Below are 56518 nucleotides of genomic sequence, written 5' to 3' on the forward strand. Positions count from 1 at the left end.
GGCACAACTGGGATATAAGGTAGCCCTGGTAGAAAAATATGATACACTGGGAGGTACCTGTACCAACGTGGGTTGCGTACCGGCCAAGGCTTTGCTGGACAGTTCAGAGCATTATCATAAAGCAGATGCACAGTTTAAAGCGCATGGAATTAAATTGTCTGCAATGGAGCTCGACTTCAACCAGTTTATTCACCGGAAGAACGAGGTGGTAAAACAAAATGCGTTGGGTCTGGTATATCTGATGAAGAAAAATAAAATCGATGTACACTACGGACTGGGTAGTTTTATAGATGCCACACACCTCAAAGTGTCTTCAGACAAGGAGGAGCAGGTGCTTACCAGTAAGTATTTTGTCATTGCTACTGGTTCCAAACCATCTTCCCTGCCTGGTATCATTATCGACAAAAAAAGAATCATCTCTTCTACGGAAAGTTTATCGTTGCCTTCCCAACCGGCTTCCATGGTCATTATTGGCGGTGGTGTGATAGGGGTGGAACTGGCTTCTGTATATGCCCGCATTGGTACAAAGGTGACCATTCTGGAATATGCAGATTCATTGATTCCTTCTATGGACAGGGATCTGGGCAAAGCATTGCAGAAATCACTGACCGGACTGTCTATTGATATACACCTGAGCAGCAAGGTGCAAACGGCCGTTAATACCGGAGAGGCAGCTGTAGTGGGCTATCTGGATAAAGACGGCAAACAACAGGAGCTGGTAGCTGACTATTGCCTGGTAGCAGTTGGCAGACGGGCCTATACAGACGGATTAAATCTGCAGGCCGCAAGAGTGGAGGCAGAGAAAAATGGAAAGATCAAAGTAAATAATACGCTGCAAACCACTACACCCAACATATATGCCATCGGTGATGTGATCAGCGGTCCTATGCTGGCGCATAAAGCGGAAGAAGAAGGTACGCTGGTGGCGGAAGTGATTCATGGATTAAAGCCGCATATGAATTATAATCTTATCCCCGGTGTTGTTTATACCTGGCCGGAAGTGGCCGGTGTAGGCGCTACCGAAGAAGAGCTGAAAGCCAAAGGTATTGTTTATCGGGTTGGTAAATTTCCTTATATGGCCAGTGCCCGTGCAAGGGCTTCCATGGACACGGAAGGTTTTGTGAAAGTGCTGGTGGCAGAAGCGTACAACGAAGTGCTGGGCGTACATGTTATCGGACCCAGAGCGGCTGATGTGATCGGCCAGGCGGTAGTGGGAATGGCACATGAAACCACCGCTGATGAAATGGCACACCTCAGCTATGCGCATCCTACCTACTCTGAAGCGTTGAAAGATGCGTTCCTGATGGCTTCCGGAAAAGGAGCGATCAATATCTGATTGTCACGATAGTAATGCTGTTTGAAAGATAAGAGGCGCGGGTAACCGCGCCTCTTTGTGTTATCTCGTTACACATTCGCTGCATGATAAACCGCTGCAAACACCTGTGCGAAGGCTTCCAGCTTGCTGCCGGTTTTTGGAATACCGGATTGCTGATAAAAGTCTTCGAATAGTTTTCCGGTTCTGATAGCAGTACCCAGCTCTATATAGTTGGCTGCGATATTTGCAGGCAGTCCGTTGGCTACCAGTATGTCATAGTATTCATTGTCCGGATATTCTACCCAGGGCAGTTCCGGCCGGCCGATAGCCTGTCCGAGTACAGCCGCTGATTCGCCGGCTGTGCGTATATCGCTGACGATATATTGAATACTTCTCAGATGCTCCGTTGCAGTGGTGAGTGCCGTCGCTGCTGCATCTGCAATAGCAGGTATATCTACCATAACCACAGGCGTGTTGGCTGGATAATTTCTGCCAATAAGGCCTTGATGCCGGATCTGCGCGACCTCTGCAAAAAAGTTGATGTAAAAATTCGCAGGACGCAAATGGGTTAGCTGTATGTTTTCCAGCTGGTTTAATGTCTGTTCTACATCATACAGTCCGCTGACAGGCCCGCATCCGTCTGGTGAATGAGCACCGATGCTGCTAAGGTTGACCACCCGTTTAATGCCCGCCTGACGGATAGCCTGTGCATATATCTGCCCGGTCTGACGGATCTGTGCTCTCCAATCACTATGATCAAATTGGATGGGTACCATGGTATATACTGCATCTGCATCGCTGAAAGCATCTGTCAGAAAATTAACCTGCTGTATATCACCAATGGCAGGAACAGCACCAATGTCCTTAATGGTCGTTGCCTTCTGAGGATCGCTGCTGATAAGGGTTACATGGTGTCCTTCTTCTACTAATTTTGTAACCAATAATTTACTAATATTGCCAAGTGAGCCTGTTATTGTGTATCGCATAGATAAATGATTTTGATAGCAGCAAAATTATTTTTGTTGATTCGTCCTGACAAGGACTTACCCGAAAGTATGTAGTATGACCGCCATCAAGGAAAACTCCACTTATCAGCAAAACAAAGCTGAAGGAATGCTCAATTGCCCCGTTTGTTACATCATGGACAAAATAGGAGGGCAATGGAAACCCAGTATTATTTATCATTTGTTACCTGGTCCAAAACGTTATGGCCAGCTGAAAAAGGATATCTCTTCCATTACCGAGAAGATGCTGACCCAGAGCCTGAAGCAGCTGGAGAACGATGGTCTGGTGAAAAAACATCCGGGTACCGGCCCTTTTTCTTCTGTTTTTTATGAGCTGACAGAAGAAGGGCATTCCCTTTTGCCCGTCGTACAGGCGATGGCGTTATGGGCTATCAGCAACAGCAAGCGGATGCCATATGATCCTTATGGTATTCTGAAAGATGTTTTATAAATGTATAGGCTGTAATAGAAACTGTTAGTGATTCCCAGGGCTGAAAGAAGAGGATTAATTTGCTTTTATCTAATAAATACATTAAGGAAGGCCCGTATCAGGCGGGCCTTTTATTATTTTGGTGTTATAGATGTGGTAAAATTTCCACGAAAAAAAATGTAATACGCTGAAACTGGCTACCAGTAGGTGTTTGATGTATTTTCCTCATTTGTTTTTTATGTTTTTGTTAACTCTTGGCACAGACTTTGTAAAATGCCATCCTGTTCTAACAACGGTACCGTATATATTAACAACTTTAGAATGTTATTTATAACGAACAGAATATTATAATTTAACCCAATCCAATTTTTTATGAGGATGTTTACAACTCTTGGGAAGTCTCTCATGATGGCTTCTTCTGTATTAGCATTGACCGGAACTGCATATGCGCAGGAAAAGGATAGTACCCAAAAGGTTACCCGTGTTACTCCCTTTAATGGTGTGAAAGATTACCGTACATGGTCTATTGGCGTATGGGGCGGTGGTTCCGCTGCTATCAGTCCGTTTGGAGGCCCTTACTATTTTAATAATTTCGACTTTAAGAATGTTGGTTTTGTGTATGGTGCTTATGTGAAAAAACAAATATTTCACAACTTCGGCCTGCAGGCAGACTTCATGCGTGGTCAGGTAAAAGGAGCTACCAAAGCAGCACAGACATTAACTGATATACATGGTAATGCGGTTGCAGGTGGTATCAAATCCTTTAAAACAGATATCGACTGGTCCGCGTCTTTGAGTGGTGTGTTTAGCCTGGGATCTATCAACTGGATCAACAAACAGAGTTTTGTAATACCATACGTTTCCGCAGGTGCTGGTGTAATGGGCTTCAAACCTGTGGTGACAGCAGCCGATGGTGCTGAGACTGCAGTAATGACTTCCGGTGGTAAAGCCAGACATACTGAAATGTTTATTCCGGTAGGTGTAGGTGCAAAATTCGTAGTAGCTCCCGGTGTAAACATCGATCTGGGTTACAACGTGAATTTTGTGGACAGCAAAGTGTTTGACGGCGTTAACAGCGGCAATAAAGACAAATTCTCTACTGCACGTCTGGGTCTTGAATTTGCCCTTGGCAAGAAAAGAAAACCACAACTGGCTGTCGTAAATCCTGCTGCTCAACTGGCAATGGATTTACAGGATAAAAATGCTGCCCTGAAAAACTCTCTGGCAGAAAGCGATTCCCGCAACCAGTCTGCTATCAATCAGCTGAAAGGTGAAATCGCTGATATGAAAAAGGATACTGATGGTGATGGCGTTCCTGATTATCTGGATAAATGCCCTAATACACCTGCTGGTACTAAAGTAGATGGTGCTGGTTGTCCTTTACCCACTCCTCAGGTACAGGTGGTGAAAGAAAAAATCATCGTTACTGAAGCAGATAAAAAAGTGGTAAAAGATGCGATCGATAACCTGGAATTTGACCTGGGTAAAGCTACTATCAGACCTACTTCTTTCTCCAGCCTGGATAAAGTAGCAGCGCTGCTGGTAGAGAAAAACTTCAGCCTGAAACTGGCCGGTCATACCGACAATACCGGTTCTGCAGCTACTAACCTGCGTCTGTCTAAAGGCCGCGCTGAAGCTATCAAAGCTTATCTGGTGTCTAAAGGCGCTAATGCTTCCAGAATCGAAGCTACCGGATATGGCGCTGCACAGCCTATCGCTTCCAATAAAACAGCCGAAGGCCGTCAGCAAAACAGAAGAGTAGAATTTACTTTGTACTAATCTGCTTATAACATCCATTTTTTAACTTGCCTTCAATACTGAAAAGCTGTTCCTGATAAAGGAGCAGCTTTTCTTTTTAATTCGGGTGAAATATCCCTTTCCGATGAATGCAGGACTATCTAAGTCCTGCCCTGTTTTTTTTATTGGGCTGGATGAAGGCCGGCTTGCTGGTTGCGGGCTTTGGATACTTTTCTGCCACGGAAGAAAAGATAAAGGTTGAAGAACAACATAATGCCCAGATAAATAAAGAACCCACCCAGTTTGCTGCTCAATACTTCCACAAGGGTCTGTGCATCTGAAATCCTCCAGTCTACTTTCATGATCAGAAAGGCAAAGCCAATGTTGAGCAGATAAAAACCTGTTTCAAAAAGCGCGTTGGTGGCTATGGCCAGATCTTGTTTGCCATGGAAGATGTCGAGCATGAATACTTTACTGTTTTTAAACAGTATCCATGCTACCAGCCAGGTGACAACAATCACTATAGGCAGGTAAATCACATAGGTCGTAAAATTCAGGGAAGCTTGCATATACTATTATTTTATGGGATGAAATAATTGATTCCGTTTGCTGATAAAATAGATGGTGAGCATATTGAAACAATGCAGTACACCGAGAGAAAGAATGATGAAGCCGGTGCTGCCCGTGATGACTGAAAGCATTTCCGTCCAGTTGTGAATGGTGCCCCAGAAGATGATCATAAGGGTGGCGTAGCCTATATTCACCAGATAATAACCCACCAGGAGAATGTTGTTAATCGCTTCACAGAGCGTGGTGTCGTGGGGGATGAGGCCATGGAGGAAGATGCTGCCATTGCGGTAAAAACGCAGTCCTACCTGGACGGTGATGATGTAGGTAATGGCAAAGTAGATCAGGTAAGCAAGGATGTTCATAACAGTGCATTTGCTTTTTCTGATGTCAAAAGTATTTAAACTTTCGGTATTTTCAAAAATTTCTGAAAATAAACCGAAGTGAGTAAAGTTGAACAGGGAAAGAGTAGGGGAAATGGCTTTCTAAAAAAATGGCATCTTACAATTATTCCAGCATCTTCCGGGCATACTTGTTTTTGTATTCTACTGGTGTCATACCGGTGATGCGGCGAAACACATCGCGGAAAGTTTGGGTATCAGTGTAGCCGATATTCACCATTACTTCGTGGATGGACTTTCTGCCGATCTCCAGTTGTTTTTTGGCGCCCTCGATTTTTACACGTTGAATGTATTCTGCTACTGTGCTGCGGGTGGCCTTTTTAAAGCGACGTTCAAAAGTGCGTCGGCTCATATTAAACTGAGCGGCCAGTTCTTCTACATTGAGCCGCTGTTTGTAGTTTTTTTCGATATGCTGTTGTGAAGATTTGATGACTTCATCCTGGTGGTCTTTCAGGCCATGGAAGACGATAAAAGGCGATTGGATGTTTTTGTCGAGGTCTATGGTGAAGTATTTGGCTGTATAGATAGCAATTTCGCGACCTGCATGTTTTTCTACCAGATGCAGCAGCAGGTTCCAGTGTGCGCTGCCGCCACCGCTGGAATACAGTCCGTGCTGGTCGGTGATCATGCGTTCATCTACCACTTCTACGGAAGGGTAAAAATACCTGAGTTCATTGGCATAGTTCCAGTGGGTGGTACACTGTTTTCCTTTCATCACGCCGGAAAAAGCAAGCAGAAATACGCCGGAGCCGAGGCAGGCCACTTCTGCGCCTTCTTTATATTGTTCAGCTACCCACAGGGAATATTCCCTGTTCACCATAATGGCTGTGGTCATATCTCCAGTGAGTGCCGGCACAATAATGAGGTCTGCATCATTTATCGCATCCAGCTGTACATCCGGTTTGATACAGAAGGCCCCGTTGTTGTAACTGACTTCCGGTGTAATGCCGGCCAGTTTGATCTCGAACAAGGGAGCTTTGCCGCTCTCTGCAAGAAAGGAATTCACCATCGAGAAAACATATTGACAATCGGCGATGGATGCTATAACCGCTCTGCGGAGGGTGAGAATGTATATACGGATCATACTCAAAGGTAAAAGTAAATTTTGACGCAAATACCCACCTAAGGTTGTCGTATTTGCCCTTTATATCTATTGGTTTCTGTTGTTACCTTTGGGGTAATATCCTAAAAAGAGAAAATCATGCAAGCAATTACAACCTACTTCAATTTCATGGGCAATACTGAAGAAGCCATGAACTTTTACAAATCAGTATTTGGCGGAGAGTTTACTTCGTTTGCCCGTTTCGGTGATACACCCGGTAGTGAAAATATGCCGGCACATGAACGAAACAAAATCATGAATATCAGTTTGACTACTAAAAGCGGCGCCATACTGATGGCTACAGATTTTCTGGAGTCTATGGAGCAGCGTTTACAGCTGGGCAACAACATACATCTGGTGATCAATGCAGATTCGGAAGAAGAGGTGGACAGTCTGTTTAAAGTACTTTCAGCAGGTGGCAAGATAGAAATGCCTGTCAACAAAACCTTCTGGGGCGCTTATTTCGGCATGTGTGAAGACAAATTCGGCATTAAATGGATGCTCAATTACGCTTATCCTCAAAACAAATAATACCATGTCTTTTCAAGCATATCTCGACAATATCCAGACAAAAACCGGAAAATCTCCGGAGGATTTTAGAAAGCTCGGTGAGCAAAAAGGTTTCCTGCAGAAGGGAGCACTGGCGCCGGGAGTGAAAGCTGGACAGATTGTTGCCTGGCTGAAGGAAGAGTACGCGTTGGGTCATGGCCATGCAATGGCCATCTACGCATTGTTTACAGGCAAGAAGGCATAAGCGGTCATTCGTTTTCGGGGTACTGGAACCCCGTCTCTTCTTCTGTGGTTTTAACAGGCCTTACCTCAATAGTAGCGGAAGGCACATATTCAAATTCAGGGTTGTCTTTGGCAATAGCAATAGCTTCTTCCAGATCAAAGGCCCTGATATGATAATAGCCCACCTGTATTTCCTTTGCAGGATCGATGGCGGTGCTTTTCCAGCCGGTTTTACTTTTAGAGAGCAGCCAGCCGCTGTGTAACAGTGGCTGGGCTGCTATCAGCTGATCTGCTTCCTGCAGGCGTTTGATATATACTTCACATTTCTTTACGAATTCCAGGTGCTGAGCTGCTGTCATAGCGGCTTTGGCGTCGCCTGCATTGCGGATGTAAAGCATGAATTCCTGTTTCATAACAAAGGATTTTAGCTATCGGAAGAGTGGAGGGGTAGTTCTGATTTTTTCCAGCAAACGATTTAGCTGTGTTACTTCGTGATCATCCAGGGCTGCGTATACATGGTCCAGTTTGTCCAGGTTGCGGTCCACTTTTTTGAGACGTTCCAGTCCGGTGCTGGTGATGCTAACGGCTACCAGGCGCTTGTCGCTGGGGTTGGGGACTTTTGTTACCAGCTCTTTGGCCACGAGCCGGTCTACCAGCCTTGACACGCCTGCATTTTTTTCTTCCATCTGTTCCAGTATTTCGGAAGTGGAGAGTGCATGTGCGGCGGTATGGAGTATTTTTAAAACATTATATTGTTGGGATGTCAGTTCATAATGGGCAAAAAAAAGCTGAGACTGATCATAGGACCAGTTGAAAGTCCGGAGAAGGTTGAGGCCCAGTTTTCTCCGGACAGGTATTTCCATGTTTTTCATAGCCTAAAACTACAAAAAGTTGTTTACTGACAGAGATAACCACCATCTACCGGAAGATAGGCGCCTGTGCAGAAACTGGCATCATCGGAGGCCAGGAATAAAAAGGCTTTGGCGATTTCTTCCGGTTTGCCGAGTCGTTTCATGGCATGTTTGGATTCCATATAGGCCTTGCTTTCAGCCGATGCGTTGTCCATCAGCAACGGTGTTTCTATATAACCCGGGCCAATGGTGTTAATACGGATATTGGCGGTACCATTTTCCAGTGCGGCTACTTTGGTCATGCCCACCAGTCCGTGTTTGGAAGCGGTGTAGGCAGCGATACCGATTTCTCCGACCTGGCTCATGATAGAGCCTACATTGACAATGGCGCCACCACCAGGCTGTTGGCGCATCTGGGCGATTTCATATTTCATGCCGTAGAATACACCGCTGAGATTGACACTGGTTACCTTATGCCATTCTTCAATGGTTTTTTCATGGATAGGGGCCGCATCCACAATACCGGCGTTGTTGAGTGCCACGTCCAGCCTGCCAAAGAGGGCTACCGTTTCCGCAACGGCCTTTTCCATATCTTCCGGCTTGGATACGTCGCATTGCACAAAGGCCGCTGCTGTTCCTTCCTGTAATATTTCATCCAGTGTTTGCTGATTCAGTTTGAGGTCTGCAATCATCACTTTGGCGCCTTCACGGGCGGCTAATATGGCGGATGCCTTGCCTATACCGGAGTTGCCACCGGTGATCAGCACTACCTTATTCTCAAAACGTTTCATGGTTTCTGTTTTAACCAAATTTAATGATTAGTCATTAATGATTAATCATTAAAATGTTAAGCTTTCCCTAAACTATGGTTTTCACCGGCGAAATGGTGGCTTTTACCGGCAGGGGAGGTATTTTAGCCGGAATGTGTTTTACAATAGCTGTAACAGGTGTAACTTTGATGCCCTGCCTGAAGATGGAGACCATGAAAAATACCATAGCGACGATTGAATAACGCTGGCAGGCAACGTAGTCTGCTGTTGATCAGGAACGAATATTGTTCCCCACATAAAACAAATCCTTGTAATTCACAACTATGCATACCACTTCCAAAAAAGCTGCTATCAGCTTTATTTTTATTACGTTATTAATCGATGTAATGGGTTGGGGGCTGATCATCCCGGTGATGGCCGACCTGATAGCCCAGCTGAAAGGCATTCCCGTTAATGAAGCCAGTACCTACGGCGCACTGTTATTATCTGTTTTTGCCATTACCCAGTTCCTGTTTGCCCCGGTAGTGGGCAACCTCAGCGACCGTTACGGCCGTCGTCCGGTGCTGCTGCTTTCCCTGCTGGGTTTTGGTGTTGACTACATCATTCTGGCTCTGGCGCCTGCTTATAGCTGGTTGTTTATCGGCCGTATCATCGCCGGTATGACCGGCGCCAGCTTTACAACAGCTACGGCCTATATTGCTGATGTGAGCACAGATGAAACTTCCAAAGCCAAAAATTTTGGCCTGATAGGCGCTGCCTTTGGGCTTGGTTTTGTGTTGGGCCCTGCATTGGGCGCTCTGCTGGCTACCTGGGGTATCCGCGCACCTTTCTATGCTGCTGCTGCTTTGTGCCTGTTGAACTGCTTATATGGCTACTTCCTGCTGCCTGAATCGCTGAGTAAAGAAAACCGTCGTCCGTTCGACTGGAGAAGAGCCAACCCATTTGGCTCCCTCAGATTCCTGACCCGGCATCCCGAAATCGGTGGGCTGGCACTCAGTTTCTTCCTGATTTACCTGGGCAGCCAGTCTGTACAGGGTAACTGGAACTTCTTCACTATCTATCGTTTTAACTGGAGCGAAAAAATGGTGGGTATTTCCCTGGCAGTAGTAGGTGTACTGGTAGGTGGTGTACAGGCAGGACTCACCAGAGTGGTGAATCCCAAGATAGGCAATGAGAAGAGCATCTACCTGGGGCTATCGTTATATACACTGGGCCTGGTACTGTTTGCCTTTGCTACCCAGGGATGGATGATGTTTGCTTTCCTGGTGCCTTACTGCCTCGGCGGTATCTGTGGTCCTTCCCTGCAATCCGTTATTTCCGGACATGTACCACCTAACCAGCAAGGTGAGCTGCAGGGTGCATTGACCAGCCTGATGAGTCTTACCACCATCATAGGCCCGCTGATTATGAGCAGCACCTTCGCCTATTTTACCACCGATAAAGCGCCTTTTTATTTTCCTGGTATGCACTTCCTGATCGGTGCGGTATGTATGTTGTTCAGTATCATCATCACCTACAAAGTACTTACGCGGGAAAAGAAACATAACCCCGAACTGGCAGGAGTGATCAAAGGAACGTCCGGCTTCAGTGATACTCCCCTGCATTGATGCCGTCGGCTATACGAAAAAAGACAAATCCTTCTACAGGGTTTGTCTTTTTTTGATTCAGCACCTGTTAACAAAAAACTGCTGTTTTATTGTACCTTCGCATTTCGAAATAACGTATATATGAACCCGTTGTTACAAAACAACCCATACGAAAGACCATTCCCTGTAAAAGCCCGCTGGCGTAATTTTGAAGCCTTCAAAACGGCCCAGCCGCTGTTATACGCCCTGGCAATATTTGTGTTCACACTGGCAGTAGTATCTCTCTTTTATATCATTGTGCTGCTGCAAAAACTGATGAACGAACACACCATGCCAACCCAGCCACAGTGGATCGCCATCTGTGTATTCCTGTTTCTGACAAGCTCTTTTATCCTGATTGCGCGCTACCTCTGCAACCTGCCGATAAGGGAGCAGCAGCAATATTATAAGGCTAGTGGCACTACCTGGCTAAGCGAAGATAAAAGGCAGGCATTGCGCCTGCATGTGGTAGATATGTTCTACTCCGGTTACTGGAGCGAAACGCTGGAATATTGTCCTCTGGCTGCTTTGCAGGGCAGCGGGAAATATTATGCGCTGAAACCTTTGGATGCGGCCATCTTCAAGAAGTCGCTGGACCACGATTGGGGTGTACTGACCAAGGAGAATTACCGGAAAGTGTCACAGCAGCTACTTACCAAGGGTTATCATGCAGAAATCTTTGCAGTGACGCTGAACCTGCGGAACCAGGACCAGGTTGTGAGTAAGCGGCTGGCAGCGCTTACCCATCTTTCGGAGGTCTATATCCTCGATTGCCTGCAATCGCGCCCTGGTGGCCGTCCGCCTAAGCTGATATGGGGATATGAATGCTGGCGTGCCATCGTGGTGGCCAGAAATGCGTTTATGGCCGGCCATATCACAGCAGACGAAGCCTGGCATGATATGCTGCTTGCCGCCGATTATGTGTTTGAGTTATTCGACAGTTTTGAGGATTTTAATAACAACTATCGGCTGGGAAATGCCTTCTGGAGCGATTCCTATGATGTTACCAGCGAAAAGATAAAATACTATAACCTCTTTAAAGAGGAATGTAAATGGCCGATGGCCCAGTTGCCATGGCCTGCCCCCAAAGGCACAAAATTACCTTCCGCTATGGCCAACGGTTATTTTAATGAAGTAACCATCGCCAAAAGCCTGCGGCAGCAGCCCGGCGGGCTCAACTAAATCTTCCGGTTTATTCGGGCCATTGATTGAACAGCTGTTCGCGTCCGGCGAACAGCTGTCTGATAAAGCTCAGTAGCTGTTCACCTGCAAAAGTAATAGTAGACTCATACGAACCATACAGCAGCCAGTCATAACTGTAATCACAGTACGCTGTTTCATAGCAGTCGGGATGAAATTCGCTGCAGGTGATCTCTGTATCTGTAGCTTCTTCCGTTATCTCCAGCAGGTAGGGCGTAGAATGACTGCATATATAATCTTTGATAGCCTGATAATCGGCATCGGTGAGATGCATTTTGGCAAGGAATAATATATTGCCCGGGCTTTTTTCTACTAATGGATCCCAATAATCCCCATCATAGTTCCAGCGGTCCAGCAGATGTTGCCGGACATTTTCCCGCTCTTTTTCGTTGAGGCGTCTGCGATAGGGCAGTGGTGTTATTTTTGTCAGCTCTCCGGGCGTGATGTTTTCTACATAATGAATGAACTTTTCCCTTTCGTTTTGTATGGCAGCGGCTTCTATCGGATTGTCGCTGACAGTAAAAAGTGATTGGGCTGCATGTCCAATATGGGCCAGTGTTTCGCGGCAGGTGAGCAGGGCAGGAAAGGATTTACCTACCAGCATCTCCACTTCTCCCAGCATAGCTGCCAGCACATTATAACGCGGGAAGAGATCGTAGTCTTTATCAGAATAGGCGTACTCAGGAAAATCTGAGCCGGAACGTTCTTTGGCGTACCGGTTGGCCCAGTAGGTATAATTGTCTTTGCAATAACGGCGGGCTGCGGTGATCAGTGCTTCATCCAGAGTCATGGCCGCAAGTTAATGAATAAATCCTTTGATCCCAGGGCTAAAGCCCTAGGCTATAATTGTGTCATAAGTGATTGTGGAAGAGGCCCTGACAGATATACCAACGAGTAAATCATCAACCTCTGAATATACAGTACAAACCCTTATTTATCCAAGTTTTGCCGTGGTGTCTGTTATTAATTTTGACATCAAAACAAGGATATGACAGACGAAATGAAACTACTGTCGCCGCTGGAGAAAGCCGGCCACAGCTTCGCAAACAGAGTAGTGATGGCGCCGATGAGCAGACGCCGTTCTGAGCAGGGGATTTCTGGAGCCATAGTGGCCCGCTATTACGGACAAAGGGCTGGTGCCGGTTTAATCATTGCAGAAAACAGCGCCGTAGCAGCTAACGGTGTCGGCTATCTGGATGCTCCCGGTATTTATAACGATGTACAGCTGGCAGCCTGGAAAAAGGTAGTGGATGAAGTGCATCAACAGGGCGGAAAAATTTTTGTGCAGCTGGTACATACCGGTCGCATTGGACACCCGCTGAATCAGGGTGGTGAACTGTTGGTGGCGCCTTCTGCCTTAATAGCCGAAGGACAGATCCGTGTGCCGGGAGATCTTCATTTACCCATGGCACAACCGGAAGTGCTGAGCACTGCCGATGCAGCAGCGCTGGTACAGGCACATGTGGAGGCCGCTGTAAATGCTATCGCTATTGGATTTGACGGTGTAGAGATACATGGAGCACATGGTTTTTTGCCGGAGCAGTTCCTGCATCCGCTCACTAACCAGCGGACAGACCGCTATGGTGGCAGCATCGCCAACCGCAGCCGTTTTCTGCTGGAGATTATGGAAGGTGTGGTAGCTGCTATCGGTAAGGAACGTACAGGCGTACGCTTATCTCCTTTTGCAGAGATCAATGGTTTGCCGGCATATGAAGAAGAGGAAGCGACACATCTGTATATCATCGAAGCATTGCAGCAACTGGATGTTTTGTATGTGCATCTGTCTGATCAGTCTGGAGGCGGCTCTGCGCCTATTACGAAAGATTATCTGAAAGCTGTACGTCAGCGTTTTCACAACCTGGTGATACTGGCAGGCGGACAAACCGCTGCGTCCGGAGAAGCTTTGCTGCAGGCCGGACTGGTGGATATGATTGCTTTCGGCAGACCGTTTATTGCCAATCCTGATCTGGTAGATCGTTTCCGGCATAATATCCCGCTGACGGCGCCCGATACAGCCACTTTTTATCAGGGAGGAGAAAAAGGGTACACTGATTACCCAACGGCAGCCATTGTAGCTGTATAACTCAGCATTCCGCTATTTTCTTAGCTAGAAAACCCTGTTCCTGTGTGGAGGTGGTAAGCACCCTTGCCTGTTCAAAACAGGCTACCGCCTTTTCTTTTTCTCCCAGGCGTTTGTAGATTTCTCCCAGCACAGCATGATAAAGATAATAACGTGTCATCTGCCGGTGTCCTTCCAGTGTTTGGAGCGCCTGCAGGGCCTGTTGCGGGCCGGCTGATTCCAGGAGTACGATGCTGCGGTTCAGCACCACTACTGGGTCGTGGGTGAGGCTGAGCAGCGCGTCGTAATAGGAAAGGATGACTTTCCAGTTGGTAGCCGCATAATCGGGTGCGATACAGTGCTGATATGCAATGGCAGCTTCCAGATGAAAAGAGGAAACATCCTGGCCGGAGGCAGCTTTGTTCATCCAGTCGTTGCCGGCACGGATAAGCGACTGGTCCCATAGCCGGCGGTCCTGGGCTGCCAGCGGAATGAGGGCGCCGTCGGGCGTAAGTCTGCCTGCGACACGGGCGGTATGAAAACAAAGCAGGGCCATGAGTGCACAGGTCCGCGGTTGCCTGGTGTACTCATTGTCCAGCAACTGTTGACATAAAAACAGCGCCTGTTCAATGATATCTTCCCGGACCAGTTTGTTGTTATGAGTGGCACTGTACCCTTCATTAAACAGCAGATAGATACAGTTCAGTACTGCATGGAGCTGCTGTGGAAGCTGATCTGGTGAAGGTATCCGCGGTTTGATATGATTAGTCCTGAAATATTCTTTGGTACGGTACAGTCTTTTGGAGATAGTATCTTCTGTAGTCAGGAAAGCACGGGCGATCTCTTTGGTGCTGAAGCCGCAGAGTGATTTCAGCATAAAAGTGATCTGGCTCTCCGGTGAAATTTCGGGAAGACAACAGGCAAACATCATCCCCAGAAAATCATCTTTAATATGTTGTTCCTGCCAGTGTTGGTCGATGGTGGTGGCCAACGTGTATTCTGTTGATAAGGCCAGTTTTTCGGTATAGGAAAAGTCGAAGTTGTAGTAATGTTTTTCCTTGCGGATAATATCAATCGCCTTGTTTTTAGCCACGCGGAAGAGCCAGGCTTCGGGGTTGTCCGGAATTCCATTGAACTTCCAGGTCTCCAGGCCTTTCAACAGGGCATCCTGTACCACATCCTCTACCAGGCTGTAGTTTTCCGGACCGAATATTTTCACCAGCACAGCCACCATCTTTCCGGACGCCTGCCTGAAAAGATGGTTGACCGCCTGATGAATATGTGATGGCTTACTCACTTTCCAGATGTCTTATTTCCCGAACTTCAATAGTGCAGCCATAGCGTAGGCTGGGGCAAGCCTGAGCCAGCCCGGCGGCTGCAGCTGCGTTGGTGGCTCTGAGGATCAGGTAACCGGCTATCAGTTCTTTTCCTTCTGCCAGCGGTCTGTCAGTGATGGTTGTAGTACTGATCACCGTTTTACCTTCCGTTGCCAGCTGGTGGCCTGCTACAAAATGACCTGTCTGAATGAGTTCGCCCAGCCATTGCTGCCAGTGCTCAAGATGTTGCTGCATCTCGGCAGGAGACGCTGTGCCGGGCTCATCTTCGCCCCGAATGATAAACAGAAATTCTTTCATACCTATCAGATTTTTTCTACTGCTTTTATGATTTTATACCACTATGACGGAATCCCCCGGCAGGATTTGGACAAAAATCCGGAATATTTTTTTGATTTTTTTATGAATGATTGCTCTGGCCGGTTCAGGATAGGATGGTGCACATTCAGGAGCATTCCGGTTTATATTGGCCCATTGCGCTGTTTTTTATTATCTTGTAAAAAATTTGGATATCATAATCAGTGAAAAAGATGACCTTCAGAAGTATACGCATAACACTGACACTGCTGGTATTGCTGGCTTTTTCCGGTAATGTGATGGCACAGTCAGCGAATCCGGCCGTGCTGGACATCACTACCGGTCTGCTCACCTGGGTGAAGCACCTCAACAACAATGTAGATAAGTATTTTACCCGTGAGAAAGGCGCTGACCTCGGACAGCACCTGGGAACGCTGAAAGAAGACCTGCGTGTGTACATGAAAACAAGGAAGACGCTCTCCGACAGCCTGTTTCGTCATAACATTGCGCCCGGAAAAAAAGACCCCGACAACCTGGAGGCGCTGAAAACAAAAATGGGCGCGGTAATGAACAGCATGCGCAATGTCAATGATCTGGTTAGTAATGATCTGAGGGCAGAAGGGGATAAGCTCAATGATGAAATATATGATGCCCTGTACGGACAGGAGCCCCGTTATCTCTCCAACCTGGAAGCTTTCCTGGGTGGTGTTGATGTCACTAAAAAAGATCTGGCAGTAGATGGCAGCTCCAACTATCAGCGGCTGGAAGAGTGTACAGCCGTTATTGCTTCCCTGCAGGAAAAGATCGACAGAAAAATGAAAAAATAGGGTATTGAAGCAGCAATGAGCATTTTACATCCGGTGAAAGGAACGATATTACTCTTTGTGTTAGTCTTGTTGCAGCTGGCTGCAACAGGGCAGGTACGTGTGAGCGGCACCATATACGATCGTACGGGTCGTTTTGGGATGGCCGGTGTAAGTGTGATGAGTAATTCCGGCGCCGGCACCGTAACCGACTCGGCGGGCCGCTACAGTATCAGATTACCACTCACAGATTCCATCAGTTTTTCCTACCAGGGTAAGGCCACCATGAAATTTCCGGTCAATGAGATACACCCCAACCGTCCGTTTGACATGAAGCTGCATGTGGATATACGGATGTTGCCCACAGTGGATGTATCGGCCAACAAACTGAAAGATTATAGCCAGGACTCACTGGAACACCGCAACGAATACCGGAAAGTATTTGATTATGCACCACAGCTGCTCACCGGCGCTAACAGCGGTCAGGCAGGAGTGGGCATCAATCTGGATATGATCTTCAATGCCAAAAAAATCAAGCGCATGGAGGCTTTCCGGGAACTGCTCGAACGGGATGAACAGGAGAAGTATGTAGATCACCGGTTCACTAAAGTACTTGTCAAAAAAATCACTGGCCTGGAATCCCCTGCACTGGATGCTTTTATGAAACAATACCGGCCTTCCTATGAAATGTTCCGTTATTTCCGGAACGACTATGAATACTATCTCTATATCCGCGACAATGGCCGTTATTTTGCCAGGGTATGGGAGCTGGAACACCCCACCGTTAAGGATCCTGCCGGCCTGCATATTCTCCCCGGTCAGTAGCAGCAAACAAATCAGGACGGGGCTTCGGATTGACGAAGAAAATGCCGTAAGGTTCCTGCCTGAAGATATGATAATCCGCCTGATAAAGCCTGCTGGCTGTAACGACAGTATCCGCGACTGCGGGCTCTGCACCACCGGTACCTTTCAATAGTTCGGTAATATAGTTCAGTGTTTCACTGCTGTCTGTTTCAATACTTATTTCATCAAAGTTACCCCTGCCGAGGGAAAGCACGAGAAACTGAAGCTGGGTTTTGTTGGTGAGGTCCAACGTAACTGGGTCTGGTTGTTGTGACATACTTTCCTGCCATTCACGATACCATTCAGTGAGGATTATTTTCATGGTTGCTACATCTGTATGGCAATGTAGCTATTATTTCCAGATAGTGGGTATGGAGAGAAAAATAAATGAGGAAAAGCAGACCCATTGCATGATTTTATTATCTTGCCCCCGAATTCAAAACCTATATCATGAAGCATATTTGGATGCTGGTTGCAGGTGTCGCAGCTTGTCCGCTGTTATCTAACGGGCAGGACTATATTAAAAATCAGTTTAACGGACCACAGGAGGCCAATCTGTTTATTTCCGGAAGAGCTAAAATTGGTGCCGATTATACCGGTACAAAAGGGGCTGTCGGCCTGTATCCGGGCGACGCAGCCAATGCCGGCTTTGTGGAGTTTTTCCGGCCCAATGGTGTGCGCAAAGGTATTATTGGCTACGGTAATGACTATACGATTAACTATACCGGTGAAAATGGCACCAATCATGTTTTTACTGAAGGAAATGTAGGGATCGGTGTAGCTAACCCCACCAGTAAACTGGATGTGAATGGAGGAGTCAATGCAAGTGATATGATACGTAGCGCTCACGCAATGGCGGTTGCTGCACCCAATGGTAACTATTCCATATTGGCATGGGATGTTTCAACAAATTATACTCCTTATGTAGGGACTATTAATGCAGGGGCTGATTTTGCTATCTGGGGCGGAAATGCTGAACGGATGAGGATTACCAAAGATGGTAATGTAGGTATTGGTACCGTATTCCCTCAATCCAAACTCGCTGTAAGAGGAACCATTACTTCTACCAGGGTAATGGTTACCCAGGATAACTGGTCCGACTTCGTATTTGATCCTTCCTATCAATTACCATCTCTTACTCATGTTGAAAAATTCATACAGGAAAATAAACGTTTACCGGAAATCCCTTCTGCAGCTGAAGTGAAGGAGCATGGTCTGGACGTGGGAGATAATCAGGCAAAACTATTGCAGAAAATAGAAGAACTGACTTTGTACCTGATAGAACAAAATAAGCAGCTGCAAACTCAGCAAAATTTACTACAGTCGCAGGATAAAAAGATAAAGGAACTGGAACAACGATTAAACACCGTTGCTCACTAACGAAATCAATGAAACATGGCTACCGACGGCGTAAAAATAATTGACGGAGACACAGCACACGATACCTACTGGGGTATCATGGACTTATACGATAGTGGATGTGACCTTGCTGACATTGAAAGGAAATACCCACTGGAAAATGGAGATGACAGCTATGATGATTTTGATGATGAAATTTATGTGACCTGCTGTGGGCTGGCCTATTGGGAGATTGGGCTGATGACTCCTTCCCGGCTGGAACTCATCCGTTCGGTTATCGATAAAGGCGCAGGTGTGGAGGAATGGAACCGCTACAGCGAAAAGGAGGGAAAAGCCAGACAACGGGTACTGAACAGTTACTGGCAGAAAATCAGCCAACCCAATGTTAAGATCAGGGCCAGAAAAAAATACAGGAAAATCACCAACTTTCATTTTCAACCGGATGATCTGCTGACTTTCCAGTTGAGCGATGGGCACTATGTGGCGGCTATCTGTGCACAGATAGACCAGTACAGAGGTAAATGCCACTATATGTTTGTGCCTACTACCTATTATGACACCCAAAAGCCGGTACTCAGCGACCTGTATTCCCGGGATATTCTGGGACACCGGATTGATAGCGGGTTTCCGCCGGAAGAAATCAAGGTCATGCAACCCGGCATTGAAAGAGTATGGAATTATGCAGGAGGAAAAAGAAACTTCTTTATGGGTGTTTATAAGCTAGGTGTTGATCACAAAGACCTGGCTGCATTTTCGCATCGGCTGGAGAAAATAGGTACTTTACAGATAGTGGAAGGATTGAAGGAAACGGGCATCCTGGCTTATGATAGCAGTTTTGAAGAGCTGGAAGCGAGTTTTTTCAGAATAAAGAACGATATGGATGCGGAGAAGCTGGGTGTCTACGACAAGTGGCCAGTTAGTGTACTCTGTAATATTGAATCATAAGACAGAAATTTGATTAATTTGCGGAGATGGAGCCACTGAAGGAAATGTTTAATCGCGCATTCTACCGGCATTTTGCGGGTGTTTTTGCAGATGCGGATAAAAAATTTAATGCAACAGCGTTTTTGCAGGACGTAACAGAGAACCTGGAAAGCCGCGAGCTGAATGCCCGCCTGCGGCATACTTCATTGATGCTGGGCAAACATCTTCCCCAGAGTTTTTCCAAAGCAACAGATGTCCTGTTCCGTGCAGCACCTTCCCTGAAAACAGGCTATACGGCGATGGTGCTGCCTGATTTTGTGGCGTTGTATGGAAAAGCTCATTTTGATCGTTCCATGGAAGCGCTGAAATACTTTACAACACTGGGTTCTGCGGAGTTTGCCATCCGGGAGTTCCTGAAAGAAGATTTTAACAGGACCCTGCAGACCATGCATCAATGGGCGAAAGATGATGATCATCATGTGAGAAGACTGGCTTCTGAAGGCAGCAGGCCCAGGCTTCCCTGGTCTTTTAAGCTCGATGCTGTCATTAAAGATCCTTCCCTGACGCGTGGTATACTGGAATCACTGAAAGCAGATGAATCCCTGTATGTAAGAAAATCAGTAGCCAATCATCTCAATGATATCTCCAAAGATAACAGCCATTATATGCTGCAGCTGGTGAAGGGCTGGGATGCTGATCATCCGCATACCGGCTGGATTATTAAACATGCCAGCCGTACGCTTATCAAAAAAGGTGACAAGGATTCACTCAGTGTCTTCAATTTTGAGAAGAATGTAAAAGTTAGCCTGGACAAATTTAAGCTGAGCCAATCCTCCATCCAGCTGGGTGATACGATGGAGTTTGCGTTTCAGCTGACCAGCGAAAAATCTACTCCGCAGAAGCTGGTGATAGACTATGTAGTGCATTATCCTAAATCATCCGGAGAACGGTCGCAGAAGGTTTTTAAACTGAAGGAAGCGGTGCTTCCTCCCGGAGAAACAATACGGTTCTCCAAAAAACAACAGTTTAAAGACATGACTACGCGTAAGCACTACGCCGGAAAACATATAATCGCTATACAGGTGAATGGAAAGATCCTCGCCGAAAAGACATTTGAGCTGAAGATCTAGTCAGCCACTGCATGGTATGGATCTGCATTGGCGGGCTTCTTGTAAAAGATACGCTTTTTAATTAAATGTTATCAAGCAGGGCTATACGTAATTAAACCGCTCATTTTTACTAATTTGCCCCTTCGATCAACCGATGGGGATGCCTGATATTTTACAGTTACAGTTAGGGAATGCAGCCGCTTTTGAAGCCGTGTACCGGGAATACCATACCCGCGTATATGCGTTTATGTGGCGCTATACCCGTGATGCAGAGATCTGTGAAGAACTGGTACAGGAAGTATTTGTGAAACTATGGAGCAGCCGCAAAAGCCTTAACCCCGGGCTTGCTTTTACCACACAATTGTTTCAGGTAGCTAAAACCGTATTTATCGATTATCACCGGCGCGACAGCCGGCGTATCCGCTATATCAATATGACCGAGACCCTGGCTGAAGACGCTGTCATACAGCCAGGAGTAAGGGATATCGCCCTGATGCGGCAACTGTCTACACTGATAGACACGTTGCCGCCTATACGCAGGGAGGTGTTTCTGCTGGGAAAAATACAGGGGCTTTCCTATCCCGAAATAGCCCGTGAACTGTCTATCTCTCCCAAAACAGTAGAAGGGCATATGTCCAAAGCACTGAAATTTCTTCGTCACCGCCTGGGCGGTTTATTGCATTTATGTCTGTTGTGGCTGTGGTAATGATTGTCTGCCGCGGCTTTCCCCGTTCTGAAAAAAATATTTTTCCCGCAGTAAGGGTGTTTTAGATTTCTGTACGTATAACTATATCAAATGCCCATTTCAAAAGAACAGATCGCACGATACCTGGAAGGTCGTTGTACTCAGGAAGAACAACGACAGATCACCGACTACCTGTATGCGCATCCGGAAGCGCTGGAACAGGTGCTGGATGAACAGGGATGGGGTGAAGAGATGGTATTGCCGGAAGAACAGTCGGACCGTATGTTATCGGCTATACGTAAGAAAACATACGGACACAACCGGCGCAGGATATTGTGGTCGGGAATAGGCGCTGCTGCAGCGGCCGTCACCGGGCTTCTGGTACTGAGCTGGCACAGCAACCGCCAGCAGCCGTCACCACTGGCACATACACAGATCACAGTACAGCAGCCGGTATATACTACTGTACAGGTGTATAACGGTGCCGATAGTACGATAAAACTACCGGATGGTTCCCGTATTACCATGAAACCTGCGGCTGTTATACGTTATGATACAGCGTATGCGCAATATCACCGCGATCTGTACCTGGAAGGGGAAGCTGTTTTTGACGTGGCTAAAAAGGCATCCTTACCGTTTACGGTTCATAGTGGGGACGTAACCACCACCGCGTTGGGAACAGTGTTTATGGTGAGTGCGCAGGAGCATGCCCATTGTATCAAAGTAAGGCTGATGAGCGGAAAGGTAGTGGTGAAAACAGACGGCTCATCCGGCACCTACCTGAAACCCGGGCAGGAACTGGCCTGGGAACAAGGCAACAGAGACGTGGCGGTATATGCCTACGCACCTGTCACTAAGCCGGCTGCTCCGCCTGTGAAGCTGCCGGAGCCAACCGTGCAGATCAGCAACAGCCATATTGAATTTATAAAATGCCCAGTAGCAGATGTATTCAGCGTATTATACCAGCAATACGGAATACAGATCAACGCCAGTTCCGAAGACCTGAAAGGATGTTTCTTCAGCGGAACACTCACCGGACAACAGGAAGCAGATGACATTATTCATACTATAGCAACATTAAACCAACTGACTTTGACAAAAGATAACACCGGTTATCACATCAGTAAATAATCCATCTTTTAAAGTCACCTACAGATAACAGTTATTCATCCATCGATGAATAGCATGGCGGCTCTATGCCACAAAACAAACGTTATGATGATTAAATTTACCAAACAGTCTCTCAGACGAGGCAGCTGGCTTTTTATTTCCTTATGGCTGCTGGCGCTGACGGCACATGCGCAAACCGGCGGTACCATCACCGGTGTGGTCAAAAACGAAAAAGGTGAAGTGCTGCCCGGTGTAACCGTTGGCGTTACCAATGCAGATTCTTCTTTCCGTAAAGGCCAGGTAACAGACGGCCAGGGCGTATTCCTGATCACAGGCATCCCTGCAGGCGGCCCTTATGCCATTTCGTTTACCTCTATCGGTTATATCAAACAATACACGCGAAACCATCGCCTGGCAGCAGGAGAGAAGGTTTCCCTGCTTATCAGACTGAAAGAATCAGCCACAGAGCTGAACCAGCTGGTGGTGATCGGATACGGCACCCAGAAAAAAAGTGATGTATCTACCTCCATCACCACGGTAAACAACGACTTTATCGGCAAACAATCCATCCTCCGTGCAGAGCAGGCCCTGCAGGGCAGCGCGCCGGGTGTGCTGGTGCTGAGCCCTTCCGGACAACCCGGTGAAAAACCGATGATCCGTATCCGTGGTACCGGTACCAACAAAAATCCGGACCCGCTGTATATCGTGGATGGCTTCCCGGTAAATGACATCGAATACCTCAACCCCAATGATATTGAACGGATGGATGTGCTGAAAGATGCCGCTTCTGCTTCCATCTACGGTGCCAGAGGCGCCAACGGTGTGGTGCTCATTACTACTAAAAGCGGTAAGAAAGGACCTGCAAAGGTTAGCTATGACGGTTATTACGGCATCCAGAACGCCTGGCGGAAAGTGCCGCTACTCAACGGTACCGAGTACGCTGAAATGATGAACGAAGGGGCTAAAAATGCCAATCAGACAGCTCCCTTTGCTAATCCAGCCCAGTATGGAGAAGGCACCAACTGGCAAAATGCTACCTTCACCAAAAATGCGCCGGTTACGAGTCACAACGTGTCCGTCAGTGGTGGCAATGAAAACACCACCTATTTCACTTCCTTTTCCTACTTCGGCCAGCAGGGTATTGTAGGCGGCGACCGCTCACAGTTTGAGCGTTATACCATCCGCCTCAATGGTGACCAGAAAATAAAGGACTTTCTGCGTGTAGGCGTTAGCTTAAGTTATATGAACACCTCCAGCCGGGGTATCAACAGCAACGCCGACTACGGCGGTGTACTCAACAATGCCGTGAACCTCGATCCGCTGACACCGGTGTATGAAACAGATACAAACAGACTCAAAAATCCGGTGCTGTATCCAGTAAACGCCATCCGCAACGGGAACCAGATATACGGTATCTCTTCCATCATCACCGATGGCCCTACCAATCCACTGGCTGCTATGCAGCTCGCCAACGGTAAAAACAAAAACGATAAGATCCTGGGAAATGCCTATGGAGAAGTAAATATCATGAACGGACTGAAATTCCGTTCATCCCTGGGTATTGAAGTGAACAATTACAGCAGCAGCAGTTTTACACCGGAATACTATCTTAACAGTGCTTCTAAAACAGATGTAAGCCTTGTGGGCAAAGGTTTTTCCCGCCGATATACCTGGCAGGTGGAGAATGTGCTGTCCTATAACCGTTCCTTCGGCAAACACAATATTCAGGCGTTGTTAGGACATACTGCCCTGAAATCTACTTTTGAAAACCTGAATGGTTCCCGGCCGGACCTGATCACCAGCGATCCCAATATGGCCTACATAGATCTGGCTACCAACGAAACCCTGAATAAAGTGAATGGTGGTGCTGATGTAAGGGCGCTGCTGTCTTACTTCGGCAGGGTGGCCTACGACTACGATGGCAAATATCTGTTGTCTGCCACGCTGCGCCGTGATGGTTCTTCCCGTTTTGGACGCAACAATCCATTTGCTACCTTCCCTTCCGTATCTGGTGGATGGGTGTTGTCAAAAGAAAACTTCTATCAGTCCAATACTGTCACCTTCCTGAAGCTGCGTGCTTCCTGGGGTCAGAACGGTAATGAAAACATCGGCGACAACTCTTTCCCCTGGGCTGCCGGCATGGTTCTCGGTAACGGCTATACGTTTATCAAACCTACCGGTGAAGAATATTACCTCAACGGTGTGGCTTCCGGCGCAGTACCCAATCCCAATCTCAAATGGGAAACATCCGAACAAACCAATTTCGGTGTAGACGTAGAGCTGTGGAAAGGCAGGCTGGGCGTGACTGCAGACTACTATATTAAAAACACCATCGGCCTGCTGTTCAACCCACCCATCACTGCTATTGTAGGAAATCCTTCCCCTTATGTCAACGGAGGCTCGGTGTCCAACAAAGGTGTGGAACTCGGCATTACCTATAAACAGCAAGTGAACAAAGACCTGAGCTTCAACGTAACCGTTAACGGAGCATACAATAAAAATAATGTGACTGCGATCAATAATGCGGCGAAAGCGGTGGCTGGTACCGGCTACATCGGCGCTGGTGCTGTTACCCGCATGGAAGTAGGTTATCCCATCGGTTATTTATGGGGATTCCGCACGGCCGGTATTTTCCAGAACCAGAAAGAAGTGGACAACTACGTTGGTCCTGATGGCAAAAAAGTACAACCCAGAGCGGTACCTGGTGACCTGAAGTTCGTTGACATCAATGGTGATGGTAAACTGGATAATAATGACAAGACGATGATCGGCGATCCGAACCCGGACCTGACCGCTGGCCTCAACCTAAACCTGACGTATAAACGTTTTGATTTCAGCATGTTTGCCGTAGGCATGTTTGGCCATCAGCTGCTGAATGGGCTCTACCGCTATGATATCAAAATGGCCAATATGCCGCGCCAGTTCCTCGACAGATGGACGGAAGAAGGATCTGCTGCCAGATATCCCCGTTTCACCTTTGCCGACAACAATGGTAATCATAACAATGTGTCTGACGTATACATCGAAAATGCCAGCTTCGTCCGCATCAAAAATATACAGGTTGGTTATACGCTGGCAGAAAACCTGGTGAAAAAAGCAAAGCTTAATAATCTGCGTGTATACGTTGCCGTAGATAATCCGTTTACCTTCACCAGATATACTGGTTTTGATCCGGAGATCGGTGCCCGTGATGCCTTGAACCTCGGTGTGGACCACGGCGTATATCCGCAGGCCAGAGCATTCCGTGCAGGCGTAAATGTTAACTTATAATCCTTCTTACGAGTATGAAAACAAGATTTCGTTATATAAAACACGTATGTATATCGTTGTTGCTGGCAGGTACCGGTTGTACCAAATCCTTCCTGGAGCTGGATCCACCTTCACAGATTGTGGAGAGTAATTTTTTCCGTAATGAAAAAGAAGCCAATCAGGCCCTGGCTGGTGTATACCATGTGCTGCAATGGGGCCAGTGGATGGGATTCCATCCCAGTCACTGCTGGAGCGAAGCCGCTTCTGATGACGCTTATTCCGGCGGTGGAACGCAGAGTGATGGAGTTGGTATCAAAGCGCTGGACCAGCTTCGTATCGTCACCATCGGAGACCAGACCTATCGTGGTTTATGGTCTATTTATTATGCCGGTATCGCCAGAGCAAACGTATATCTCGAAAAGATCGGGAAGGTAACCGCTTCTGATGATTTCAAGCGGGTAACAACTGCCGAAGCTAAATTCCTGCGCGCCTATTTTTATTTCGAACTGGTACGCTGGTACGAAAATGTGCCGCTGGTGACAGCGCCGCTGGTAGATGCCAATCAATACAACCAGCCACAGGCCAGCCCCGAAGCGGTATTCAACCAGATCGCCAAAGACCTGGAAGAAGCGATGGCAGATCTCCCGAAAACCTCACAACGACAGGTAGGCGGTCATGTGACCCATTGGGGCGCCAAGGCGCTGATGGCCCGTGTATACCTGTTCTATAAAGGAGTGTATGAAAAAGATCTGCTGGCAGGTTCCAAAGTGATCAATAAAACAGTGGCGCGTGATTATCTCGAAGAGGTTATCAATAAAGGTGGTTTTAAGCTGGTCGATGACTTTGCCGGCATCTGGCGGAGAGCTGGCGAATTTGGTCCTGAATCAGTGTTCGAGATTGACTTCAGTGGTTTGATCACCGTGAGCAATGTGAATGATCAGCGCCTCGGACAGGGCAATTTCAGTGTACACATGTTTGCGCCGAGAGGTATTAACGATCCCGTATATACGGCGGGATGGAGCTATGCTACCATCACACAGTCCCTCTATGAAGAATTTGAGGCCAATGATCCACGTCGGGACGAAACCATCCTGTATGGCCATAACTTTGGCGCTATCGCCAAAAGCTGGCAGTATACCGGTTATTTCAACAAAAAATACAGTACCCATATCGAATATAAGGCCGGTGCCAACAGTGATGCCAACTGGGGCAATAACTACCGCTCCATCCGTTATTCAGATGTATTGCTGATGGCGGCTGAGCTGTGGCTGGGAGATGATCAGGGCAAAGCTGATACTTATCTCAAAACAGTGAGAGATCGTGTGAAGATGCCAGCAGTACCTGCGACTACAGAAAGTATCCGCCACGAGCGCCGTGTAGAGCTGGCCGGAGAAGGTATCCGCTACTGGGACCTGCTGCGTTACGGTTTGCCATACGCTAAAAAAGCTATTGATGCTTCCAGCAAAAGAGGACCGGAATATGACGGTGATCAAAGCCGTTTTAACATGGACTGGGACGTCACCAAGCGGGGAAGACTACCTATTCCGCAACAGGAAATGGATATTGCCAACGGAGTATTAAAACAGAACGCCGGTTACTAAACAGCCAGGTGTTGGATTGGATAAGCCATCAGCTTTCTGCTGGTGGCTTTTTTGTATCTTGTTGACAAATAACAGGTCTCATGGAAGAACATTTTCAGCCAAACAAAACAGCGATGGCCGTTGGGGTATTTGATAAAAATGCCCGCACGTACCAGGATAAATTTATGGACATACAGTTGTACCATGATACGCTGGATCTGTTCTGCCAGCGCATATCCCGGCAGCAGGCAAACATACTGGAGATTGGTTGTGGCCCCGGTAATGTGACCCGTTATCTGTTACAGCAGCGGCCCGACTTTCGTATACTGGCCACCGACCTGGCTCCCAATATGCTGGCACTTGCCCGGGAAAACAATCCCGGCGCCACTTTCCAACTGATGGATGGGAGAGAAGTACGTTCACTGGAGCAACCGTTTGATGGCATTGTAGCCGGTTTTTTGTTGCCCTATCTTTCCCGTGAAGAAACAACCACGCTGATCAGCGATGCGGCTGCCACCCTGAATCCCGGTGGTGTACTGTATCTCAGCACTATGGAAGATGATTATGCCCGTTCCGGAATCAGGACTTCCAGTTCCGGTGATCAGTTGTATCAATATTTCCACGAAGCAGACTACCTGCTGAAAGCCTTTGCTGAAAATGGTTTGCAGCTAATCGATCTGCAACGTAAAATGTATCCCGCCCATGATGGCAGCACCGTGACAGACCTGATACTGCTGGCAGGTAAATAAACCGTCCCTTAATTTTTTCCTCGCTGACGCTCCTGATGAGCAGAGATCTGTGTGTAAATTAAAATCAGCAACCTTCAGGTCCGCAGCCCTGAAGGTTGAACTGAATAATAATACAGCGAAGTGCGTAGGATGATAGGACACTCCCGCCCTGTTTTATTTTAGCATTGGGGTAGGGATAGGTTTATTTTGATGTTGTTATTTTGATCACTGGCGTATAGTTATAATATCCTGCCGGATTGTCTGCTCCGCTGATGCGGGCCGCAGCCCGGATATAATAGACTGTATTGGCTTTTAGCCCCGTAAATACTTTCTCGTACGTAGTCGCCTCAATTGTTTCATCCGGGACATTCTGCACGTCCTGCATATCATTGAACGTATAACTATTTACATCGATCCCTTCTGTAGTACCAATGATAGTGGCCACCCTGGCTATTTTTTGTGTGTTATTGTTGTGTTTTACATTGTATTTGACTGTTACGCTGCCGCTGTTGATATTGCTGGTTGTTGCTGTTACCTTCAGGAACGGTGTTACCGGGATATCACGTTGTGTGTTGCCATTGATATCGATGGTGATGGTGTCTTTGTAGTAAAACGGACCTTCGGCCACCACTCGGTATTTTCCGGTGAAGAGCAGATTGTTGGCATAAGAGCCATCGTGATGTACGGCAGTATTGATCGGATTAGGGTTGTTGCTGCTGTATCCTATCTGGTAATACCGGATCACGGCGCCGTTGAATGGTTGCACGGGCACCGGCTCATTGGTTTGGGTATCTGTTAACCTACCCTGCAGACTTGCATCCGGAGCGGGGTAGTTGTCTTTTTTACAACCGGAAAGCAGGGTACTGCCGAGTAGCAGTGCCATGCAGGTATGGAGCATATATTGTTTCATGAATGATCTTTTTGTTGTTGATTAGAAGCCCGGGTTTTGTGCCAGATTACTGTTTTTGTCGATCTCGCCTGTGGGTATACGCTGATAATACATTCTGGAGAGGAAGGTGCGGGTGTTTTTAGGGGCAGGCACTATCCCAAAAGTGTATTTCATCTGTGCCGGCGCTTTTCCGTTTTCCCACATCAGCCAGGGGTAGAGCGCATGGAACTGCGTGTTGTTTAATACGTCGGTGGCTATACGCCAGCGGCATATGTCCCACCATCTGTGGTTTTCGAAGGCCAGTTCTACCTGACGCTCATGTCTTACCTGATCACGGGTGACAGCACCCAGTGTTTTGATGCCGGCACGGTCGCGTATCTGATTGATAGCGGCGAGGGCGTCGGCAGTCTTACCCAGTTCGATGGCGGCTTCAGCGTAGTTAAGCAATACTTCTGCATATCGGAATACGATCCAGGGTGTGCTGGAACGGTTGTCAGCGAGCCGGTTGACAGGGTCCATATATTTTTTGAGGTAGAATCCTGTTTTGGTGGGATCTCCGCTCAGCAGCGGCCCGTCTTTGCCTACTCTCGGGATGCTGTTGGCACCGCTGCCATAGGTATCTGTGAGGTTGGCAGCGGTGTATTGGATACCGTTGTCGATCACCCCTCTTCTCAGCTCTACGATACCGCCCTGCCAGGGAGCAAACGGATACAGGATACTGGCGAGGAAACGGGGGTCTTTGTCTTTGAACAGGTCCGCCGGGTTGTTGTATACGATGGGGTTGCCACCATCGTCCTGTACACGCAGTTTGCCGGGTGTGCCGTCTGTATATTCAAAGGCTTCCACCAGTTCCAGGGTTGGGTTGGTAGCGCAGCCATAGTCTATTTTAAAGCTCTGCGGCGCATTGTAAAAATCAAAGCCATGGGCCAGGTCTGGCGACTGATAGGTTTTTACAAAGATGACTTCCTTGTTTTTATCGAGGTCGGCGCCGGTTATAAACAGCTGCTGAAAGTTGGTGGTTTTGTCGCTGTAGCCGTTGAACAGCTGAAATTTACCGCTGCTGATGATTTTCCCGGCTGCATCGTAGGCTTTCTGCCAATAGCCGTCAGCGTTAGCTGCTATGCCTACTGCACCGCCCAGCTGAACGGTCCCATATTTCGCAATGGAAGCGGCATACAACATGGCTCTGCTTTTCAGGGCCAGGGCGGCGTAACGGGTGGCACGGTAACGTTCCTCTGTGTTATAGGATTCGGGTAACTGGTCAACAATAGCATCCAGTTCAGATGCAATGAAGTCGTATACTTCCTGTTCCTTGTTGCGCGGCACTTTCAGCTCGTCCAGATTACCACTGAATTTCTGCACTTTGGTGATCAGCGGTATCCCACCATAACGTTTCACCAGGGAGAAGTAATAAAAAGCCCTTACAAACCGGGCTTCTGCGAGGAAGCGGGCTTTCTGTTCCTCACTGATACTTCTGGCTTCCGGTATTTTTTCAATGAAGTCATTGACATTCCTTACATAGTCATATTTCCACCAGCCAAACATTTCATCACCCAGAATAGGGTCCAGTGTGGCGCCCCAGCTGTAGGAGCGTACAGCTTCGTCTGTAGCCTGGCTGGGAAAGGCGGCCTGATTACCTTCTACGGTGTAATCGAAGGCTTCAGTTTGCATGTTGTTATACAAGGCTGCAGTAAGAGCCTGTATGCCCGAAAGAGAGCCATAGGCGGCATCATCGGAGATGATGTCCTGTGCTTTTCTTTCCAGGAAGTCTTTGTTGCAGGAAGCTGATAGTGTCAGCAGCAGCGCAAAGGATATATGTTTATATACTTTTCTCATGATGTTAGGTTGAATGAATCAATAGATGATCAGAATTGCAGGTTGAGGCCCAGTGTCAGCACTCTTTGCTGCGGATAGTATTTACCGTTGCCGGCAGCGTTGGTGCCATCGTTGGTAGGCATTTCCGGATCTATGAATTTCAGGTTGTCGAAGGTGAACAGGTTTTGGCCGGAGAAGTAGAATCGCAGTTGCTCTATGCCTACGCCGCTGAGGATAGACTTAGGCAATGCATACCCAAATTCCAGCGTTTTCAGGCGGAGATAGGAGGCATCTTTCAGCCAGAAGGAAGACACACCTTTGTTGTTGTCGAGGCCATTGGCGATGGTGGAAGGATATTTGCCCGGCACCCATTCGCTTTGCGGATCATAGATGTCTTTACGATGCCAGCGGTCTGTGAAGAAAGCATAGGCATTGCTGCCGTTGCTGAACGGATCTCTCATGGCGCCATCTATGAGTACGCTGTAGTTGGCTGCACCCTGGAACAGCATCGTGAGGCTGAATCCTTTCCAGGAGGCGGAAAGATTGAGGCCGTAGTATAATTCAGGGTTGTTACCCCTTCCGATAACAGTGCGGTCGTTGCCATCGATGATGCCGTCGCCGTTCAGGTCTTCGTATTTGATATCGCCTGGTTTGATTGTGGTGTTGCCCTTTCTGTCCTGGATAGCCCAGCTAGCAATTTCTTCCTGGCTCTGGAACTGGCCTGCAGCCTTGTATCCCCAGATCATGTTGGTCCATCTCTCGGAGGTATTGTCTCTCCAGTTGGACAACGCGTTGGTGGAGCTGGCACGTTCTACATATATATTTTTGGTGCGGGTCCAGGTGATGTTGGGGGAAACATTGAGCAGGATGTTACCGATTTTTTTGTTGTAGCCCAACACCAGTTCAAAGCCCTGTGTACGGTCGCTGTTAAGGTTTTCTTCCGGTAAGGTGGCACCGTAAGTGCCAGGCAGGGAGAGTGATCTTTGGGCGAACAGGCCGGTCCTTTTACGGGAGAAATAGTCCAGCTCAATGGTGAACATATTTTGGAGGAAGCCGGCTTCAAAGCCGATATTGGCTGTGGTGGCGTTAAACCAGGTAATCATCGGATTGGGGATACCGGATGGGTTGAGGCCACTCACGATATTTTTACCGAAGATATAACCACCGCTGGGATATTTGTAACCCGTGAGATACTGGAAAGGCGGTGTGGTACCGTCATCTCCCATCTGGCCCCAGGAACCTCTGATTTTAAGGTTATTGACGGTGCGGGCAATATTCCGGAAGAAGGCTTCATCACTCAGTCTCCAGCCGGCGGATACAGTAGGGAAGAAACCCCATCTGTGCTCAGGTGCCAGCTTGTAGGAGCCGTCGTAGCGGAAGCCCAGCTCCAGCAGGTAGCGGTCTTTGTAGTCGTAGTTGACCCTGCCCACATAGCCCATGTAAGCGGCTTCGCTGGCTTTACCGTTGTTTTTTTGGTTGGTGCTGGCACCCGCAAATAGCTGGTCCAGTGCATCCAGTGCAAACTCACGATAGGCACTGAATTCATTTTTGGTGGTCTGGTTCTGTTCAAACAACAGCAGGCCTTTGACGTGATGATCACGGGCGAAGGTTCTGGTATAGTTGAGAGACAGTTGTAGCAGGCTGTTGTCTTCCTGTTGCTGGTCCTGCGACAGATTGGAAGGAGAATTGCCTAGATAACCCGGCTCATATTTTTTCGTAGCGGCGTTATAGTTATACAGGTTAAACTGTTTTACCCATTTTTTATTGTTGGCTGTACCTGACTGGTAGGAGTAGAGTGCTTTGGCGCTCAGCCCGTCCACAAACGGTATGTCGTAGGTAAGGGCTGCAATGCCGCTGAGGTAGCGGAATTTCTGAGCGGAATATCCTGAATAGTCACTGTTCATAGATGCCAGTACGTTCTGGCTGAAATTGGTCACTGCGTAATAGTCGGGGTTGTTGTTGGCGTACAGCGAGTAGGTAGGGTAGGCGCGTTGTACCTGGTCCATCAGCGTAACGGCTTCGGCGGCCGGATAGTGGCGGTTTTCGAGGCGGCCGCCCAGGTTGAGCTCTGCGGTGAGGCGTTTGCTGATTTTGGTGCTGATGTTACTGCGGAAGTTGTAGCGGTTGAAACGGGTGTCGCCGCTTTTCCACATCCCTTCCTGGTTGAGATAACCGAGGGAGAAGAAGTAGCGGGTAGCTTCCGTGCCACCATTGACATTGAGGTTGTGATATTGTTGTGGTGTGTTTTTACGAATGGCAGCCTTGTACCAGTCGGTGCTTTCAAAGCCGGGCTTGCCTTCGCGGTATTGCTGTACTTTGTCGGCGCCATATACCGGTGCCAGGCCCTGGTTGATCTGCGATTCGTCTGTCAGTTCTGCAAATTCAGCGGCATTGACATAACGGGGATAGCGGGTATTGCTTTGCAGGCCTGCATAGGTACTGTAGGTGATTTTAGGTCTGGATAGATTTCCTCTTTTGGTAGTCACCAGTACTACGCCGTTGGCGGCTTTGATACCGTATACTGCGGCAGCGGCATCTTTCAGGATAGAGATGCTTTCTATCTCTGAAGGGTCCAGCTGTTCGAAGCTGGAGGGTACACCGTCTACAATAACGAGTGCATCGCCGAATCCTCTGATATCGATACGGGCGCCATCTTTGCCGGGTTCGCCGCTGTTCTGGATAGCACGGATGCCAGGCAGTCTGCCAGCGAGGGAGTTGCAGATATTGGTGACCGGTGATTTAGCGATCTCCTGACCTTTTACGGAGGCAACAGAACCGGTGATATTCACTTTTTTCTGAGTGCCGTAACCTACCACCACTATCTGGTTCAGGTCACTGATGGCGGCCACCAGGGAGATATTGATAACGGTCTGTTGTCCTACAGTGATCTCCCGGGGCGTATATCCTACGAGGGAGAACACCAGTACATCGGTTTCACGGACATCCAGTTTGAAGCTGCCCTGTTCATCAGTGTGTGTGCCTTTTTGGGTGCCTTTGATGCCGATGTTGACATAAGCCAGCGGGTTGCCTTTTTCATCGGTGACCCTTCCGTTGATACTGGCCAGTGTCTGTATTGGGGCAGGGCTGCTGTTGGAAGCCTTGCGGGTTACGATCACGGTGTTGTCGATGATTTCATAGGCGAGCGGCTGTTGTTGCAGGGCTGCTTTCATGACCTGATCGATGGAGCCGCCGGAGATGCTGAGGTTGACCGGTTTGGTGCCGGTGAGCCATTCATCGCGGTATACGAAGGTATAGTGGCTCTGTTGTTCAATCATGGCAAATACGCTTTCGAGCGGTTTGTTTTTCGCTGACACGGTGATATGCTGGGCAAATACCCCCGCTGAGACGTTGATACAGAAGACGGTCAGCAGTATGGTGATTAGTTTCATGACCCTGAGAACTTTATTGCTAAGGCAATAACCTTTGTGCGTCATTGCCTGCCGCCTGTTACGGCGAATGGTGAATAAGAACCGTGGTACAGGCACGGTTTCGGCATAACAATCCAATTGCATAGATTTGCAGTGTTTGGGTTTAGAGATCAATAATCTTAGTCGGATATTGTTTTACGGCAACCCGAACATTCGGCCAGGGGCGGGTCCAAGCGCTCCTGGTTTTTTATTGGGTGGCCGCAGCGCGGTTTGTCGCGCGTTTTTTCATAACGTAAACTGATTTTGGTTAATACTGAATGGTCATACGGTTGTTTTTTAGGTGAATAAAATGTGACGGTGGAATTTATGATGAGGGAAAAACAAGGAGCCTGCCCGTTTCCTGCCGGCAATGCACACCGCTGAGTTCCAGGATGCGTATGACACCGGACAGTTTCATATTTCGTGGCACCTTGCCCGTTATATGGCCTTTAGGAATATTCCCCTGATAAATGATATCTATATTGTACCAGCGTCCTACCTGGCGCAGTACCATTGGGATATTGTTGCCAGAAAAACGAAACAGGCCATCTTTCCAGGCGGTGGCGAGTTCGGTAGTTGTAGCTTCAACAGAAATACTGCCGCTGATATTGTCTACCACAGCCTGCTGGCCGGGAGTGAGTTGTTTTTCGGTATTGCCTTGTTTAACTTTTACAGCGCCGGACAGGAGGGTGGTATGAATGCCGGGTTCGTCGGAATAAGCCATCACGTTGAAACTGGTGCCCAGTACGGCAACCTGCATATCCCGGACTTTCACCCGGAAAGGTCTGGCCGCATTGGCAGCTACTTCAAAGTAAGCTTCGCCGCTGAGTTCTACTATTCTCTCCCTGCCGCTGAAGGCCACAGGGTAACGTAGTGTGCTGGCTGCGTTGAGCCATACCCGTGATCCATCCGGGAGGGTTAGCTTGTACTGGCCGCCTCTTGGAACATTAAGGATATTGTATAAGGTATCGGTAGCATTGTTCGTAGGGGCGTTTACGTAAAGGATACTGCCGTCTTCCTTTTTGATGATGTTTATATTTCCTTGTTGCGCGAGTGCTCCGTTGCCGGCGCTGTCGAGTAGTATCTGCCGGCCGTTGCTCAGGGTGAGCACTGCTTTGTCTGACCCGGGTAGTATATCCGTAACAGCGGTCTGTGGCTGGTTTTGCGGAGGTGTGGCAGACCAGTGATGCCAGGTGTAGCCTGCGGTAATAATGGCGGCTATTACTGCTGCAGCTTTCCACCATTGGCGCCGGCGTATAGGTGTTGACGTTATTTCCCTGCCATGAAGGCCGGTTTTCTCTTCTATTTTACGTAATATTCTTTCTTCATGCACTGTTTCTCCTGCTGCAAAAGAAGCGGGTATCATTACCTCATCATCCTGACGGGCATTATACCAATCAGCATATTCTTTTGCTTCTTCCGGCGTGATAGCGCCTTCCAGCCATTTTTCAGCCAGCACTTCGTACCGGTGTTGTTCGTTTTCCTGGCTCATACAAAAGTGATTCTTTTATATTAAGTCAATCGAAAAGAACAAATCCCCATATATTTCTAAAAAAAATTAAAAATTACCCTTAAATAGAAAATAAAAATTAATAATAGATAAAATTGTATCAGGGGAGAATGCTGAAAAGCAAGGCAGAAAAGTGTTTCAGGCCGGTCTTCAGTGTTTTGACGGCTCTGGCAAGGTTATGTTCCACGGCTTTTTCGGAAATATTCATCTGTTGCGCGATCTCTTTATGGGAGAGGCCCATCTCGCGGCTAAGCTGGTAGGTGATACGGCATCGTTCGGGGAGAGCAGCTACCAGTCCGGATAACTGGTCCTTCAGGTCTTCAAAACTTAACCACTGCTCAGTGGAGTGATCTTCCGGAGACATGGTCCCGCGTGCATAGGAAGAGTAGGCCCGCGCTCTTTTTTTCTTTGCCTGCAGATTGATCACCCGGTATTTCATCGCCACAGCCAGATAGGAAGACAGTTGCCCTGTGAGCTCCAGCGTATTACGCCGGTCCCAGAGATCGGAAAAAATATCCTGTACCAGCTCCTCTGCTTCAGCCAGACTGTCCAGTTTATTGGCCGCCACTGTAAACAACAGTTTCCAGTAACGCTTGTAGATAGTAGCGAAAGCATTTTCATCTCCTTCCCGGAGGCGGTGTAACAGTTCTATATCAGCCTGATCTTGCATATGGTCTTCTATGCCAAGGAAGCTAAAAATAATCAAATAACCAAATAAACGGCGATGGATTTGATTAGGGGCCCAGGGCTGAAGCCCTGGGCTATGATAGATTGAAATTTGTGGCGATGAAGGAATTGAGGCCTGTAAATAGGAAGCCCTGGGCTGTAATATAGCCCAGGGCTTCAGCCCTGGGACGACAATATATTCTCCAATTCAGCGTATTCCTGCGGAGTAAGCTCCTGTAGCGGGCTTCTGAGGTATCCGGAATCGATGCCCTGTATTTTCAGGCCGGCCTGTATGGCTTTGGGTAGTCCTTTGGCTACGATAAAGCGGAGTAGTTCAAACTGTTGATAGAAGACTGCGCTGGCTTTGGGGAGATTGTTGCTGCAAACAGCTTCGTATAGTTGGTGGTTAAGATCGGGGATGAGGTTAGGAGCGGCGGTGCACCATCCTCTGGCGCCAGCGGCGAAAGCGGCCAGGGCTAGGGGATTGGAGCCATTGTAAAACGCTACCTCTTCTCCCAGTTCCCGACGCAGGTAGTGCATACGTTGTACATCACCGGTGCTCTCTTTGATCATGGTTACGTTGGGTATTTTCAGCAGACGTTTGAGCAGAGCGGGAGACATGTCTATACCACCGGTGGCGGGATTGTTGTATGCCATAACGGGAATGGATATACTGGCAGCTGTTTTTTCATAGTGCCGGAAGACCTCGTCGTCGGTCAGTTTCCAGTAACTCATCGGGATGATCATTACGGCATCGGCGCCTGCTTTTTCTGCAAATTTTGCATGATAGATGGTGCGTTCGGTGGTGAGGTTTGAGACACCTGCGAGCACGGGTACCCGGCCTTTTACCTGTTGTATGGCTGCTTCCAGCACGGATTCCTTTTCTTCGTCGCTGAGATAGGGTAGTACGCCGGTGCTTCCCAGTGGGGCAATGCCATGAGAACCCGATTGTATCAGGCGTTCCAGCAGTTTTTTAAAGAGCGGAATATCCACCCGTTCCTGTTTATCAAATGGTGTGATGGGGTAGGCGATGATGCCGCTGAAAGTATTGTTGTTATTCATGTTTGCTATGATTTTTTGAAGATGAGTGCAGGCTGGTTGCCTGAAGAACAACCAGCCTGCTCCTCATCCCTCATTCGTAATTCTTAATTTGTAATTCGTAATTGTCTACAGGTCTCTGCCTTCTTCTTCTCTGAGGGCTACGCCCAGGTTCTGCAGCTGTGGCGCGTTCTCGCAGGCAATGTATTTGGCGGGTTCGCTGTCGCTTAAGTTTTGATGGCGGTGCCAGGCCCAGCTGGGGATGTATACGGCGTCACCTGCCTGCCATTCTACTTTTTCATCTTCCACTTCCGTATAACCTTTCCCTTCAATCACATACAATACAGTTTCGTAGGTATGACGGTGTCTGTTGGTCAACTGGCCCGGTAGTAAACCACCGATGGTCATGCTCACATTTTTGGTGGGCAGGTCTACAAAAAATACAGGATGCTTACGCTCAGTGGAGAACTGATCGTGTACGCCGGCCTGCTCTACATTCTTGTGCAGCAGCTTCTCCGGCTTTACATATACAGGACGGGCAAAAGTCTGATGAAAATCTTTTGAAGAGAAAGCGGACTGTTGTTTTTTCTTTTCCATGATAACTGTAATTAATTGATTAAAGAATAATGTTCATCAGCTGATTTGATGACACAAAATTTGTTTAATTTTGGATGGTCTAAGTAATCCAGTTTTAACTTAAATAGATGGTCCAGATGCTAAGACCCTGGAAGACAATACTGTCACTTGATTTTAACAATGAGTTGTCTGTTTACCGGCAGATAGCGGAGGGTATTATTACAGAGATAAAAAAAGGGAGACTGAAGCCAGGTGCTCCTTTGCCAGGTACCCGTGTGCTGGCGGCCGATATTGGGGTCAACCGCAAAACAGTGGTGCTGGCCTATGAAGACCTGATCGCTGAAGGGTGGCTGGCAACGACTGATAAAAGCGGCACCTTCGTATCTCATGAATTGCCCGGCATGAAAGGCAAGACGCAGCAAAAGCATCATGATTTTGTTTTTAATGATCATGAAGAACTGCAGCCCATTGCTCATGCGGTGGCTTCTAACCTGATCGTATTTAATGATGGCTGGCCTGATGTAAGGCTGGCGCCGATGGAGGAACTGGCAAAGGCCTACAGGCGCATCTTTCAGCAGAAAGCCCGCTGGTGTATGCTGGGATACGGACATGAACAGGGTATTGAAAGATTGCGGATAGCAGTCAGCAACATGCTCTCTTTTAAAAGAGGCATGAATACTGATCCGCAAAATATCTGTATCACCCGCGGAAGCCAGATGGCGTTGTATCTCACAGCGCAAACGCTCCTGCAGCCTGGTGATGCGGTGGCCATAGAATGTCCGGGGTATCTCCCTGCCTGGCAAACCTTTGTACGGGCTGGCGCCCGGATGGTCCATATTCCGGTGGATGAAAAAGGGTTGGTAGTGGAAGCGCTGGAAGAGGTCTGCAAAACCACGCCCTTGAAGGCAGTGTATGTAACGCCACATCATCAGTTTCCTACGGCTGTGAGCATGAAGATGGAACGGCGGCTGAAATTACTGGCACTCTCCAATCGTTATGGTTTTGCCATTATAGAAGATGATTACGACCATGAGTTTCATTTCAGTGCCAAAAGCCTGCTGCCATTGGCCAGCAATGAAAATGCCGGCAATGTTATTTATATCAGCTCGTTGAGTAAACTGGTGGCTCCGGCCGTAAGGATTGGTTATGTTACCGGCCCACCTGCGTTTATCCATGCGCTGGCCCAGCTCAGAAGGCTGGTAGATCGTCAGGGCGATCCTATTATGGAGCAGGCCGTAGCGGAACTGATGGAAGAAGGCGCCATCAACCGACACGCCAAAAGAGCTATCAATATTTACAGAGAACGAAGGGAGAGGATGGACCAGTTGCTGCATACCTATCTCGGTAAGCGGGTGTCCTTCCGTAAACCGGAAGGGGGACTGGCTTACTGGGTGAAGTTTGTCCACAAAGTCAATACAGAACAACTGGCGGAACGGCTGCTGAAAAAAGGTGTTTCCGTTATGCCTACCGAAAGATATGCTTTTGATGATACACCGCTCCATGCGCTGCGCCTGGGCTATGCCTCTCTGGCGCCGGAAGAGCTGGAAGAAGGTATCAAAGCACTGGCGGCGCTGGTGAAATAATTTGTATGAAACGTTATTCAAATACAAGCGATGTCTCTGGTAACAGATTTTCTCAGGACAATTATTTTATTAGGCGCTGTACAGGGAGTGGTGTCAGGTGTGCTGCTCTGGCTCGGCAGTAGAAACCGGTTGCCCAACCGGCTGTTAGCGGTTTTATTGGGCATGCTGTCTTTGGCTGCTTTTAACTTATATGCTTCCTATGGAAATTGGTTTAACTCAGGCCTCCTGCAGTTTATATCCAACTTTATTCCTTGGGTGATCACAATGCCCTTTGGTCCCCTGATTTATTTTTATATAAAAGCTTCGCTGGATACCAATTTCCGGATTACCCAACGGTTACGGATACACTTTTTGCCAGTGATCATTGATCTGGTACCGGTGCTGACAGCCTATGTCTTTGTGGGTGGGGTACTAATGGGTATCATCCGTAACCGGCCAGGCCCCTGGGCTGTTTTTATGGATACCTGGAATGTATATGCGGATATTCCGCGTTGGATATCGTTGACAGGTTATTTGTGGTGGTCAGTGCGCTATCTGACTGCTATAAAGACGGAGGTACAGGATATGGCAGCTCTGCCCCGTTACCGGTTGCTGCAGCGGTTTGCCAGGGTGTTCCTGGTATTTCAGCTGATCTGGCTGGTTTATCTGATTCCGTATGTCCTTCCCCGTTATACCGATTTTATGCTGAACACTTTCGGCTGGTATCCGGTATATGTGCCGCTGGCGGTGATGATCTACTGGTTGGGGATACAGGGGTTTATCATGACCTATCAGGAAACGACCGCTGTCAGAAAGGCAGCAGTCAATGCTGCACCAGACGAAGCAGTGAGCCAGGCGACACTTGTTTTGCTGAATAAAGCAATGGAAGAAGACCGGCTTTATCTGGATGCTGCGCTCAACCTGGCCGGCCTCTCCCTGTATACAGGGCTTCCGCAGAAAACAATTTCTGCAGTATTGAACCAGTGTCTGCAAAAAAACTTCAACGAGTATATCAATTCCTATAGAGTGGCAGCTTTTAAAGAAAGGATCCTGCTGCCGGAAGCAGTGGCATGGACCATCGCGGGGGTAGCCTATGACTGTGGCTTCAGTTCACTGGCCACTTTTCAGCGGGTATTCAAACACATGACAGGACTCTCCCCGTCGGCCTACCGGAAACAGGCCATGGAAGCCACATGAAATAGTGCTCATATCCGGATTTGAGTAGGTTGGTAGGGATGGAGAAAGGAATTTTGCAGGAAAAACAGTACTGCATGAGAATCACTTTTTTCGTTTTTTTTCTGTTGATGACCGGATGTTTGTTAACCGGATGTCAAACCCGGCATGCCATTGTTCGTACGCCCGTTCCCGTGAAGGCAACCGATAGTATGTGGAATGCTGATAATATTGCAGCTTTTGAAAACAGGCTGGAAGCCTTACGGCAACGTTATCATATTCCGGGGTTATCTGCTGGTATTGTAAATGGCGGGCAGCTGGTCTGGAAAAAAGGCTTTGGGTATGCAGACGTAGAAGGCAAACTGGCACCGGATGAAAATACCGTGTACCAGATCGCTTCTGTCACCAAAACCTTTGGCGCTATTATTCTGATGCAGCAGGTAGAAGCCGGCCGTATCCAACTGGATGACCCTATTGCGCGGTATAGTATTAATCTGGGAGCCCGCTGGGGCAGCGATGAAAGGATACGGATCAAACATCTGCTGACCCATACCGCCATGGGGAATTCTTTCAACGCATTTAAGCCTGGTTACACTTTCCGTTACAATGGCGGCTGGTACAACCAGCTGGGGAAGGCTATTGAAAAAGCTTCCGGCCATAGCTTCGGTGAGCTGCTGCTGCAAAATATCGTACGGCCCTTAGGGTTAGCAAGAACGGTTCCCAGCACCGATGACAGTGCCAGCTTCCGGCTTACAGGATACAGCCGGGATTCTTTCATGCGACTGGTGGCTAGGCCCTATGACTGGCAGTATAAAAAACTGGTGCCTATGAAATTCTCTTACGGTTTTGGTCCGGCTGCCGGCCTGGAAAGTAGTGTAGCCGACCTGGCTGTTTATGCGAGGGCTATAGATGAAAAACGTTTTCTGGATTCAGCCACCTGGAAAAAAGTGTTTACACCTTTTGTAACGGTGAAAGGAAAAACCATTCAATATGGCCTGGGCTGGTTTATTAAAGACTATAAGGGCGTACGGGTGATGTGGCATACCGGCTGGTGGACTGGTTATTCGGCCTTATTTGTCAGAATATCACAGAAAGATCTCACTTTTATTATACTGGCCAATTCTCAGGATTTGAGCCGTCCTTTTTATCATGTTATGAAGGTGCTGCCCATGTTTAATCCTTTCCGCAATAATCTCAACAAAGATCTTTTTGCCTCAGCTTTTGCAAAAGCTTTCATGGAGCATTTCATGCTACTATAAATTTTCGTTGCCGTATAGCCGGGACTGGTAGACATAAACATGCCGTACCCCGGCTTCTTTGCCGGTTATTGGGGCAATTAATGTAAATTGTCTTGTATATATTGTTACTATGAAATATTCAACCCGGCTGGATAGAACCTCCAGAATTATTACCAATTTGGTGATAGATGTTTGTTTTGTATTGTTGATCGTCGCGGTTTTTGCCGGGCGGGAGGGAACGGTGGCTTCTATTTTACCGGCACTGATATTGTTGGCGCTTACAACCGTTACCTGGTCGCTAAAGCCGGTGGCATATGAACTGACAGCGGATGGACTGATTATTATACGCCCATTGTCCCGTAAGAAAGTCGCATTGGCAGATATAGCGGAGGCATTCCCGTTGGCGGCGGATGAGCTGCGGGGTAGTATACGCACTTTTGGCTCCGGAGGTATGTTTGGTTATCTGGGATATTTTGCGTCACAGCAGCAGGGTGCTTATGAAATGTGGTGTACCGATAGAGCCAGTATGGTGATGATCATCCTGAAAAACAAAAAAAAGTTGGTGATCAGTCCTGTAGAGCGGAATGAGTTTATTCAGGCATTACAGCAGGTGATACAGTAATCTTCCTGATTTTATTAATGCCTGCAGTGCCTGTTAATAAAGGCTACGGAAGGTTCCGTAACGTTTTTTATTCCGGTATATTCTTGGTAAATTAGTTGAGCGGAGATGCCGGCCATGAAATCCTGATTATACAAAGCTCCAGACGACCCCATCTTTTATCTCCGGATTGTATCACCTCTAAACTCCGAAAGTTATGGAACTGGAAGAAACCCTTTATGCCGTGGAAGCGGTGCCAGTATTGGCCAAAACAGCGGTGTTGTTGTCTGCCATCTCTTACAGTCAGAATGTTAGGGCTGATCTGAATACTTATCTTCCGGGGTGGACCTTGGTATGGGAAGGTATTGAAACAACCGACGGCAACTTTGCTTTTATTGCGTCTGATCCTACCGGGGAGGTTTATGGGCTGGCCATCAGAGGCTCATTGCCGCCTATTGATATTTTCAAGGACTGGGATGCCTTTGCTAACTGGATACTGGAAGATCTGGATGTGCTCTCCACGGTGACCTGGCATTATACCAGCAGCGGCGCCGCCAGGATTAGTGCCGGCGCCAGCAGGGCTTTTAATAATGTAGCTGAAATGCAGGACAGGCTCAAGCCGGGCTCTCCCCGTATTTTCAATTTCCTGAAGACCGAGGCTGTTTCCAAAAACAAAAAAGTGATCATCACAGGGCATAGCCTGGGTGGCAATATTGCCAATGTTTATGCATCTTATTTTGTTACAGCGCTGAAACAGGAAGGTATTAACTACAATAATACCAACCTGTTTACCTTTGCAGCTCCGGCTGCAGGCGATAGCGGCTTTGCCACCGACCTGGACAATAAAATCACGGAGGCCTGGCATTTCGAAAATGTACAGGATGTAATACCGAAATGCCCGACCGTATCCGGTCTGATAAATGCTTCAAGACTATATGTGCCCAGTCCGGCTTCCGATAAAATCATCGTTACCTACGAAAATCTGGAGGTAAGCCTGTGGGACGCTTATGTACTGCTGGCGGGCATCCTGTATGCCTATGCATATACCAGACAGGAACGGAACTATATTGTTTTTGGCGCAGCGCTGGACCCCAGATACCGGAATAATACATTAACCGACTACTTCAATCAGCTCGGTGCACAACATGCTATGGTTATGTACACCAGCTACCTGAAAGTGAAGATAGACGCTGCGCTGGCTGCACGCGGCAGTATGCTGAACCACTGATGCCTAAGGTTGTTGTTGGGCTGTTTGTTTGTCCTTCTGGCTAACAGAGATTAAAACCGGCTGGGGCTTAACTTTCATTCTATCCTTTAAATAACGATAGATCTCATCTTCATCCGGTGAGCCGGGTTTATATAGCTGCAGATAACGCTTGTAATACTTCATCGCAGCAGCGTCATTTTTTAACACGGTTTCGTATATCCGTCCCATACTGTATTGGCGTAAAGGTTTGTGTGAGAGATACCACGACGTGTCCAGCGCTGCGAGTGCGGGCTTGTATTGACGCATACTTTCGTAATTGACGGAAGTACTGTTGTAATAGTTCTCCAGGCTCGAAGACTTAGCCATGGTGATACACCGCTGCAACAGCTCATTGCTTTCGCTGTACTGGCGGAGGGCGGTATGCGCCAGGGCAGCATAATAGGTAATGTTTTCAGACGCTGCGTTGCCGCTCAGCATATAATCGTAAATATGGATACAGTCTGTATATTTTTTTAGATTGTAACCGGCAGCTATCACATAGATAAAAGTATTGGGAGAAACGATATTAAGGCTCTGTAGCTTTTCTCCGATGGAAACTGTACGCCGGTAGTCTTTCACAAGATAAGCTGTTTTGGCAGCGGTCATCAGTACGGAAGTCTGTGTGGAGTCTTTTATCAGAAATGCTTTGACGATAGAGTCGGCTTGTGGATAGGCTTTTTTATCCATCCATTCTTCTGCCAGGCGGGACACCACTTTGGGGTCTGCCGGATTGAGCTGGTAAGCTTTGCATAACCAGGTAAATCCGGAATCCGGTTGTTGTGCCAGGAATGCGGTAAAACTCAGCTGTTTCCATGCCTGGGCGCTGTTGGGCCGCAGTTGGGTGATCCTTTGATACAGCGTGAGCGCCAGCGGAAATAGTTCCTGCTGCGAACGGATGGAGGCCAGGTATTGTAGTGCAGGTATATGATTACTGTCTAGCTGTAATACTTTTTCGTAGGTAGTGGCAGCATCGGCCAGCTTGCCGGACTGATAGTAGGTGTAGGCCAGCAAAGCCATTTCCCGCGGCGATTGACTGTTGACCGCCGGTTGCAGATAAGCAATAGCTTCATCGTACTGCTGGTCCTGGAGGTATTCCATTACTTTGTTCCTGTCTACGCCCTGCGCCCGGGTTATTATACATGACAATACCAGGCCGATGGTACCTAAGATTTTTCGCATAGCTGAGAGATTTACTATAAAACTAACTATTTAGTTTTAAAACTAAAAATTTAGTTATTGAGTATTCATCACTCTTTTTTGCAGGGGATGATGTAATTTTCAGGAAAACGGAAAGGATCTTTCATGCTTACTATATCATCGTTTAAGAAACTCACTATTACGGATATACGATCGTTGGGGCATAATGGTTATACCTCTGAACTGGCCTATATGCCTGTATCGCAGCCTGATACTGAACATATCATTTTTGATTTTCGCCTGACAACGCTGGACCGGCCTGTCCATAAAACCTGGCATACCAGTGAAGAAGAGCTGGATGAATTGAATGAAGTACTGGCGCAGGGACATTCTTTTGCAGCCTGGGAGGAAGGGAAGCTGCTTGGTTTCATCATTGGTGAAGAGCGGCCATGGAACAATACGCTCTACATTGCACAATTAACGGTGGCTGCCAGTGGAAGAAGAAAAGGGATTGGCTCCAGATTGATGCAGGCAATCATACAACATGCCACAAAGCTGCAAGTAAGGCTGCTGGAGCTGGAAACGCAGAACACCAATGTACCGGCCGTGACATTTTATAAAAAACATGGCTTCTCGGTTTCGGGTGTTCACCTCAGGTTGTATGATCCAATATCATGTCCAGGGGAAGTAGCATTTTATATGACTTACAGCTTATAGAAACGGCGCCCCATCAAGGGCACCGTTGACAATTATTGTGGTATTTTTTGTTCCAATAGTATCTTGAGTGTTTCAAGGTCCCGTTTTACAGTCTTCTTGTCCGACTCATACATTCGGAATAATTGGCCGGTACTGACAGGTACGTATACACGTCGTTGGCCGGACGAAGTATGGTAATGCTTAATGTTTGTGCGGGAAGTGCCATTTTAATCGTTTTTGCTGTTTGAGCTTTGGTACCGGTGAAAAACAACAGAAGCAAGGCCAGGACTAAGCCCCATCTTTTTTCCATATTGTTTTTTATACAAAAGTAGCAGGTGATGACGGCTGATTTTGGAAAAAAACGACAAAATTTATTTCCCGCAGGAGAAGCCCGTCCAGAGTCCGTTCATGGTTTTCCAGATAACATCTGTGTAAGGCCTGGGTGATATTTCAAAGAATGCAGCAGTACGTTGTTGTGCGCTGCAATACCGCAGATGTATGATGCAGTTGAGCGTGATGGGTGTCTGAGCCATATAATTGAGCATATATACAGTGCCGGTGTAGGTCGCTATATCATCGGGTTGCGTTTTGGCGGATGTAATCTGTACTTTGAGCGGTACCAGTTTATCCTCGGGTATTTTTCTGCTGATGATATTTCTGCCTACAAGTCCGTTGTAGTATTCTGTAAGATGTTGCTGGATGCTGGCTGCGTTGATGACCGGTTGTCCTTCCAGCCACCACAGGAAGGTATAGCTCCAATGTTCGGGGCTGTTTGTCTCTCCCCATCCCGGGGCAAAACGCAGGTCTTCTACTCCTTTGTAGGGTATGCCAGGCGCAAACTCCACCGGAAAGTCAAAACGTTCTGTACCCCATTTATCTGGTACAGATAAAGTGTATGGCGGCACCCAGGTAGCGGCATCAAAAATATTCATCTTCTCTTTGAGCCATCTGATACAGTCAATTTCATCTATAATAGATAAGGTGGTCACTGTTCTGATGCCATTGCTTTTGTAGCCCGGATGTTTGGCACTGACGAATGCTGCATCAGTATTGCCCAAGGCCCGTAGGCGGCAAATAAAATCGGAACCTTCAGGGAGATTGGTGTCGTCATAACCCTGGCGGTTGTTGTTGATACGCCATTCTATGTCTGTATCATAATACAATCGTACGGGCACGTTTTTCAGGTATTGCTCGTGACCAGTGCTCTTGATAGCGCGCTGATAGGGCGTGACGGCTGCATAGGCAGCGGGATTGTCTGTCGGCATGCCTAGCTGCTCCTTCAGTGTTCCCAGCAAAAATTTTCCAGTCTCCACATCTTCCCGGTTAAAGTTTTGTTGTACCTGCCGTTCACTCCAGCGCCAGAGTTCCGGCAGGTCCAGGTTACAGTCCACACCTATCACAGCCCTGGGGCGTACGGGAAATTGTTCCGGTTTTTCGAAGCATAGTTCAGCATACCGGATAATAATATTGCCGGGAATACCAAAGCCCGCGAAGGCAATGCGGGTGGTATCCAGATGGTACTTACTCACGGCATGCCGGAGGATGGTGTTGATATTTTCGATGGCTTTAGGGCTGGCGTACAGATGGTTATAGGTAGGCGCAAAAATGGTGAGCATATCGTTGCCAAAGGCAACGTTATGAAGTTTGGTTTCGCCCAGCAAGCGCTGCATGCCGGTGAAACCGGCAAACAGCACAAGTGTTCCTTTTATTTTTCCGGAAAGTGGAGGAATGGCCAGGTAGCAATTGCCTGAATCTTTCGGGTTGAAATATCCTTTTTCTATTTGCTGCGCTTTCAGCGGCAGCTGACTAAACATGATAATTACGTGGAGCAGGAGGGTAAAACGTTGCATTGACATGGGTTTTTACAGTCCTGCTAAATGTACCAAAAAACTGATTCAGTTTTCCGGTGCAGCATACTGAACGATGTCGATACCTACGCCATTAGGATCTTCTATTGCGAAATGATGGTCACCCCAGGGTTCTTCCCGCAATGCAATTTTGATAGATATTCCCTTTTTCTGAATTGTTTCATATACACTTTTTACATCTTCCACTTCAATGGTGAGGTAAACACCTTTGCCCTGAAAGGCTGGCTGGAAGAGCGGTTGCTGTGAAGCGTGTTCCGGCAGCAGGAAACTAAGTTCAGCTTCATGGCCCGGCGTATGCATCAGCAGGTAAAACTCATTTTCGAAGGTGACGCCAAAGTCCAGCACCTGTGTATAAAATTCTTTGCTTTCCTTAATCTTGTGGGTAATGATACCGGCATTTAATTTCATCTTGTTCATTTTTATTGATGACACAAAATTGCGGGAATCCTGGTGGCTGGTATTGTAAAAAACGGACAAACTCACCGGAGCGCGATGGTAGGCGTGAGCCCATACATGGTTTTAAACTCTTTGATAAAATGCGCCTGGTCGTAGTAGCCGGCATCATAAAAAAGTTTGTTTTCCCGAAGGCTGCGTGCAGAAGGTTTGGCATGAAGGATATGCTGGAACCGTACTACTTTGCTGAAAGTCTTGGGGGAACTGCCGATATAAAAATCAAACAAACGCCGCAGCTGCCGCGGGCTGATACCGGTATGCAGGTCTGTATTCAGATTGAGCGTGCCATGGGTTTTCAGGATCAGGTCCAGCGCATCAAAAAAGCGACTGTCTGCTTCATGAAATGTTTGAGATAGTATAGCCCCGAAATAGTTGTCCAGCAATGGTTGCAGCGAAGATAGCTGCTGATGGGCCTGTACCTGTTGTGTCAGCCCCTTCGATAAAGCCGGTGCTACGGCTTTTAACGCTTCAAACCGGTTGGTCAGTTCGGCGGCATCGATACGAAACAACAGGGGAAAGGCTGCCGGCAGGAAACGAATCCCGATATAGTTGAAAGGGTTGTCCAGCGGGAACTCCGTATAGGTAGTGGAAAATCCCATGATGTAAAAATCTTCCGGAGTATCTGTATTAAAAAACAGGTCTATGCAGCCATCTGCTACCACACGATAGGTGAAAGGCTCAGCCAGCGGGCCACGGGAGCTTAGTTGCCAGTAGCAGTAAATATATTTTGACAGCAGGAGTGAAGGTGGCTGTTCCTGGTAGCTGACCTGCTCCTGATTTATTGCAGGCTGTACTGGCCTGAACAGCTGCCGGATGTCCGGAAGAGTATGCATACAGTAGGTTTCCTGCTTGAAAGGTACGCCATACTTGGCTGTTTGTAAAATCAACTTTACATTTGGAAGTTCTTATCCAGCATCATGTTCGACGTATTTATCACATACCTGCAAAACAAAGGTACCTTCACTCCGGAAGATATTGCCCTGATCAGATCCTGCAGTACAGTCAGGTTACTGCGGCGGCGCCGGTTTCTGCTGCATCAGGGAGAAGTATGGAAACACTATGCTTTTGTATGTAAGGGATGTCTGAAATCCTATTTTATTGATGATAAGGGAATTGAGCGTATCATGCGTTTCTCACCAGAGAACTGGTGGGCGGGCGACCGGCAAAGCCTGATGTCGGGACTTCCAGCCATTATTAATATTGATGCGATGGAAGATACTACTGTGGTGATGTTTACGGGAGAAGATTTTGAACGACTGCAACAACAGATACCGGAGCTGAAGAAGATGGCGGAAACCCTCATCCATCGGAGCCTGATGGCGGCCAACGATCGTATACAGGCGGCTATCAGCATGGGAGCTGAAGAACGTTACCGGCAGTTTATGGAAAAATATCCTGGCCTGTTGAACCGGGTACCTCTGCATATGATTGCTTCCTATCTGGGCGTGACGCCAGAAACGTTGAGCCGTGTCCGTGCCGCTCAAAACCGCCATAAGTCTTGATATTTGTCAAGGTATTTTCCTATCATTTATCATTGGTGACCACCTCATGCTCATCCTAATTTTGTGGTATTGTTTCAAATCAATTATCCATGAAAAGTATGAAGATAGGCGTTATCGGAGCCGGTGCCATTGGGCAGGCTTTTGCAAAAGCGGCTGCAGCAGCCGGTTATGAAGTGATGATCAGTAACAGCCGGGGACCGGCTTCCTTGCAGGAGTTTGCGGCCTCACATCCGGGTATAACGGCCACAGACAGGCACACCGCTGCCACTGCTGATATTATCCTGCTGTCTGTACAATGGCAGTACCTGGAGGCGGCTACGGCCGGACTGCCGGACCTCCGCGGTAAAATTGTGCTGGATGCCCTCAATCCTGTCATCACTCCCGAATTTATTATCCCTGACCTGGGTGGTAAAACTTCCAGTGAAATCGTAGCTGCTCATGTGCCCGGAGCAGCAGTAGTGAAAATATTCAATACCCTGCCTCCTGCGTTGATCAGTGCTACGCCTGCTTCTCAGGAAGGTAAGCGGGTCATATTTTTTTCGGGAGATGACCAGGATGCTAAAGTAGTCACCGGTCAGTTACTTGACAGAATGGGCCTGGCGGGTGTTGACCTGGGCGGACTGGTGCAGGGTGGTGTGATGCAGCATTTCCCGGGCGGACCGCTGGCGGGTTTGCATCTGGTGAAGCTGGAAATGGAGGTATAGGATTATCACTGTTAAGCCTATACGGAAAAACGTGTGCTTCCTTCATACAGGAAGCACACGTTTTTTTATTGTTGACGCAGTACTTTGATCAGTGCTGCCAGTTCTTCCCCTGCGTAGCCGGCAGCGGCTCCCTGCTGCATCACATTGTTGGCATATTGAGGGAAGCTGTCGTTGATACCGGCTTCTCTGGCCTGTTGCAGGATACGGCCTACCGCTTCAATAGAAATGCTGAGCGGACTTTCGGAAATGCTGAAGTCATTGCGATGTATCATTTTGCCTTCATGTTGCAGGAAGTCCCCGAAAGAAGGTGTGATGCCCGCTACCAGCGTGCTGTAATCATCTACAGAAAGGCCGGCGGCTTCCATGATACGGGCGCCATGGAAGAATCCCAGCACAGAGCCATAGATATAGGAGAGGGTGGCCAGGTCTACTGCAGAAGCCTGGCTGGCTTTAGTTCCCAGATAAGTAAGACCGCCGCCAAATACACGAAGGATGTCGTTATATTCTTCATAGGCCTGTTGATCACCTGAGAAAAAGATAGGCGTATCGGGCCGGCCCATCTGGCTGGGAGCCGCTTGTATGGCGCCATCCAGATAAATAGCTCCCTGTGCAATAGTCCAGTCGGCGGTTTGTTGGGCTTCGTTGGGACTGGTGCTGCTGAGCTGTATCACTGTTTTGCCGGCGAGGGCGGCCGCCACGGCCGGTGTATTCAGAATATCCATGGTGGCGGTATAGCCCATTACACAGATGATCACGAGAGGGCTGGCCGCTACAGCTTCCTGCGGACTACCTGCTAACACAGCTCCCTGTTCGATAAGCGCTGCTGCCTTGTTGCTGCTGCGGTTCCATATAGTAACGGCATGGCCACTGTTGAGCAGCAGTTGTGCCAGTGTAGATCCCATCATACCAAGACCGATAACGGTCACTTTGTTGGTTGTTTTCGTTTGCATAGCTGATTCATTTTTACAATGCAAAAGTGCGTCTTCCCTTAACCCCGGACAATAAGGGAATAATTATTCAGTAAGGAGAAATTATTCCCTATGGCCGATAAAGGGATAGGGGAATATGTATTATTTTTAGTGAAACTTTAAAGTAGTTATGTACGAAAGGAAAATACCGGAGAACCTGGAATGTGGAGTCAATATTACCGCTAAAGTGCTGGGTGGTAAATGGAAAGCCTGTATCCTGCATGGCATCGGCCTGGGTACCAGAAGGCCGGCAGACCTGCACCGGGCCATTCCTGAGGCACCGGCACGAGTGGTCAATTTGCATCTCCGGGAGTTGGAAGAATACGGTATCATCTGCAAAAAAATATATCCCGGCTTCCCGTTGAAAGTTGAGTATTTTCTGACTGCATTGGGAGAGAGCATCCTTCCTATTGTGGAAGCTATGGACAGATGGGGTAATGAAAACAGAGCAGCAATAAACCTGGTGTCGCCGGCACCGATGGAAGCCAACCAGGATTTAATGCCTGAAATGCGCTAAATTAGCGGCCGTTTAACAACCGTAGTGCATGAATGCAAAGCCAGCGATCAGTATAATTATCGCCACCTATAACGCAGAAAAGGATATCAGAGAATGCCTGGCCTCTATTGCGGCGCAACCCTTTAAAGATATTGAAGTAGTGGTGGCCGATGGAGGCAGTAGCGACGGGACTGTAGCCATTCTTAAAGAATATGCTTCCCAATACCGGCTTATCTGGACCAGCGAAAAAGACAAAGGTATTTACGACGCACTCAACAAAGGAGTGGCAATGGCTTCCGGCAAATGGATACATTTTCTGGGCGCTGATGACCGCCTGTTGCCCGGATTCAGTGAGCTGGCTGCTCAACTGCAGGATGAAAATGCAGTCTACTACGGCATCACAAAAGAATATCACAACGATGGCAGAAAAGAGCTTACTGGCCTGCTCACCGGCAAATTCTCCAGATACAGGATGGCCAAAGGTTGTATCAACCATCAGGCTATTTTATATCCCGCATCTGTGTTTCAGAAATATTCGTATAATCTGCGTTATCAGGTGTATTCAGACTATGACCTGAACATCCGGGTATGGGGAGATAACGGCTACAAAAAACACTTTTATCCGATACCAGTGGTCAGCTATAATATGAGCGGCTTTTCTGCCAACAACCCTGATAAGTTGTTTCTGGAAGACAAGCCGGCCATCATCCGGGAAAATCTCGGCTGGATAGTGTACTTCCGCTTTATGCTGAAGGAATGGAAGCGCAGGCGCAAAGAGGCCTGAGCTGCTTAGCGGGTAATATAATTTCTCCAGAAAAACTCTCCCACGCGTCCTTTAAAATAATATTTGAGTTTGGTGCCAAAGGAGCGCTTAAACCGGGGTATTTCCATCATTTCATGGAAGGTGCCCTGGATGCCTGCTGCCTTGAGTTGGTGGTGCACCTTGTCCAGCGCCTGGATATAAGGTTTATAAATGATTTTCAGCTGCTGCGGTGTAATAGGGTACTGGCCGAGAAAACAGCCATTGGCCATGCAGTATTTATAGTCCTGGTAATGATAGAATACAAGGTCGAACTGTTTGCTGGTAGCGGTTTCGGTGCCTGCAATACGGTTTTCTGATGATATGTTGAAGGTGTATTGTTGAATGTTCCAGGGAGCTACACCGCCGCCCAGGTGTTGCAGTTCATGTACGCCATCAAAGCGGTCCATCCAGTAATCCAGGTATTTCTGGTCACCGAACTTACCATCTTCAAAACGTTTGTAACACCAGGCGAAACAATTTTCCTTCCAGTCTGTCAGCACTTTTCTGCCGGCTTCATCATTGCGGAAGAACAGGAACTGCACGCAGTATTTACCGCTGAGCGCTGTCTGGTCATATACGGGTGTATAGCGGTGGTCGGTAATGAGCACCGAATTACTGCCCATTTCCCGGATCAGGATGGCCGGATCGGCAAAAAACAACAGGTCTGCATCTATGTAAGTACAGGAAGGCAGGTTATACGTTTCCAGGCAATATTCGATGGTGGCCGGTGTACAGGTCCAGCAGTATTCTCCTGGAGTACGTGTAGGCTTGATCGTTAGTAACCGCTCATCTTCAAACTCCTGCAGGGATATGATGGTGGCCTTTGGCAGGCGAAGGGTTTTCAGTGTTTGATAACACTGGTCATCAAACGCAAAAATATACAGATGAAAATCCGGGGACTGCTTTTCCAGGGAGTTGTACATGGCAAGCCCACGAGTCAGGTATAATGAATTAAAAAGCGTACAAAAGTTAAGCATATCTGATATTATTCTATCACTCTCAAAAGTCAGGCGCCGGTGAACAGGTATTTTACCCAACGTTTGAAGCGTTTGCGTTTGCGCTTGAAAGAAGGATACTTGTGCAGACCTACAAAAAAGTCTTTGAAGGCGTTAAAGCCCTGTCGGCTTTGTTTTACAGGGATATTACCTACAGGAATAGGTTCCGAGCCTACAATATTATCGTAGTCGCTGGTAGTAGTGCAATTGGTACCACTGTCATCACGGCCATTGTCTTTTACCAGTGATTCTCCGGGATACAAGGTGTATTTGTTGTGCAGGAAAGCAGAGGCATACCATCTGACAGCCCAGGAATCGTTGCGGCCGGCAATCTGGTCTTTTAACATCTGAATATAGGGGAAGGAGCCATGGAACTCGAAAAGGAAAGAGAGTTTTTTCTTTTCTATTTCGTTGAGCAGCTTCTGTCCGTCGGGTTCATAAAGGTCCCATGCCCGTTTCCAGGTGGCCCATACGGCGCAGTCGGCCCCTCTGATAAAGAAGGTGGGAGGTACTTTCTTTTTAACCGGGTACAGCAGGCCACAGATACAGGCTACACGGTCATCGTTTTCATAATAATCGAGTGCGTCGTTCATGAACTTCAGAAAGTGCGGCACTACCAGCATATCATCATCAATCTGAATGACCTTACCGTGTTTGTTGACCACCATCGTAACACCAGGAACGATGCTGCCGGAAACACCCCGGTTCACTTCCTGCTCTATGACCGTCACACTCTTAAAACCGGTGACCGTTTTAAGGTATTCCCTTACCTCCCGGATACCGGGTACATCTTTTTCAGATCGCGGGCCGTCACTGAAAATATAGATATCAGAAGCCGGCGCCTCCGCATTTTGCAGCAGATGGGCTATCGTTTTTTGTGTTTTGTCGGCACGGTTAAATACGAACAGCGCAATGGGAGCTAAAGACATATTCCTTTCAAGTGATGGTTTAGATGTTTCTGAAAGCCGCTATTGACGGCATACTCAAACGGCAAATATAATAAAGTTCAACTTAATTACATGTAAAGATTTTCTGTAATAATACTGTGCCTGGCCAATAACTACCGGTAGCTTGCTCCCTATCTGCAATGCACAGGACTTCACAGACCAGCGTGCAGTCTGTGAAGTCTTGTATAAGCATGGTTCCGTTACTGATTTATCTTTCGTAGAAAGGTGCGGCTTCCAGTCCGAGGGCGCGGAAGTAGACATATATCTGCCCGCGGTGGTGTATTTCATTGTCTATGAAATACATCAGGAGAGAGATGACAGTTCCGGGGTATGTGCCGAAGGCCACATCATTTTCCAGGAATCGTTCTTCTGTGATCTGTGGCCAGTATTCGCTGACAAGGCCGGTGTTCCGGTCCCAGAGATCGAGGACCACCTGTTTGGTGCTGGGCAGGTCATGTCTGGGTATGAGGTCCCAGTTGCCAGTGGCGGCTCCGGGCATACCTGGGCCGGTAATGTTAATGAGCTCCATAGCGAGTGCAGCAACAGGGCGCATGCCACCGATGGAATAGCTAAAGAAATGTTCTTCCGGAAAAGCTTCCAGCAGGCGGCGGGTGAGACGGCGATGTCCTTCCCAGTGTTCCCGTAATCCTTTACTGGTGAGGGCGGTAATGGCCAATTCGTTGGTGGCGATGGTGTTTCCCATAGTTGTAATGTCTTTGGATAGTGTGATATTGTTTACATTCCAAAGGTAACTATGGGGTAGTGACAGCCCTATGTCAGCAGGGTGAAAAAAAATTTAATCGGGAAACACCAGTATGGTTCTGCCGGTAGTACGTCGTTGCTCAATGTCTTGATGGGCCTGGGCTACAGCCGTAAAAGGGTAGGAGCTGACATGTCCTTTCAGCTGACCCGCTTCTGTGAGCCCGATGAGATAGGTAAGCCATTGCTGCCGTTGTTCGGGCGGGATATTATATACCGTAGAACCTATTACCCTGGCGGATTTCATGATAAGATCCTGCGGATTCAGGCTGGCAGGCTGAGCGGAAGTGCTGCCATATACGATCAACGTTCCGTTGACGGCAAGGGCCTGTACCAGTGCGGAAGTTGTATCGCCGCCAATGGCATCGAGGATCAGATCGGCACCGTGGCCGGTAATGGCATTGAGTTGTTGCAGCCATGACGGATCTTCCGTGCTAAGGGCATGTGTGGCGCCGAGGGAGCGTACATAATCATGTTTATGAGTGCTGCCTGTGATGGCAATGATCTGTTTTACTCCTCTGATTCTGGCCAGCTGTAGGGCATTGGAGCCTACGCCGCCGGCAGCAGCTGTGATCACCACTGACTGATACCTGCTTGCCTGTTCCAGGAGATGTTGGGCGGTGAGTGCCTGAGAGAGCAGGCCTCTGGATGGTTCCAGGCCCTGGGGCAGCACAGTAAGCCCTGCGGCGGGAACAGCTGCATAGGCTGCATATCCGCCGGGAGCATAGCCGGTAACCTGCTGGCCTGGCTGCAAATGGGTTACTGCACTGCCGGTTTGTATTACTTCTCCGCTTATTTCCCCGGACATAATGGCCGGAAACTGCGGGATCATAGGATATACGCCTTTACGGATAAGCAGGTCTGCATAATTGATGCCGATGGCCTTTACTTTCACCAGTACTTCATCCGGTGCAGGTACGGGCATTTCCTGTTCGGTCACTTCCAGTACTTCTGGGGTGCCGTAAGCCTTGATACTAATCGCTTTCATGTGAATGTTTTTATTGACACCACAAAGATGGATGTTCGTATCTGAAGGCTCACTATCCCTTTCCTCCATGAAAGTGACTTGTTCTTTATAAAAGTGCCGGCCTTACAGCTTCTTCAGGGCTTTTCCCTTATGGGCAGCGATATGGTCGGTTTTGTCGCTTTTGATCTCGTACTGCGGGTCTTCATCAGAGGCATGATGGGTGTATCCCTTATACTGAAAGTCGGAAGTATGTACGCGGATGATAGTGCCGGAGACGCGGCCCGCTTCCGAGTTCCAGGTAACGTGATCGCCTATCTTAAAATGTTTTTCCATCGTGCAGGTTTTTAAGGAAGTTTAAGTCGCCAGGTGGTTTGTGTGCGGCCACCCTGCCTCATCCTGGCCAGTACTTCCGGGGAGGTATTTTTAAGCAGATGATCGAAAGCGGTAAGACGGGTATAGTCAATCTGTGCTTCCTGATCAATAACGAAGCCGGCATCTTCAAAGAATGCAGCCGCAGCCTCAAAGCTGTCGAACATATTATCGTGAATATGATGCTGTTCAAAGAAGCTATGCAGCTGATCGTTTGCAGGTAGGAACGCTTCCAGGGCGCGGTCCCTTTTTATATATACATCTGCTGTAATCCAGTACCCGCCCCGTTTTTCGAGCACGCCCCGGATCATATTGCACAGTGC

At 47.9% G+C, this 56518-nt stretch carries 59 protein-coding genes (2 of these 59 only partly in view); 28 read left to right on the forward strand and 31 right to left on the reverse strand.

Going from position 1 to position 56518, the window contains the following annotated elements; translation table 11 throughout:
• Positions 1 to 1336, forward strand: the 3' portion of a protein-coding gene (lpdA, locus tag DF182_RS27905) for a dihydrolipoyl dehydrogenase (RefSeq protein ID WP_113619751.1). Its footprint begins 71 nt before the window's first position; only the last 1336 of its 1407 coding nucleotides appear in the window; its start codon lies off the left edge, out of view; the stop codon is at positions 1334 to 1336.
• Positions 1337 to 1404: 68 nt separating this feature from the next.
• Here lpdA and DF182_RS27910 read toward each other — a convergent pair whose 3' ends face one another.
• Positions 1405 to 2301: an NAD(P)H-binding protein gene (locus DF182_RS27910; protein WP_113619041.1), complete on the reverse strand. Its 897-nt coding sequence runs from the start codon at positions 2299 to 2301 to the stop codon at positions 1405 to 1407.
• 76 nt (positions 2302 to 2377) lie between these two features.
• On the opposite strand from DF182_RS27910, the gene DF182_RS27915 reads away from it, so the two are divergent.
• Together DF182_RS27915 and DF182_RS27920 are read left to right on the forward strand one after the other, a co-directional pair.
• Positions 2378 to 2770, forward strand: a complete 393-nt coding sequence (locus DF182_RS27915) for a winged helix-turn-helix transcriptional regulator (RefSeq protein ID WP_113619042.1) — start codon at positions 2378 to 2380, stop codon at positions 2768 to 2770.
• Between the two features lie 351 nt (positions 2771 to 3121).
• Positions 3122 to 4528: an OmpA family protein gene (locus DF182_RS27920; RefSeq protein WP_211327228.1), complete on the forward strand. Its 1407-nt coding sequence runs from the start codon at positions 3122 to 3124 to the stop codon at positions 4526 to 4528.
• A gap of 140 nt (positions 4529 to 4668) precedes the next feature.
• Here DF182_RS27920 and DF182_RS27925 read toward each other — a convergent pair whose 3' ends face one another.
• The 3 genes from DF182_RS27925 to DF182_RS27935 form a co-directional block, all read right to left on the reverse strand.
• Complete coding sequence (locus DF182_RS27925; protein WP_113619043.1) at positions 4669 to 5055, reverse strand: hypothetical protein; 387 nt, start codon at positions 5053 to 5055, stop codon at positions 4669 to 4671.
• A 6-nt stretch (positions 5056 to 5061) separates the two neighbouring features.
• Positions 5062 to 5418 carry a hypothetical protein gene (locus DF182_RS27930; RefSeq protein WP_113619044.1) on the reverse strand — a complete coding sequence of 119 codons (357 nt, stop codon included), beginning with the start codon at positions 5416 to 5418 and terminating at the stop codon, positions 5062 to 5064.
• A 142-nt stretch (positions 5419 to 5560) separates the two neighbouring features.
• Complete coding sequence (locus tag DF182_RS27935; RefSeq protein WP_113619045.1) at positions 5561 to 6538, reverse strand: GlxA family transcriptional regulator; 978 nt, start codon at positions 6536 to 6538, stop codon at positions 5561 to 5563.
• Between the two features lie 117 nt (positions 6539 to 6655).
• Here DF182_RS27935 and DF182_RS27940 point away from each other — a divergent pair, with 117 nt between their 5' ends.
• Entirely contained in the window at positions 6656 to 7087 is a 432-nt protein-coding gene (locus tag DF182_RS27940) for a VOC family protein (RefSeq protein WP_113619046.1), read from the forward strand.
• 4 nt (positions 7088 to 7091) lie between these two features.
• On the forward strand, positions 7092 to 7310 hold the full coding sequence (locus tag DF182_RS27945) for a DUF4287 domain-containing protein (protein ID WP_113619047.1): 219 nt from the start codon (positions 7092 to 7094) through the stop codon (positions 7308 to 7310).
• Between the two features lie 4 nt (positions 7311 to 7314).
• On the opposite strand, the gene DF182_RS27950 is transcribed toward DF182_RS27945, so the two are convergent.
• The 4 genes from DF182_RS27950 to DF182_RS32395 form a co-directional block, all read right to left on the reverse strand.
• Positions 7315 to 7701, reverse strand: a complete 387-nt coding sequence (locus DF182_RS27950; RefSeq protein WP_113619048.1) for a YciI family protein — start codon at positions 7699 to 7701, stop codon at positions 7315 to 7317.
• Positions 7702 to 7716: 15 nt separating this feature from the next.
• Positions 7717 to 8151 carry a MarR family winged helix-turn-helix transcriptional regulator gene (locus DF182_RS27955; RefSeq protein ID WP_161964292.1) on the reverse strand — a complete coding sequence of 145 codons (435 nt, stop codon included), beginning with the start codon at positions 8149 to 8151 and terminating at the stop codon, positions 7717 to 7719.
• 32 nt (positions 8152 to 8183) lie between these two features.
• Complete coding sequence (locus tag DF182_RS27960; RefSeq protein WP_113619050.1) at positions 8184 to 8930, reverse strand: SDR family NAD(P)-dependent oxidoreductase; 747 nt, start codon at positions 8928 to 8930, stop codon at positions 8184 to 8186.
• A gap of 67 nt (positions 8931 to 8997) precedes the next feature.
• Positions 8998 to 9135 carry a hypothetical protein gene (locus tag DF182_RS32395; protein ID WP_153260018.1) on the reverse strand — a complete coding sequence of 46 codons (138 nt, stop codon included), beginning with the start codon at positions 9133 to 9135 and terminating at the stop codon, positions 8998 to 9000.
• Positions 9136 to 9232: 97 nt separating this feature from the next.
• Here DF182_RS32395 and DF182_RS27965 point away from each other — a divergent pair, with 97 nt between their 5' ends.
• The gene (locus DF182_RS27965; protein ID WP_113619051.1) at positions 9233 to 10516 is read left to right on the forward strand and encodes a TCR/Tet family MFS transporter; all 1284 of its coding nucleotides are present in this window, start codon (positions 9233 to 9235) and stop codon (positions 10514 to 10516) included.
• Between the two features lie 120 nt (positions 10517 to 10636).
• Positions 10637 to 11716 carry a DUF1266 domain-containing protein gene (locus DF182_RS27970; protein WP_147243570.1) on the forward strand — a complete coding sequence of 360 codons (1080 nt, stop codon included), beginning with the start codon at positions 10637 to 10639 and terminating at the stop codon, positions 11714 to 11716.
• A 10-nt stretch (positions 11717 to 11726) separates the two neighbouring features.
• Here DF182_RS27970 and DF182_RS27975 read toward each other — a convergent pair whose 3' ends face one another.
• Positions 11727 to 12524 (reverse strand): hypothetical protein, encoded by a 798-nt coding sequence (locus tag DF182_RS27975; RefSeq protein ID WP_113619053.1) that lies wholly within the window; start codon positions 12522 to 12524, stop codon positions 11727 to 11729.
• 198 nt (positions 12525 to 12722) lie between these two features.
• On the opposite strand from DF182_RS27975, the gene DF182_RS27980 reads away from it, so the two are divergent.
• Entirely contained in the window at positions 12723 to 13817 is a 1095-nt protein-coding gene (locus DF182_RS27980; protein ID WP_113619054.1) for an alkene reductase, read from the forward strand.
• A 1-nt stretch (position 13818) separates the two neighbouring features.
• On the opposite strand, the gene DF182_RS27985 is transcribed toward DF182_RS27980, so the two are convergent.
• Positions 13819 to 15090, reverse strand: coding sequence for an RNA polymerase sigma factor (locus DF182_RS27985; protein ID WP_147243571.1), 1272 nt, complete (start codon positions 15088 to 15090; stop codon positions 13819 to 13821).
• Positions 15083 to 15427 (reverse strand): YciI family protein, encoded by a 345-nt coding sequence (locus tag DF182_RS27990; protein ID WP_113619056.1) that lies wholly within the window; start codon positions 15425 to 15427, stop codon positions 15083 to 15085. The genes DF182_RS27985 and DF182_RS27990 overlap by 8 nt, the downstream gene beginning before the upstream one ends.
• Before the next feature lie 230 nt (positions 15428 to 15657).
• On the opposite strand from DF182_RS27990, the gene DF182_RS27995 reads away from it, so the two are divergent.
• Complete coding sequence (locus tag DF182_RS27995) at positions 15658 to 16251, forward strand: hypothetical protein (RefSeq protein ID WP_113619057.1); 594 nt, start codon at positions 15658 to 15660, stop codon at positions 16249 to 16251.
• 15 nt (positions 16252 to 16266) lie between these two features.
• Positions 16267 to 17052: a peptidase associated/transthyretin-like domain-containing protein gene (locus tag DF182_RS28000; protein ID WP_113619058.1), complete on the forward strand. Its 786-nt coding sequence runs from the start codon at positions 16267 to 16269 to the stop codon at positions 17050 to 17052.
• On the opposite strand, the gene DF182_RS28005 is transcribed toward DF182_RS28000, so the two are convergent.
• Positions 17012 to 17392 carry a hypothetical protein gene (locus DF182_RS28005; RefSeq protein WP_113619059.1) on the reverse strand — a complete coding sequence of 127 codons (381 nt, stop codon included), beginning with the start codon at positions 17390 to 17392 and terminating at the stop codon, positions 17012 to 17014. The two genes, DF182_RS28000 and DF182_RS28005, sit on opposite strands and share 41 nt — an antisense overlap.
• 128 nt (positions 17393 to 17520) lie before the next feature.
• Here DF182_RS28005 and DF182_RS28010 point away from each other — a divergent pair, with 128 nt between their 5' ends.
• From DF182_RS28010 to DF182_RS28045, 8 genes are all read left to right on the forward strand, one after another.
• Positions 17521 to 18450: a hypothetical protein gene (locus tag DF182_RS28010; RefSeq protein WP_113619060.1), complete on the forward strand. Its 930-nt coding sequence runs from the start codon at positions 17521 to 17523 to the stop codon at positions 18448 to 18450.
• Positions 18451 to 18465: 15 nt separating this feature from the next.
• Entirely contained in the window at positions 18466 to 19374 is a 909-nt protein-coding gene (locus tag DF182_RS28015; RefSeq protein WP_113619061.1) for a hypothetical protein, read from the forward strand.
• A gap of 26 nt (positions 19375 to 19400) precedes the next feature.
• Positions 19401 to 20483, forward strand: a complete 1083-nt coding sequence (locus DF182_RS28020) for a DNA alkylation repair protein (RefSeq protein WP_113619062.1) — start codon at positions 19401 to 19403, stop codon at positions 20481 to 20483.
• A 139-nt stretch (positions 20484 to 20622) separates the two neighbouring features.
• Positions 20623 to 21168 carry an RNA polymerase sigma-70 factor gene (locus tag DF182_RS28025; RefSeq protein ID WP_161964293.1) on the forward strand — a complete coding sequence of 182 codons (546 nt, stop codon included), beginning with the start codon at positions 20623 to 20625 and terminating at the stop codon, positions 21166 to 21168.
• A 90-nt stretch (positions 21169 to 21258) separates the two neighbouring features.
• A complete protein-coding gene (locus tag DF182_RS28030; protein WP_113619064.1) occupies positions 21259 to 22278 on the forward strand; it encodes a FecR family protein in 1020 nt (339 codons plus the stop codon).
• A gap of 84 nt (positions 22279 to 22362) precedes the next feature.
• Positions 22363 to 25527 (forward strand): SusC/RagA family TonB-linked outer membrane protein, encoded by a 3165-nt coding sequence (locus tag DF182_RS28035; RefSeq protein ID WP_161964294.1) that lies wholly within the window; start codon positions 22363 to 22365, stop codon positions 25525 to 25527.
• Positions 25528 to 25541: 14 nt separating this feature from the next.
• Positions 25542 to 27107 (forward strand): RagB/SusD family nutrient uptake outer membrane protein, encoded by a 1566-nt coding sequence (locus DF182_RS28040; protein ID WP_113619066.1) that lies wholly within the window; start codon positions 25542 to 25544, stop codon positions 27105 to 27107.
• 80 nt (positions 27108 to 27187) lie between these two features.
• Positions 27188 to 27835 carry a class I SAM-dependent methyltransferase gene (locus tag DF182_RS28045; RefSeq protein ID WP_113619067.1) on the forward strand — a complete coding sequence of 216 codons (648 nt, stop codon included), beginning with the start codon at positions 27188 to 27190 and terminating at the stop codon, positions 27833 to 27835.
• Between the two features lie 181 nt (positions 27836 to 28016).
• Here the strand turns inward: DF182_RS28045 and DF182_RS28050 are convergent, their stop codons facing one another.
• The 7 genes from DF182_RS28050 to DF182_RS28080 all read right to left on the reverse strand — a co-directional run bounded on the left by DF182_RS28050 (position 28017) and on the right by DF182_RS28080 (position 37736).
• On the reverse strand, positions 28017 to 28724 hold the full coding sequence (locus tag DF182_RS28050; protein ID WP_113619068.1) for a DUF3823 domain-containing protein: 708 nt from the start codon (positions 28722 to 28724) through the stop codon (positions 28017 to 28019).
• 21 nt (positions 28725 to 28745) lie between these two features.
• Positions 28746 to 30539: a RagB/SusD family nutrient uptake outer membrane protein gene (locus tag DF182_RS28055; RefSeq protein WP_113619069.1), complete on the reverse strand. Its 1794-nt coding sequence runs from the start codon at positions 30537 to 30539 to the stop codon at positions 28746 to 28748.
• A gap of 29 nt (positions 30540 to 30568) precedes the next feature.
• The gene (locus DF182_RS28060; RefSeq protein ID WP_161964295.1) at positions 30569 to 33907 is read right to left on the reverse strand and encodes a TonB-dependent receptor; all 3339 of its coding nucleotides are present in this window, start codon (positions 33905 to 33907) and stop codon (positions 30569 to 30571) included.
• 343 nt (positions 33908 to 34250) lie between these two features.
• Positions 34251 to 35417: a FecR family protein gene (locus DF182_RS28065; protein WP_113619071.1), complete on the reverse strand. Its 1167-nt coding sequence runs from the start codon at positions 35415 to 35417 to the stop codon at positions 34251 to 34253.
• 118 nt (positions 35418 to 35535) lie between these two features.
• Positions 35536 to 36105: an RNA polymerase sigma factor gene (locus DF182_RS28070; RefSeq protein WP_113619072.1), complete on the reverse strand. Its 570-nt coding sequence runs from the start codon at positions 36103 to 36105 to the stop codon at positions 35536 to 35538.
• 173 nt (positions 36106 to 36278) lie between these two features.
• Positions 36279 to 37163, reverse strand: a complete 885-nt coding sequence (locus DF182_RS28075) for a dihydrodipicolinate synthase family protein (RefSeq protein ID WP_113619073.1) — start codon at positions 37161 to 37163, stop codon at positions 36279 to 36281.
• 105 nt (positions 37164 to 37268) lie between these two features.
• Positions 37269 to 37736 (reverse strand): cupin domain-containing protein, encoded by a 468-nt coding sequence (locus DF182_RS28080; protein ID WP_113619074.1) that lies wholly within the window; start codon positions 37734 to 37736, stop codon positions 37269 to 37271.
• Positions 37737 to 37843: 107 nt separating this feature from the next.
• On the opposite strand from DF182_RS28080, the gene pdxR reads away from it, so the two are divergent.
• The 5 genes from pdxR (at position 37844) to DF182_RS28105 (ending at position 43514) form a co-directional block, all read left to right on the forward strand.
• Positions 37844 to 39298 carry a MocR-like pyridoxine biosynthesis transcription factor PdxR gene (pdxR, locus tag DF182_RS28085; protein WP_113619075.1) on the forward strand — a complete coding sequence of 485 codons (1455 nt, stop codon included), beginning with the start codon at positions 37844 to 37846 and terminating at the stop codon, positions 39296 to 39298.
• 30 nt (positions 39299 to 39328) lie between these two features.
• Complete coding sequence (locus tag DF182_RS28090) at positions 39329 to 40474, forward strand: helix-turn-helix domain-containing protein (RefSeq protein WP_113619076.1); 1146 nt, start codon at positions 39329 to 39331, stop codon at positions 40472 to 40474.
• A 74-nt stretch (positions 40475 to 40548) separates the two neighbouring features.
• A complete protein-coding gene (locus tag DF182_RS28095) occupies positions 40549 to 41709 on the forward strand; it encodes a serine hydrolase domain-containing protein (protein ID WP_161964296.1) in 1161 nt (386 codons plus the stop codon).
• Positions 41710 to 41818: 109 nt separating this feature from the next.
• Positions 41819 to 42310, forward strand: coding sequence for a PH domain-containing protein (locus tag DF182_RS28100; protein WP_113619078.1), 492 nt, complete (start codon positions 41819 to 41821; stop codon positions 42308 to 42310).
• Between the two features lie 193 nt (positions 42311 to 42503).
• A complete protein-coding gene (locus DF182_RS28105) occupies positions 42504 to 43514 on the forward strand; it encodes a lipase family protein (protein WP_113619079.1) in 1011 nt (336 codons plus the stop codon).
• 3 nt (positions 43515 to 43517) lie between these two features.
• Here the strand turns inward: DF182_RS28105 and DF182_RS28110 are convergent, their stop codons facing one another.
• Positions 43518 to 44711 (reverse strand): tetratricopeptide repeat protein, encoded by a 1194-nt coding sequence (locus tag DF182_RS28110; protein WP_113619080.1) that lies wholly within the window; start codon positions 44709 to 44711, stop codon positions 43518 to 43520.
• Between the two features lie 123 nt (positions 44712 to 44834).
• On the opposite strand from DF182_RS28110, the gene DF182_RS28115 reads away from it, so the two are divergent.
• Positions 44835 to 45386, forward strand: coding sequence for a GNAT family N-acetyltransferase (locus tag DF182_RS28115; protein WP_113619081.1), 552 nt, complete (start codon positions 44835 to 44837; stop codon positions 45384 to 45386).
• 85 nt (positions 45387 to 45471) lie between these two features.
• On the opposite strand, the gene DF182_RS28120 is transcribed toward DF182_RS28115, so the two are convergent.
• The 4 genes from DF182_RS28120 to DF182_RS28135 form a co-directional block, all read right to left on the reverse strand.
• Positions 45472 to 45675 (reverse strand): SRPBCC family protein, encoded by a 204-nt coding sequence (locus tag DF182_RS28120; protein ID WP_113619082.1) that lies wholly within the window; start codon positions 45673 to 45675, stop codon positions 45472 to 45474.
• 61 nt (positions 45676 to 45736) lie between these two features.
• A complete protein-coding gene (locus DF182_RS28125) occupies positions 45737 to 47215 on the reverse strand; it encodes a hypothetical protein (RefSeq protein ID WP_113619083.1) in 1479 nt (492 codons plus the stop codon).
• A 45-nt stretch (positions 47216 to 47260) separates the two neighbouring features.
• On the reverse strand, positions 47261 to 47641 hold the full coding sequence (locus DF182_RS28130) for a VOC family protein (protein WP_113619084.1): 381 nt from the start codon (positions 47639 to 47641) through the stop codon (positions 47261 to 47263).
• Between the two features lie 71 nt (positions 47642 to 47712).
• Positions 47713 to 48519 (reverse strand): AraC family transcriptional regulator, encoded by an 807-nt coding sequence (locus DF182_RS28135; protein WP_113619753.1) that lies wholly within the window; start codon positions 48517 to 48519, stop codon positions 47713 to 47715.
• An 84-nt stretch (positions 48520 to 48603) separates the two neighbouring features.
• On the opposite strand from DF182_RS28135, the gene DF182_RS28140 reads away from it, so the two are divergent.
• Together DF182_RS28140 and DF182_RS28145 are read left to right on the forward strand one after the other, a co-directional pair.
• Positions 48604 to 49188, forward strand: a complete 585-nt coding sequence (locus DF182_RS28140) for a Crp/Fnr family transcriptional regulator (protein WP_113619085.1) — start codon at positions 48604 to 48606, stop codon at positions 49186 to 49188.
• An 89-nt stretch (positions 49189 to 49277) separates the two neighbouring features.
• Positions 49278 to 49892: an NADPH-dependent F420 reductase gene (locus DF182_RS28145; RefSeq protein WP_211327230.1), complete on the forward strand. Its 615-nt coding sequence runs from the start codon at positions 49278 to 49280 to the stop codon at positions 49890 to 49892.
• A 65-nt stretch (positions 49893 to 49957) separates the two neighbouring features.
• On the opposite strand, the gene DF182_RS28150 is transcribed toward DF182_RS28145, so the two are convergent.
• The gene (locus DF182_RS28150) at positions 49958 to 50842 is read right to left on the reverse strand and encodes an NAD(P)-dependent oxidoreductase (RefSeq protein ID WP_113619086.1); all 885 of its coding nucleotides are present in this window, start codon (positions 50840 to 50842) and stop codon (positions 49958 to 49960) included.
• 148 nt (positions 50843 to 50990) lie between these two features.
• Between DF182_RS28150 and DF182_RS28155 the strand changes: the two genes are divergently transcribed.
• The gene (locus tag DF182_RS28155) at positions 50991 to 51377 is read left to right on the forward strand and encodes a winged helix-turn-helix transcriptional regulator (protein ID WP_113619087.1); all 387 of its coding nucleotides are present in this window, start codon (positions 50991 to 50993) and stop codon (positions 51375 to 51377) included.
• Positions 51378 to 51405: 28 nt separating this feature from the next.
• Complete coding sequence (locus DF182_RS28160) at positions 51406 to 52140, forward strand: glycosyltransferase family 2 protein (RefSeq protein WP_113619088.1); 735 nt, start codon at positions 51406 to 51408, stop codon at positions 52138 to 52140.
• Positions 52141 to 52145: 5 nt separating this feature from the next.
• On the opposite strand, the gene DF182_RS28165 is transcribed toward DF182_RS28160, so the two are convergent.
• The 6 genes from DF182_RS28165 to DF182_RS28190 all read right to left on the reverse strand — a co-directional run.
• Positions 52146 to 53135 (reverse strand): glycosyl transferase, encoded by a 990-nt coding sequence (locus tag DF182_RS28165; protein ID WP_113619089.1) that lies wholly within the window; start codon positions 53133 to 53135, stop codon positions 52146 to 52148.
• Between the two features lie 29 nt (positions 53136 to 53164).
• Complete coding sequence (locus DF182_RS28170; RefSeq protein WP_113619090.1) at positions 53165 to 54082, reverse strand: glycosyltransferase; 918 nt, start codon at positions 54080 to 54082, stop codon at positions 53165 to 53167.
• Positions 54083 to 54308: 226 nt separating this feature from the next.
• Positions 54309 to 54803, reverse strand: a complete 495-nt coding sequence (locus DF182_RS28175; protein ID WP_113619091.1) for a DinB family protein — start codon at positions 54801 to 54803, stop codon at positions 54309 to 54311.
• Between the two features lie 93 nt (positions 54804 to 54896).
• On the reverse strand, positions 54897 to 55847 hold the full coding sequence (locus tag DF182_RS28180; protein ID WP_161964297.1) for a quinone oxidoreductase family protein: 951 nt from the start codon (positions 55845 to 55847) through the stop codon (positions 54897 to 54899).
• A gap of 102 nt (positions 55848 to 55949) precedes the next feature.
• Entirely contained in the window at positions 55950 to 56159 is a 210-nt protein-coding gene (locus DF182_RS28185) for a hypervirulence associated TUDOR domain-containing protein (protein ID WP_113619093.1), read from the reverse strand.
• An 11-nt stretch (positions 56160 to 56170) separates the two neighbouring features.
• A protein-coding gene (locus tag DF182_RS28190; RefSeq protein ID WP_113619094.1) for a class I SAM-dependent methyltransferase crosses the window boundary here: on the reverse strand, positions 56171 to 56518 show its final stretch. The gene runs 522 nt beyond the window's last position; only the last 348 of its 870 coding nucleotides appear in the window; the start codon falls outside the window, past its right edge; it ends in the stop codon at positions 56171 to 56173.

The sequence above is a fragment of the Chitinophaga flava genome (assembly GCF_003308995.1).
GTDB lineage: Bacteria > Bacteroidota > Bacteroidia > Chitinophagales > Chitinophagaceae > Chitinophaga > Chitinophaga flava.

Excerpts from the sequence above, each read along its gene's own strand:
- DF182_RS27910 (WP_113619041.1), bottom strand. The coding sequence starts at position 2,301 with ATGCGATACACAATAACAGGCTCACTTGGCAATATTAGTAAATTATTG.
- DF182_RS27915 (WP_113619042.1), top strand. The coding sequence starts at position 2,378 with ATGACCGCCATCAAGGAAAACTCCACTTATCAGCAAAACAAAGCTGAA.
- DF182_RS27920 (WP_211327228.1), top strand. The coding sequence starts at position 3,122 with ATGAGGATGTTTACAACTCTTGGGAAGTCTCTCATGATGGCTTCTTCT.
- DF182_RS27925 (WP_113619043.1), bottom strand. The coding sequence starts at position 5,055 with ATGCAAGCTTCCCTGAATTTTACGACCTATGTGATTTACCTGCCTATA.
- DF182_RS27930 (WP_113619044.1), bottom strand. The coding sequence starts at position 5,418 with ATGAACATCCTTGCTTACCTGATCTACTTTGCCATTACCTACATCATC.
- DF182_RS27935 (WP_113619045.1), bottom strand. The coding sequence starts at position 6,538 with ATGATCCGTATATACATTCTCACCCTCCGCAGAGCGGTTATAGCATCC.
- DF182_RS27940 (WP_113619046.1), top strand. The coding sequence starts at position 6,656 with ATGCAAGCAATTACAACCTACTTCAATTTCATGGGCAATACTGAAGAA.
- DF182_RS27945 (WP_113619047.1), top strand. The coding sequence starts at position 7,092 with ATGTCTTTTCAAGCATATCTCGACAATATCCAGACAAAAACCGGAAAA.
- DF182_RS27950 (WP_113619048.1), bottom strand. The coding sequence starts at position 7,701 with ATGAAACAGGAATTCATGCTTTACATCCGCAATGCAGGCGACGCCAAA.
- DF182_RS27955 (WP_161964292.1), bottom strand. The coding sequence starts at position 8,151 with ATGGAAATACCTGTCCGGAGAAAACTGGGCCTCAACCTTCTCCGGACT.
- DF182_RS27960 (WP_113619050.1), bottom strand. The coding sequence starts at position 8,930 with ATGAAACGTTTTGAGAATAAGGTAGTGCTGATCACCGGTGGCAACTCC.
- DF182_RS32395 (WP_153260018.1), bottom strand. The coding sequence starts at position 9,135 with ATGGTATTTTTCATGGTCTCCATCTTCAGGCAGGGCATCAAAGTTACA.
- DF182_RS27965 (WP_113619051.1), top strand. The coding sequence starts at position 9,233 with ATGCATACCACTTCCAAAAAAGCTGCTATCAGCTTTATTTTTATTACG.
- DF182_RS27970 (WP_147243570.1), top strand. The coding sequence starts at position 10,637 with ATGAACCCGTTGTTACAAAACAACCCATACGAAAGACCATTCCCTGTA.
- DF182_RS27975 (WP_113619053.1), bottom strand. The coding sequence starts at position 12,524 with ATGACTCTGGATGAAGCACTGATCACCGCAGCCCGCCGTTATTGCAAA.
- DF182_RS27980 (WP_113619054.1), top strand. The coding sequence starts at position 12,723 with ATGACAGACGAAATGAAACTACTGTCGCCGCTGGAGAAAGCCGGCCAC.
- DF182_RS27990 (WP_113619056.1), bottom strand. The coding sequence starts at position 15,427 with ATGAAAGAATTTCTGTTTATCATTCGGGGCGAAGATGAGCCCGGCACA.
- DF182_RS27995 (WP_113619057.1), top strand. The coding sequence starts at position 15,658 with ATGACCTTCAGAAGTATACGCATAACACTGACACTGCTGGTATTGCTG.
- DF182_RS28000 (WP_113619058.1), top strand. The coding sequence starts at position 16,267 with ATGAGCATTTTACATCCGGTGAAAGGAACGATATTACTCTTTGTGTTA.
- DF182_RS28005 (WP_113619059.1), bottom strand. The coding sequence starts at position 17,392 with ATGAAAATAATCCTCACTGAATGGTATCGTGAATGGCAGGAAAGTATG.
- DF182_RS28010 (WP_113619060.1), top strand. The coding sequence starts at position 17,521 with ATGAAGCATATTTGGATGCTGGTTGCAGGTGTCGCAGCTTGTCCGCTG.
- DF182_RS28015 (WP_113619061.1), top strand. The coding sequence starts at position 18,466 with ATGGCTACCGACGGCGTAAAAATAATTGACGGAGACACAGCACACGAT.
- DF182_RS28020 (WP_113619062.1), top strand. The coding sequence starts at position 19,401 with ATGGAGCCACTGAAGGAAATGTTTAATCGCGCATTCTACCGGCATTTT.
- DF182_RS28025 (WP_161964293.1), top strand. The coding sequence starts at position 20,623 with ATGCCTGATATTTTACAGTTACAGTTAGGGAATGCAGCCGCTTTTGAA.
- DF182_RS28030 (WP_113619064.1), top strand. The coding sequence starts at position 21,259 with ATGCCCATTTCAAAAGAACAGATCGCACGATACCTGGAAGGTCGTTGT.
- DF182_RS28035 (WP_161964294.1), top strand. The coding sequence starts at position 22,363 with ATGATGATTAAATTTACCAAACAGTCTCTCAGACGAGGCAGCTGGCTT.
- DF182_RS28040 (WP_113619066.1), top strand. The coding sequence starts at position 25,542 with ATGAAAACAAGATTTCGTTATATAAAACACGTATGTATATCGTTGTTG.
- DF182_RS28045 (WP_113619067.1), top strand. The coding sequence starts at position 27,188 with ATGGAAGAACATTTTCAGCCAAACAAAACAGCGATGGCCGTTGGGGTA.
- DF182_RS28050 (WP_113619068.1), bottom strand. The coding sequence starts at position 28,724 with ATGAAACAATATATGCTCCATACCTGCATGGCACTGCTACTCGGCAGT.
- DF182_RS28055 (WP_113619069.1), bottom strand. The coding sequence starts at position 30,539 with ATGAGAAAAGTATATAAACATATATCCTTTGCGCTGCTGCTGACACTA.
- DF182_RS28060 (WP_161964295.1), bottom strand. The coding sequence starts at position 33,907 with ATGAAACTAATCACCATACTGCTGACCGTCTTCTGTATCAACGTCTCA.
- DF182_RS28065 (WP_113619071.1), bottom strand. The coding sequence starts at position 35,417 with ATGAGCCAGGAAAACGAACAACACCGGTACGAAGTGCTGGCTGAAAAA.
- DF182_RS28070 (WP_113619072.1), bottom strand. The coding sequence starts at position 36,105 with ATGCAAGATCAGGCTGATATAGAACTGTTACACCGCCTCCGGGAAGGA.
- DF182_RS28075 (WP_113619073.1), bottom strand. The coding sequence starts at position 37,163 with ATGAATAACAACAATACTTTCAGCGGCATCATCGCCTACCCCATCACA.
- DF182_RS28080 (WP_113619074.1), bottom strand. The coding sequence starts at position 37,736 with ATGGAAAAGAAAAAACAACAGTCCGCTTTCTCTTCAAAAGATTTTCAT.
- pdxR (WP_113619075.1), top strand. The coding sequence starts at position 37,844 with ATGGTCCAGATGCTAAGACCCTGGAAGACAATACTGTCACTTGATTTT.
- DF182_RS28090 (WP_113619076.1), top strand. The coding sequence starts at position 39,329 with ATGTCTCTGGTAACAGATTTTCTCAGGACAATTATTTTATTAGGCGCT.
- DF182_RS28095 (WP_161964296.1), top strand. The coding sequence starts at position 40,549 with ATGAGAATCACTTTTTTCGTTTTTTTTCTGTTGATGACCGGATGTTTG.
- DF182_RS28100 (WP_113619078.1), top strand. The coding sequence starts at position 41,819 with ATGAAATATTCAACCCGGCTGGATAGAACCTCCAGAATTATTACCAAT.
- DF182_RS28105 (WP_113619079.1), top strand. The coding sequence starts at position 42,504 with ATGGAACTGGAAGAAACCCTTTATGCCGTGGAAGCGGTGCCAGTATTG.
- DF182_RS28110 (WP_113619080.1), bottom strand. The coding sequence starts at position 44,711 with ATGCGAAAAATCTTAGGTACCATCGGCCTGGTATTGTCATGTATAATA.
- DF182_RS28115 (WP_113619081.1), top strand. The coding sequence starts at position 44,835 with ATGCTTACTATATCATCGTTTAAGAAACTCACTATTACGGATATACGA.
- DF182_RS28120 (WP_113619082.1), bottom strand. The coding sequence starts at position 45,675 with ATGGAAAAAAGATGGGGCTTAGTCCTGGCCTTGCTTCTGTTGTTTTTC.
- DF182_RS28125 (WP_113619083.1), bottom strand. The coding sequence starts at position 47,215 with ATGCAACGTTTTACCCTCCTGCTCCACGTAATTATCATGTTTAGTCAG.
- DF182_RS28130 (WP_113619084.1), bottom strand. The coding sequence starts at position 47,641 with ATGAAATTAAATGCCGGTATCATTACCCACAAGATTAAGGAAAGCAAA.
- DF182_RS28135 (WP_113619753.1), bottom strand. The coding sequence starts at position 48,519 with ATGCATACTCTTCCGGACATCCGGCAGCTGTTCAGGCCAGTACAGCCT.
- DF182_RS28140 (WP_113619085.1), top strand. The coding sequence starts at position 48,604 with ATGTTCGACGTATTTATCACATACCTGCAAAACAAAGGTACCTTCACT.
- DF182_RS28145 (WP_211327230.1), top strand. The coding sequence starts at position 49,278 with ATGAAAAGTATGAAGATAGGCGTTATCGGAGCCGGTGCCATTGGGCAG.
- DF182_RS28150 (WP_113619086.1), bottom strand. The coding sequence starts at position 50,842 with ATGCAAACGAAAACAACCAACAAAGTGACCGTTATCGGTCTTGGTATG.
- DF182_RS28155 (WP_113619087.1), top strand. The coding sequence starts at position 50,991 with ATGTACGAAAGGAAAATACCGGAGAACCTGGAATGTGGAGTCAATATT.
- DF182_RS28160 (WP_113619088.1), top strand. The coding sequence starts at position 51,406 with ATGAATGCAAAGCCAGCGATCAGTATAATTATCGCCACCTATAACGCA.
- DF182_RS28165 (WP_113619089.1), bottom strand. The coding sequence starts at position 53,135 with ATGCTTAACTTTTGTACGCTTTTTAATTCATTATACCTGACTCGTGGG.
- DF182_RS28170 (WP_113619090.1), bottom strand. The coding sequence starts at position 54,082 with ATGTCTTTAGCTCCCATTGCGCTGTTCGTATTTAACCGTGCCGACAAA.
- DF182_RS28175 (WP_113619091.1), bottom strand. The coding sequence starts at position 54,803 with ATGGGAAACACCATCGCCACCAACGAATTGGCCATTACCGCCCTCACC.
- DF182_RS28180 (WP_161964297.1), bottom strand. The coding sequence starts at position 55,847 with ATGAAAGCGATTAGTATCAAGGCTTACGGCACCCCAGAAGTACTGGAA.
- DF182_RS28185 (WP_113619093.1), bottom strand. The coding sequence starts at position 56,159 with ATGGAAAAACATTTTAAGATAGGCGATCACGTTACCTGGAACTCGGAA.